This window comes from Nonomuraea sp. NPDC002799 (assembly GCF_053592075.1).
Genome location: NZ_JBSFVA010000031.1, coordinates 1 through 56,423, shown reverse-complemented (window position 1 = coordinate 56,423; position 56,423 = coordinate 1). Strand labels below are relative to the sequence as shown.

The following is a 56,423-nucleotide window of genomic DNA, read 5'->3' as shown; positions in this document are numbered from 1 at the left end:
TGCACGGGGAGAAGCTGGCGATCGTCGTCTACTACGTGGTGGTGAACAGCGGCGTCGGGCTCACCGCGCTGACCCTCGACGATCTACGCAAGATCAACAAGGGCACCTGGACGGACTGGAAGCAGATCCGCCCGGAGGGGCCGTCGCTGCCCATCCGGTTCGTCGGCCGCGGGCAGGCTTCCGGGACCCGGCACCTGTTCGAGGAGCGGGTGCTCGGCACCGGCGAGAACGTGCTCTCCTCCGACGAGTGCCTGGAAAAGGAGCGCAACCGCCGCGCACCCGTGATCCGCTGCGAACGCGACAACAACGCCGAGGTCCTCGACAAGATCAGCACGATCCCGGGGGCCATCGGCTATGCCGACGCGGCCTCGGTCGCGGACGCGCGCCGCGCGGGCAGCATCACGGCGCTGACCCTGGACGGCAAGGCGTTCGACGCCTCCACCGCGGTGGAGGCCGGCTACCCGTTCTGGACCGTGGAGTACCTCTACACCGGGAGCCGGCCGCCGGCGGGGTCGCTGACGGCGTCGTTCCTCCAGTTCGTCCGCACCCACAGCCTGGCCCGGGTGCGGCTGACCGAGGCCGGGTTCAGGCCGTGCGCGGGCACGGAGGGCCCGGTGGAGCTGTGCGCTCTGCGCTGACAGGTCACGGCCGGGCCGCACGCCGACCCTGCGGCTGTCAAGGCGATCAGCCGGTCGGATCGCCGTCGGGCAGGAGACCGGATGGCGCCGGTGGTGCGAGGGGAGGCTGAGCCATGGGTTCCAGCCACCCGAGCCGCTCGGCGAGTTGCCTGGCGCTGTCGATGACGGTGGCGATGTGGGGGGAGGGGTTGGCGTCGTGCCACAGGAGTGACCAGCGGTAGTGCATGGTGGGTTCGATCAGGGGCCGCCAGGTGGTGCCCGGCCGGTTGGAGGTGCGGAAGGAGGCGGGCACGCAGTGCACGCAGCGGTGCTGGAGTACGAGGTCGGCGGCGGCGCGGGTGCTTTCGACGGTGCCCTCGTAGATGGTCGGCGCGAACCCGGCCGAGCGGCACAGTTCGACGACGAACCGGTTGAGCTCCGGCGTCTGGGATTCCTCGCCGAGCAGCAGGAGCTCGTCGGCGAGGGCGGCGACGGGAACGCCGTCCATGCCCGCGAAACGGTGGTCGTCGGGCACCAGCACGCCGAGCGGATCGAGTCTGATCAGCTTGGATGCCACCTCTGGCCAGCTCTGCGAGGTGGGTCCGATGCCGATGTCCAGCCGCCCGTCGGCCAGCTGCCGATACTGCTCGGGGGTGCCCGCTTCGACTGAGTGGATCGTGAGATCGGGGTGGCCGCGCTGGAGTTCGCGCAGGATCTGCGGCATGGAGTCGTAGCCGGCGTCGATGATGCCGGCACGCAGCGTGGGCGCTGACGCGACGGCGTTGCGCGCGGCCTGCCCGGCGCGGCCCACATGATCGAGGATCTGGCGCGCCTCGACGAGGAAGGCCGTGCCCGACGGGGTCAGGGCGACGTGGTGGGTGTCGCGATCCAGCAGCCGCACCCCCAGCTCGCGCTCCAGCCGCTGGATCTGCTGGCTCAGCGCCGACTGCACGATGTGCTCGCGGGCGGCGGCCCGGCCGAAGTGCAACTCTTCGGCCAGCGTCACGAAATAACGCAGTTGACGTAACTCCATGCCCGCCACCCCTCCCCGAACCGGCGGCGCCGATCCAGGTCGTCTTCCTCCACTCTAGATGCCTGGTGAAATGTGGAGTCTTGGAGAAGCGTCGGCGCCATTCGCCGGGCAGGGGCGCCCGGCATGGTGATCAGTCCACGGAGGGGTCCTTGACCTTCCCGCCGGACTGCCGCAGATCAACCACGACCCGATCGGTCGTGCCTGCGCTCGGCCGGCGCCGGGTGGCGGTGGCGCGGCCGAGGAGCCGCCTGATCCAGCCCTTGAGCGCCTGTACCTTGTTGTTGATCTCCCAACGGAGACTCATCGCGACTTCCTTTCGCCGCTCGGCTCGGCCGTGCGGTGTTCTGCTGGGACGCGGGCTTGCGGAGGGCCGCCGGTTCGGTGGCGTTGGACGCGGTCGTGGCCGGGCCAGCGCACGTCACGTGCCCAGCCCACCCGCTCGAACAGGCGGATCACTCCGGCGGACGGGTCGATCTGGCCGCGGCGCAGGCCGTGGCGGGCACAGGTGGGCTCGCTGTGGTGGCCGTTGTGCCAGCTCTCGCCGAAGGACAGCAGGGCCAGCGGCCACAGGTTCGTGGAGCGGTCATGGCGGCGGGTCCTGAACGGCCTGCTACCGATCAGGTGGCACAGGGAGTTGACGCTCCAGGTGACGTGCTGCAGCAGCGCGACGCGGATCAGCCCGGCCCACAGGAACGCGGTCAGGCCGCCGTACAGGGTGCCGGTGATCGCCCACCCGGCCAGGAACGGCAGCGTCAGCGACACCACGCACAGTGCGGGGAAGGCGCGCGCGACCTTGGCCATGGCCGGGTCGGAGAGCAGGTCGGGCGCGTAGCGTGCGGCCGGGGTCTGGTCGGCGGTGAACAGCCAGCCCAGGTGGGCATGGGCAAGCCCCCGGAGCTGCCCGCGCAGGCCGGTGCCGTACCGGTAGGGAGAGTGTGGATCCCCCGGCCGGTCGGTGAAGGCGTGATGGCGGCGGTGGACGGCGACCCAGTCGATGACGTTGCCCTGGAAGCCCATCGACCCGGCGACCGCCAGGACGATCCGCAACCACGGCCGGGCGGTGAAGGAGCCGTGGGTGAGCAGCCGGTGGAAGCCGACCGTCACCCCCAGCCCGGTCACCACGTAGCTGACCGCGGCCAGCAGCAGATCGGTGAGCGCGACTCCCCGCCCCCACGACAGGAAGATCGCGACCCCGAGCGCGACGAACGGCAGCACGACGATCGCCGCCGTCAGCCCGATCTGCGCCTTGCCGGCCGGTGCGTGCTGCTCGGCCCCGGGGAACGGCGATACGCCGTCGTAGTCCTGCCGATCTCTCACCGGCTGTTCAGAAATGGTCATGGGTCTCTTTTCGTCGTTTCAGACAGTCCGCCGGTGCACGTAGCACCATCGCCAGGTCGACGCCGGCTCCAGGACCGCGACCACCGGGTGGTCGGTCTCCTGGTAGTGCGCCTTGGCGTGGCCGCCGCGCGAATCGTCGGAGCAGGCAACCCACCCGCAGGTCAGGCACACCAGCAACCTCGTCCAGGTCCGGCCGAGGGCCTGACATTCCTTGCATTCGGGCGGTCCGTGCTCCACGGCCCGGAGCATGTCGACGTGCCGGCAGCGCGGGGCCTGTCCGTTGAGGCCCGCGGTCACGATCGTTCCTTCGGCGTCCAGGGTCATCACGAGCCCCTCACGGTGACAGCGACGCAAGCTGCGCCGACGTGTCATCCACGAGTCAAGGTGATCGGCGAGCCGGCGGAAACGGGCAATCCCAGCTAGCCTCATCACCTGCGGCGATAGCGAGCCCGCGGTTGGCGGTCACCGTACGACGGGTCGCGGTTGCCTGAGCCCTCATCACCACAGCCGATGACCGTGCGGCGGGACCGTCCGGGAGCTGATGCCGCTCGCCGACGACCACACGGCGCGGTGAGGCAGTGCTTGCATCGTCTGCTGCTCGACCTGTTCGATGTCGCTGTCGCGGGGGCCGGCGGCATCGAGCCGGGGCCCGCGACCCCCCGTCATCCTTGGACGAGCGGTCAGGCCAAGGCGCAGTTGGCCGTCGGCGCGAACGTGTTGGCCGGCGCGTCGCCCACAGCGTTGCTGTAGGCCGGATACTTCCACTGGCACAGCGCCGTCACCGTGACCTGCACGTCGGTGCCCATGCAGGTCATGTTGGACCAGTTTCCGTTGTACAACGTCGTGTTCGCCTGTGCCTTGCAGTACGCGCTGGCGTCGGTCCACGTGACCGTGCCCGTGGAGGGCTGAACGGACGGCTTGCCGGCGGTCGTCTTGCTGGGGGTGGCCTTGCTGGAGGACGACTGTCGGGTGGACTTGGGAGTCGCCTTGGGTGTCTTCGGCGCGGTGGTGGGGCTGCTGCCCGGCGTCGAGTCGCGGTCACGGGTCGGGGTGGCGGTGGATCTGCGGGGCGTCTTGGAGGGCGACGCTGGAACGAGGTCGGTCGCCTTGTCCGGCATCTTCTTGGCGGTCAGCTCGCGCGCGGTGGGCATGGGCGCGATCGTGGGCGCGGTCGTGGTCGTGGATGGAGAGGCCGATGGGGGAACCGAGGTGTCCGCCGTCGGCGCCGCCGCCTGCCGCTGGGCGGTGGCGGGAGACAGGGCGTACACGCTGATGCCGATGCCGGCGGCGAGGATCAGGGCGGCGGTCGCCGCGGCGACGGCGAAACCACGGCGGCCTGAAGACTTCAAGGCCGGCGGGTGCCCGGTGGGGGTGCCGGTGGCGGCGTCCTGCCAGGTGGGGGCCGGCAGCGCGCGGAGGTGTTCCACCACCTGGGCGGCGGTCGGCCGCCGGGCTCGGTCCTTGGCCAGGCAGTCCTGCAGCAACCGCCGCAGCGGCCCCTCGAAGTGGCTCAGATCGGGCTCGCTCTGCAGGACCGCGTGCAGGGTGGCGGGGATGTTGTCCCCGCCGAAGGCCCGCAGTCCCGTGGCCGCGTAGTACATGGTCGCGGCCCAGGCGAACAGGTCGGCGGGCGGCCCCACGTCACCGCCCGCGATCTGCTCGGGCGCCATGTACGCGGGGCTGCCGATGGGCTGGCTGCTGACGACCGACTGGCTCAGGTCCAGGGCGACGGCGATGCCGAAGTCGATCACCACGGGCCCGTCGGGACCGAGCAGCACGTTGCCCGGCTTGAAGTCCTTGTGCACCACCCCGGCCGCGTGGATCGCGGCCAGCGCCGTCGCGGTGTTGATCGCCAGCCGCTGCAGCGCCGCCGCGCCGCGCGGCCCGCTCTCCTTGACCGACTCCTGCAGGGAGGGCCCGTCCACGAACTCACTGACGATGTACGGCCTGGCCCCCACGAAACCGGAGTCGAGCATCTGCGCCGTGCAGAACGGCGCCACCCGTTTGGCCGTCCGCACCTCGCGCAGGAAACGTGCCAGGGCTTCGTCGTCGGCGATCAGGTGCGGATGCAGCAGCTTGACCGCGACGAGCGCGCCGCCGGGGCCGCGGCCCGCGTACACCACGCCTTGCCCGCCCGTCCCGAGCCGCCCGATGAGACGGTACGGCCCGACGGCGGCGGGGTCTTCCGGGTGCAGAGTCAGCGGCTCGGGCACTGAGCCTCCCCGGCATCGTGCCTCGCGGTGTTGAGGGCGCGGGCCTCGGCTTCGTGCCTTGCGGCGTTCAGGGCGCGGTCCCCGGCATCGTGCCTTGCGGTGTTCAGGACGCCGCCCTCGGGACCGTGATCGGCCGGCCGGGCGGGAGCTGGGCGACCAGCCCCTCGGCGGCCGCGTTGAGCATGAACACGAAGTAGTCCTCCGGGGTGTGTGCGGGGATGCCGGCGTTGGCCTGCCGCAGGAGCGCGGAATTCGCCATCGCGGCATGCGCCTCCTCGACGGCCGGGGTGTCGAAGAGGGTCGCGCGTTCCTGCTCGGCCACGGTGGCCCCGATGGTCATGGTGGCGATCGAGGAGGAGAGCACGACGGCGGCGGGCGGGTCGTAGCCGCGCCGGCCCAGGGCGGTGATCTGGTGCTCGAGCAGCCGGACGCCCGAAGGCCCGCGCGGGAACAGCCGCTGCATGTACTGCGCCGTGCCCGGATGACCGAGCGTGAAGCGCCGCAACTGCGCGGCGAAGCCGACCAGGTGGGCCACGGTCGGCTCGGCGGGGTCGTCGACCAGCGTCAGCTTCTCCAGGACCGCCTCGCCGACCAGACGCTCCAGCACCGAACGGCTCGGCACGTGGCGGTAGATCGCCGCGGCCGTGACGCCGAGCGCGTGGGCCACGCTCTGCACGCTCAGCTCGACCAGGCCGATGCGCGTCCCAGTCTCGATCACGTCATGAAGGGTGAAGCTGGCCGTACGGCCGCCGGTCCGCATGGGTTGACCTTCCGTAAGTTACGGTGCCTAACTTTGAAGCATGATCAGCCTCGGCGCAAGAAGGCGGCGGTCAGGTGACGGGGTCGCCGCGCATCATGCGCGACCACTCGTCCAGAGCGGCGTAGTCGGCGTCCCCGAGACCTCGGCCGGGATCGACACGATGGAGCAGGGCATGTCCTCGGTGGTGCGCGGCTACCCAGGTTCGATCGATGTCGGTGATCTCATCGTCGACCCAGGCGAAGGAGCGCCCTGCCGCCCAGCCGACGAGAGCGCGGGTCTTCCAGTGCATCCCGTTCCGCGCGTCCTGTTCGTCGACGTCGGACGGCTCCCGCCAGGGCACCACGGGCAACCTCGGCAGGCCCAGCAGCGGCGCGACGCACTCGTTCGCATCATCCAGCCAGGTCGTGGCCCAGACCAGATCGCACGACAGCGCCGTCAGACGGGGCCCGTGCGCGGGATTGATCCTGGCCAGGAGCGGATTCGAGCCGGGCCCTCCTGGCTCGCGACCCGTCCGATACGTCGGGTGCCCGTCCGGAGCCGCGCCGAAGGGAATGAGCGGTCCGTCGACGTCGAGGAAGAGCAGCGGGCGCTGAGTGGGACGGGTCACGGCCGCACGATAGCGGTTCATGTGAGGGCATCACCCCGCGCCTGGCTGAAGCTGCGCGGTGCCGGCCGCCCGGCGCGAGGCGGGACAGCCGGCTGCCCGGTACGAGGCGGGACAGCCGGCCGGAGCCCGCTGGGTGAGCGGTGGTGTGGACCGGGATCACTCCCGGTGGGTTTCAGAACCCGATGGCTTCGCGGAGCAGCAGGACGGTGCCGCGCCCGGGGTGGGGTTCCGCGTTGAGGATGAGCAGGCGGTTGACGGCGCTCGGCTGCCCGTAGGCCCCCTGGGCTCGGGCGGTCTCCAGAGGGAGGGCGTGGTCGTGGACGCGGCGCAGCGCGGTGTCCAGGTCGGGAACCACCTTCTGGGCGCCGACGATCCAGATCGCGCGGGCGCCGCCGGCGTAGGCGGGTAGCTGGCTTCCGCTGGCCGAGGCGGCCACGAGGGAGCCGGTTTCGGTGAGCGCGGCGACGCTGCCCACGACGAAGTCGGGGCCGGCGAGCTGCCGCCGGATGTCGTCGGCGCAGGTGACGCGGTCCATGGCCAGGAGGCGTGGCTTGACGGCCTGGTACTGCCCGCCGGTGTTGATGTCCGCGTCGATGCCGGACAGGCGGAGGGTCTCGCTGGCCGCGGTCAGCACGCTGGCGCCCGCGGGGATCAGATCCCTGATGCGGGTACGCGCGGCGGCGACGTCGTCGAGGATCTCGACGGCGAAGCCGTTGGCCGTCAGCGCGGCGGCCGTCCTCTCCAGGCGTTGCGCGGACGCCGGATCGGTGAACTGTGGTGCCGTGGTCGGGGTGGTCATGGTGCCTCCTGCGTGGATGCGGTCGGGGTGGATGACGAGCCCGCCGGCGGAGTGGGGCCGAGGTGCCCGGCGCCGTCCGCGAGCACGCCCGTGCCGAGGCCGGCAGAGGGGCACCGGACGCCGCGAGGCGGCCGCCCGGATGGCCGCGTCTTTCGCCGTGGTGGTCGTCACACCTCACCGACGAATCAACCCGGCCCGCGGGGACAGCCGCGCATGTGAGGTGGATCACCGCTGTCGCCTTCGGTCCGCGCACCCGGAATCCCCCTGAGACGGAACGTCGCCCGCCGCCGTGCGGGGCATCATGGGAGCGTGAGACGGGTGGTGATCCTCGGTCGTGGCGGCGCGGGCAAATCGATGCTCGCCCGCCGTCTCGGCGAGCTGACACGACTGCCCGTCATCGAGCTGGACACGCTGTTCTGGCAGCCTGGGCCCACCGAGACGGCTCCCGTCCCGTGGGCGGCGAGTCAACGGCGACTGGTCCAGCAGGACGCCTGGATCCTGGACGGCGACCTCGGTCCCTACGACCACGCCCTCGACGTACGGCTCCAGAGGGCCGACACCATCATCGTGCTGGACTTCTCCTTCCTGCGCTGTGCCTGGCAGGCGGTGCGGCGAGGCCGCGAACGCGCCGACTTCTGGCGCTGGGTGTGGACCTACCGGCGGCGCAGCCTGCCCCGGCTGATTCAGGCGATCACCACGCACGCTCCTGGCGCCGACCTCCACCTGTTGCGCAGTCCCCGCGCGGTCCGGCGCTTCCTGGCGGGGCTGGCCGAAGACGCCCGGCCCCGCAGCCGGTAGCCCCTGTCCGTACATAAGCGTCGTATCGTTGACATACGAAACAATAAATGTCCAGGGTTGTGGAGTCCCCGTCGAGTCCGCGAGGAAAGGCCCTGATGGCCACGCCGCACCAGGACATCGGATCCGACCGCGGTCGAGAGCGCGCGCGCACGCCGGAGATCGGCGCGGTGTCCGTTCCGGTAGGGCTCCGTCCGGCCGGAGACGTACGACGAATCCATTGCGTGCGTATGCGTAAGCGTTATCCATATACTCCTAGCGTGACTGAGGGTGCAGGGGCCGAGGCAGGCGACGTCGATCTTCCGCGTTTCCAGGTGGGCGCGCCCCCGCAGCATCTGATCACGACCCTGCTGGGCGACTACTGGATCAGCCGGCCCGAGCAGTTGCCGTCGGCCGCGCTGGTGCGGCTGGCCGGGGAGTTCGGCGTGTCCGCCGTGGCGGCCAGGGCCGCGCTCTCCCGCCTGGCGCGGCGGGAGCTGCTGGAGTCGTCCAAGGCGGGGCGGCGCACCTTCTACCGGCTGACCGACCGGGCCGCCGCCGTGCTGGTGGACGGACGGCGGCGGATCATGTCCTTCGGGCTGGACCAGGGCGCGTGGGACGGCACCTGGGTGGTGGCCGCGTTCTCCATCTCCGAGGAGCAGCGCGACCTGCGCCACGCGCTCCGTTCCCGCCTGCGCTGGCTCGGCTTCGCGCCGCTCTACGACGGGTTGTGGGTCTCTCCCACGGCGGACGCCGACGGCGCGGCGGCGGTGCTCGCCGAGCTGGAGGTGCCCACGTCCACGATCTTCCGGGCCCGGGCGCTCGACCTGGCCGGCCTGCGGGCCCCGCAGGAGGCGTGGGACTTCGACCAGCTCCGGCGCACCTATGAGGGGTTCGTGGCGCAGTGCTCGCCGCTGCTGGACCGCGTCCGCAAGGGGGCGGTGAGCGCGTCCGAGGCGCTGGTCGCGCGTACGGGGATCATGGACACCTGGCGCACCTTCCCCAGCCACGACCCCGGCCTGCCCGCCGAGCTGCTGCCCGCCGACTGGCCCAGGAGCGCGGCCAGGGCCGTGTTCGTGGAGATCTACGACACCTTGGGCCCGCTCGCCGAATTCCGGGTCAAGCAGATCGTCGCCGAGTTCGAGCCGAGCCTGGCCGAGCTGGTGACTCACCACCGCACCAGCCTGATCCTCGGCCCCCGCTGACCATCTGACGTCCTCCTGACGCGCAGCCGCACCACCGCGCCCCGGACAGCTGCGCGGTGACCCCGCGTGGCAGCGGGCGCTGTTCCATTCTCCGCACCGGGAACCTTGACAGACCTGCAGTCGTAGATATGACATTACTTCAAACGATCGCGACGACAGTTGCAGAGCGATCCGAGTCGCGGGCCTTGCGCAAGTGGGACGCGGAGTGTCTGTGATGATCGGACTCCTGCTATTGATCGTCAACAGAAACGCTGCTTATCGTGGGTTGAGGACTAGTAAGGCAAGCTTTCACGACAGTGACGGAACTGTCATACGTCCAGCCGTGGTCCCCAACTACATGACGAGGTGTCGTACATGGATGTGTCGGGCAAGGTAGTCGTCGTCACCGGCGCGGGCCGAAATCTCGGCCGTGCACAGGGCGACGGCGCCTGGAGCGACGTCGAGCCGGAGACGTACGGCATCCCCGCGCCGAAGGCGCCGGTCTCATGAACGTCGGCGAGCTGACCGCCATCGACGTGCACACGCACGCCGAAATCTCCAAGGACGGCCACACGTCCCTGTCCCCTGAGCTGTTCGGCGCCTCCGCCGGTTACTTCGGCGCGCACGAGCGACCCACGATCGAGCAGATGGCCGCGTACTACCGGGAGCGGAAGATGGCCGCGGTGGTGTTCACCGTGGACGCCGAGCACGCCACCGGCCACCCGCGCATCTCCAACGAGGAGATCGCCGAGAGCTGCGCCGAGCACGCCGACGTGCTCATCCCGTTCGCCAGTGTGGACCCGTGGAAGGGCCGCGCCGGCGCGCGCGAGGCCCGCCGCCTGGTCGAGGAGCACGGCGTGCGCGGCTTCAAGTTCCACCCCAGCATCCAGGGCTTCGCGCCGGACGACCCGATGGCCTACCCGCTGTACGAGGTGATCGAGGAGCTGGGCGCGGTCGCGCTGTTCCACACCGGCCAGACCGGGATCGGCGCCGGCGTGCCCGGCGGGGCCGGGATCCGGCTCAAGTACTCCAACCCGATGCTGGTCGACGACGTCGCCGTGGACTTCCCGCACCTGAAGATCATCCTGGCGCACCCGTCGTTCCCGTGGCAGGACGAGGCGCTGGCGGTCGCCACGCACAAGCCGTCGGTCTACATCGATCTGTCCGGCTGGTCGCCGAAATACTTCCCGCCGCAGCTCGTCCGCTACGCCAACTCGCTGCTGCGGGACAAGGTCCTGTTCGGCTCGGACTACCCCGTCATCACCCCCGACCGCTGGCTGGCCGACTTCGCGAAGCTCGACATCAAGCCCGAGGTCCGCCCCAAGATCCTCAAGGACAACGCCGTCCGCCTGCTCGGCCTCAAGGAGAGCGCCACATGACCACCACCGCCAACGGGCTCGACCAGATCAAGGCACTGGCCGGCACGGACCTCGGCCACTCCGGCTGGCTGGAGGTCACCCAGGACCGGGTGAACACCTTCGCCGACGCCACCGGCGACCACCAGTGGATCCACGTCGACCCCGACCGCGCCAAGGACGGCCCCTTCGGCGGCACGATCGCCCACGGCTACCTCACCCTGGCCCTGATCATCCCGCTGTTCGGCGAGCTGCTGGACATCCAGGGCGTGCGGATGAGCATCAACTACGGCCTGGACAAGGTACGTTTCCCCGCCCCGGTCAAGGTCGGCGGCCGGATCCGGCTGGCCGGGCGGGTCGCCGAGGTCGAAGGCGTGGCGGGCGACGGCGTGCAGATGCACCTGGACTTCACCGTCGAGGTCGACGGCTCCGCCAAGCCCGCCTGCGTCGCCCGCGCCATCTTCCGCCACTACGCCTGACGCCGTCACGAACGGACCCATGTCCCTGCGCCGCCGACCCCGTCCAGCGAGGCGGCCTGACGCTCCCGCCGGATCAGTCGGCGAGATCGCGAGGTCTCACCGACGCCTTGGAGCGCTCGACCACGTCGATCGCGGCGGCGGCCAGAGCCAGGATGGGGAAGATCGCGTAGGGCGGGACACGGTAGACGCCCCGCTCGGGCTGCTCGACCAGCCCGGCCGAGGCCAGCGTCTTGAGGTGGTGGTACAACTGGCCGGGCGAGGAGAGTGCCAGCTCGGCCTGCAGTTCCGCGACCGGCTTGGGCCCGGCGACCAGCGACTGCAGGATCTCGAAACGCGCCGGGTGCCCGGCGGCGGCCAGCACGGCGGCGAGCGGTCCGGTCCGCTGCTGCAGCAGCCAGCCGGGGCTGCGGGCCACCTCCCACAACCACTGGCCGCCGCCGAGCCTGACCTCGCCGCCATAGGTGATCTGGCCGGTGTCGTCGCCGTCCGCCGACGGCTCGGGGGCGGCGAGCGCGGCCTCGATGGCGGTGACCCGCGCCTCAAGGTCCTGGAGCCGGTCGTCGTCGCTCATCAGGGCTGCCTCACTCCCATGTGGTGCGAACTTTCGCGAAGAAGACGGGATCAGTCGCCAGCCGGACGTGGGCGAGTACGGCCTCTGCGTCCTTGAGGTCGACAGGGTCGGCGGGGTCGCTCATCGGGGCCGCAGGCGGATCGCGCGCGGAGCAAGAATGGTTTGCATCTCTGAATTGCAACATAAAGCCGGAATATCGGAAAAGCGATTTTTGCGAGCGCGGCAGGCCCGGAGCGGCCAGGAGCCCCTCACGCTTCGAGGAGCGCCTGGCCACAGGAGCGCGGCTCAGACGGTGCGCTTGGCCCAGAAGTGCACGCCGATCGGCCCGAACAGCGACAACGGCGCCTGGGACGACTGGCTCTGCCCCAGATGCCGGAAGGTGGCGACGTTCTTGGTCGGCAGGGTGCCCCCGGGGCCCGAAACCGCGGTGGGGTGATACCACTTCTGGCTGTCGGTGTTGTTGCAGGCAGCCACGATCACCTCCACGGTGTTCTTGGCGGTCAGGCACAGCGGCGAGTTCCCGAGCTCCAGGCTGGCCCGCAGCGTGTAGATGAAGGCGGGCTGCCCGCCGCCCGATGAGACGGTCGCCGTCTGCGCCCACTGGCCGAACGTGCTGTTGACGTCGGGCCGCAGGACGACGAAGGAGCCGTTGAGATTCGCGCCCGCGGTCATGACCAGCTTGGCGCTGTTGCCACGGTATTCGAGCTCCTTGTACACGGGCGCGGCGTGCGCCGGTGCGGCGAGCGCGGCGCCGATCCCCGCCACGCAGATGGCGGCGGCGAGCGCGATGGCCCGTCTTGTTGATGCGAACATGTGTCCCCCTGAGGAAGCGGCCCACCGGAGTGCGGGCCTCGGGCAGTACACACGTCGCGGGGCGGGTAGGTCGGCGGACAAGTACGCACTGTGCCGGTAATCCCGGCTACACCGGATGCGGCCTGGGCCCGCCCAGCCCAGGCCGCCGACCTCCAGGCCCTACAGCGCCAGGCTCCGGCGCCGGAACAGCACCAGCCCGGCCGCGGCCAGGGCGGCACCCGTGATCACCAGCGCCGCGAGCGGCCCGGCCGTCACCTCAGCGGCCGGGACCGGCGGCACGTGGCTGAACGGTGACATATCGCGCACCACCTCGGGCAGCCCGAACACGTCGCCCAGCAGGCCGAAGGCGATGCTCAGCACGAGCCCGGCCCAGGCGAGCGGAACGGTCAGCCGGGGCAGCAGACCGAAGACGAGCACGACGAACCCGGCCAGGGCCAGCACGGCGGGCAACTGCACCAGCCCGGCGCCGACCAGGGCGCCCACGCCGGTGTCGCCGCCGACGGCGGCATCGGCCACCCCCATGCCCACGCCCGCCAGCACCAGCAGCGCGGTCGCGCCGATCACCGCACACGCCACGTGCGCGCTCACCCAGCGGATCCGCCCCACCGCGGTGGCCAGCACCGCTTCGGCCGCCCCGCCGGCCTCTTCCGCACGCAGCCGCAGCAGCGCCTGCATGACGTACGCCGCCGCGAGCACGCCGTACACGTTCATCATCGCGGCGAAGAACGTGTCCACCAGATCGGCGACGCCGGCGCCCGCGAGCTGGTCGAGCATCTTGGTGACGCCGGTGTTGCCGACCATCGCGTCGTTGAGCGTCTTGCCGAGCGTGCCGATCCCCAGGCCGAACAGCGCACCGCCGATCACCCAGCCGAGCGTCGCGCCGCGGTTGAGCCGCCACGCCAGCCCGAGCGGGCTCAGCAGCGAGCGGGCGGCGGTCGCCGGCCCGGGTCTGTCCGGGACCAGCCCGGCGCCGAAGTCGCGGCGATCGACCAGCGCGAAGGCCGCCGCCACGGCGGCCGCCAGCAGCACGAGCGGCAGGGCGAGCGCCCACCAGACCTCATCGCCGAACGGCCGGACGTTCGTGCCCCACCCGACAGGGGACAACCATGACGGCCAGGCGCTGGTCATCGCGATGCCGTCCGGCGCCCGTTCGCCGAGCGCGTCACCGACGCCGCGGATCAGATAGGAGACACCGACGGCCGTCGCGGCGAACGCGTTGGCCGCGCGCCCGCTCTGGAACAGCTGGGCGGCGACCGCGGCCAGGCCGGCGAAGGCCAGCCCGCAGGCCGCCGTGGCCGCACCGAACGCCAGGGCGCCGTCGGCGGCCAGGCCGGCCCCCAGCAGCGTGCCGGTCAGCGTGGCCCCGAGCAGCAGGTTGGCGCCCGCGACCACGACGAGGGCGGCGGTGAGACCGGCGTACCGGCCCACGCTGCCGGCCCCGAGCAGCTCGCCCCTGCCGTTCTCCTCGTTCTGCCTGGTGTGCCTGACCATCGCGAAGGTGCTCATGAGCCCGGCCAGCACCAGCATGAAGGCGAAGTTGCGGAAGTTCACCAGCGCGCCCAGGTCGAAGCCGACCGGCGTGCCCCGCATGAGCAGGACGGCGGGGCTGGTGCCGGCGCCCTTCAAGGCGGCGATCCGGCCGGCCTCGTCGGGGAACTCGTCGGCCACCGCGGCGGCACCGGCCGCGAGCAGCACCACCGAGCCCACGATCCAGATCGGCAACTGCACACGATCACGGCGCACGGCCAGGCGGATCAGCCGGCCGGTGCCAGCGAAGGCGCTCATCGGGCTGCGCCGATCATGGCCTTGTCGCCGTAGTGACGCATGAACAGCTCCTCCAGCGTCGGCGGATGGCTGGTCAGCGCCTGGACCTCGAAACCGGCCAGGTGCCGCAGCACGGCGGGGAGCCGGCTGGAGTCCACGTCGAACTGAACGCGCGTGCCGTCGGCCACCAGGTCGTGGACGCCGGGCAGGCCGGCCAGGCCGGTGATCGGCTCGGTCGCCTCCACGGTGAGCGTGGTCCTGGTCAGATGGCGAAGCTGGGCGAGGGTGCCGGTTTCGACGGTGCTGCCGTCACGGATGATGCTGACCCCTGAGCAGAGGGCCTCCACCTCGGAGAAGATGTGGCTGGACAGCAGCACGGTCGCCCCGCGGGCGCTCACCTCGCGGACGGTCTGCTGGAAGGCCGCCTCCATCAGCGGGTCCAGGCCGGAGGTGGGCTCGTCCAGCACGAACAGCTCGACGTCGGAGGCGAACGCGGCGACCAGCGCCACCTTCTGCCTGTTGCCCTTGGAGTAGGTGCGGCAGCGCTTGGTGGGGTCGAGCTGGAAGCGCTCCACCAGCTCGGCGCGGCGGGCCTTGTCCAGACCGCCGCGCAGGTCGCCGAACAGGTCGATGGACTCTCCACCGGTCAGGTTCGGCCACAGGCTCACGTCGCCGGGCACGTAGGCCAGCCTCTTGTGCAGGCGCACCGCGTCGCGCCAGGGGTCGCCGTCCAGTAACCGCACCTGTCCCGCGTCGGCCCGCAGCAGGCCGAGCAGCACGCGGATGGTCGTCGTCTTACCCGCGCCGTTGGGCCCCAGGAAGCCGTGCACCTCACCGGTGCCGACCGTGAGATCCAGGCCGTTCAGCGCCCGGGCGGTGCCGTACGTCTTGACCAGACCGGACACCGCGATCGCGTCGCTCATGCTGACTCTCCTTGCGAATGTGTGGACTCGGCCTCGTCGATGGCGGCCGTGATCCGGCTCGCGTCGTCGATGCTGAGCATGGGGTGCGAATAGATGTCGACGAGCCCCCGGGCGAGCAGGCGATCACCCTCGGGGCTGAAGACGTCGGCGCCTATCGCCCGCGAGACGTGCTCGTGCAGCACACCGATGGACAGGGCCATCGCCACGCCGATGGCCGCGCGGATCTTGACGTCGACGGTGGGAGGATCCGGCCGGTTCGCGTCGGCTTCGAGCAGCCAGGGCACGGACAGCCGGACGAGCTCGTCGAACAGAGCGCCCGCCGAGCCCTCCGCCATGGCCCGCACCATGTACTGGTGGTAGGGCCCGCCCGCCGCCCTGGCGGTCAGCACGGAGCTCAGCGCGCCGACGGCGAGGCCGGCTCTGGTCTCGTCGTTGACCTGCCGGATCATCTTGATCATGTACTCGTCGCAGGCCTCGCGCAGGCCCTGTTTCGACCCGAAGTGGTGACGCACCAGTCCGGCTGAGACCCCGGCGGTCTCGGCGATGCCGCGCAGGCCGGCCCGTTCGTAGCCGAGCTCGCCGAAGTGCCGCATGGCCGCCTCTCTGATGCGTGCCCGGGCCGTCAGGTCCTCAGGTGCCGCTGGTGTCGTCACGTCCCCATCGCTCCTGTTCATGCGCGGAGGCCAGGAGGCCACCGTACTACTCGGTCGTATAGGAAACTATACGTGCGGGCAGTGATAGGGCGTAAATATTCCGTCAACGAGCGTCAGGATGGGTGCCGATCGGCCGCCGAGCCCGGCCGGCGCAGCCCGGCTGGAACGGTTCGCCGCTATTTATCGCGCATTCTCACTAATGATCAAATCCATTAAGGACGGACATTTCTTAGTGATATTCGCAATTCAGTGCGCGCTGGGCTGCGACAGAAGGTGCCGGAGCATGGCGGACGGTTCGAGGCCCAGCTCGTCCAGCAGAATGCGGCGGCACTGCTCGTACTGGTGCTGCGCCGCGGCCCGGTTGCCGGCGGCGAGGTGCGCGTCGATGAGGGCCCGGTGGGCGCTCTCCCGCAACGGCTCCGCCCGCACGGCGGCCAGGGCGGCGGCCACCGCCTCCCCGTCGCGGCCGGCCGCGGTGAGCCGCTTCGCCATGGCCTCCAAGGCGTAGAGCCGAAGCTGGTGGAACTGCTCCTGCTCGATCAGCACCCACTCGTTGTCCGACCACTCCGGCAGCAGGTCGCCGGAGAGGTCGTCGCGGGTCTGCCGGTTGAGGATGTCGTCGCACAGGCAGGACTTGTCGAGCAGCCGATGGGCGTGGGCCACCGCGGCGTGGATGTCGACGTTGATGTTCGTGGCCAGCGCCATCTCGTGCGCGGACGCCTCGATGACCCGGTGCCCGGTGCGCAGGGCGCGCCACAACGACGAGCGGAGGTTGGCGTTGGCACGCGGGGTCGTCGCCTCCGGCCACAACGTTCCGGCCACGTACGTGCGCGTGCGCGGCCGGTCCTGCAAGGCGAGAAAGGCGAGCAACCGCTGCGCGCTGGACGACAGCGTCACCCGCGTGTCTCCCACGAGCAGCGCGAAACCCTTGAGCAGTCGCAAGGTCACGACCTGCGTTACTTCATCAGCGCGCATCGGCCCCCCAGGCTACGCCCGCACCGATCAATGGCCCCACCGTTGACAATATACGAGAACACGGCGTCAAACGTTAACGGAATTATTCCTGGTGTGGCGTTAGCTTTCCGTCACGGAAACGTCATCGGGCCTGTTCAGCAACTGTTCCAGCCAGCTCTGCACGGCCGCGTGCACCGCTTCCGGCGAGGTCACGGCGAGCGGGGGCGCCTGGTCCTGGCCGATCGAGGAGAGGACGCGCACCCGCAGGCGGTCCGGCTGCCCGCCCTCCAGCCATGCGCGCAGGACCAGACTGCCGGCGCGTTCTCCGGCCGGCTCTGCGAAGGATGACTCCACGAAGGATGAATCCACGAAGGCAAGATGCGCTCGCGCCTGTCACCGCCGCGTCGCCACTGTGTGTGCGCACGCGTTAACGGACGCTGCGGGAACGCGGCCGTGACGCCACCGCGACGGTCGGATGGCGGCTCCGCCACGCCACCCCTGCGATCCTGCGGCACGTACGCCGGCGTCACTTTCCCCGGTGTGCCGAGGGGAGGACTCGCATGGGTGACTTCGGCGTCGTCGCCGACGTTTCGACGATCATCGTGGACCGGTTAAGGCGGGCCCTGGCGGACGTTCGGCCCGGCCCGGTGACGGCGGAGCTGAACGACCTCTCCGAGCCGGTGCAGGTCGACCAGGCGAAGCTCACCGTGTTCCTCTACGAGATCGCCGAGGACCCGACGTCGCGCAACCGGCCGGCGGTCCGATCCCTGCCGCCGCAGGTGCCCACCGTCCGCAAACCGCCGATGGCGCTGCTGCTGCGTTACCTGATCACTCCGTGGGGCGGCAACCAGGAGGCCCAGCACCAGATGATCGGCCGCGCGCTCCAGGTCTTCTACGACGACGCGATCTGGGCCGGCGAGGACCTGACCCGCAGCCTGGCGGGCTCGACGGACGCGCTGCACTTCACGCTGACCCCGCTGACGCTCGACCAGAAATCCTGGATCTGGTACGCGATCCAGAAGCCCTACCGGCTGTCGCTCAACTACGAGGTCCGGGTCGTCAACCTGGACTCCCTCGACGTGGCGGACCTGCGGCTCGTGCGCAGCCGCACGATCAACCCGACGCCCGTGCCATGAGCCGGTTCTATCCTGTCGAGACCTCGGTCCTGTACAGCCCGGCCTGGTTCGTGCCGTTCGACGAGTTCGCCCAGCGGGTCCAGGCCGTCGGCGTGGCGACCAGGCTCGACCGCTTCGACCCCGCCGACGGCACCTGGGTGCCGCAGGACACGCAGGCGATCCGCACCCCGAGCGCCGCGATCGCCTACCCGGAGCTGGGCCGGCGCCGCGGGCCGGGCACCGAGCCGGAGCGCTACCGGGTCCGTTTCGAGGCCGTCGGATACCAGGCCCTGTACCCGGCCGACGGCCGGCCGTTCGACGCGGCCCTCGCGGGGGCCGAGTTCTCGGCCCACCCCTACGACGACACCCGGCCGCCCGCGGTGCTCAGCGAGCCGAGGCTGGTCCGGTTGCTGCCGAGCGTCGCCTTCCCGTACGGGCCGGGCGTCCGCACCGTGTACGGCGTCGTGCTGGACGCGAGCACCCGGGCGCCGGTGGCGAACGCGCTGGTCGAGGCGCGGGGCACGACGAGCCCGGACGGGGTGGCCTGGCTGGAGCGCACCCTGACCGACCCGCGCGGCGCGTTCCGCCTCGCCCTGCGGTGGGAGGGCGCCCGGGTGCCCGGGCCACCCGCCGGGCAGGCGTTCCACCTCAAGGCCACGGAGCGGCCGGGCCGCACCGGGTCCCTGCACATCCGGCTGCCGGCCGAACGCGACCGCAAGCACGTCATCGAGATCCCGCAGGACCTGCTTGCCGGGTCCGACCATCAGCGCGAGCAGTGAGAGCGAAGGAGCCAGAGCCATGCCCGAATACCTGAGCCCCGGCGTCTACGTCGAGGAGGTTGACGCGGGGCCGCGGCCGATCGCGGGGGTGAGCACCAGCACGGCGGGCATGGTCGGGGTCACCCAGCGCGGCCCGACCACCGGCAAGCCCAAGCTGGTCACGACCTTCCTGGAGTTCCAGACCACCTTCGGCGGCTTCCTGCCCGAGCCGGACCCGCAGGTGCGCGACGACTGGGCCGGCAACCCGGCCGAGGGCGGCCGCTGGTGGTTGTTCCCCCTGGCGGTCAAGGGCTTCTTCGACAACGGCGGCCAGCGCCTGTACGTCAAACGGGTCGTGAGCGGCGCGGCGCAGCCGGCCTCCGGCACACTCGGCCGGGGGCTGGTCAGCCAGATCGTCCGCAACGCGCCGGCCGGCGCGTCCTCGCTGGAGCTGGCCCACCTGATCGGTTTCGAGGGCCACGACGCCGTCAGCATCGTCCGCGGCAGCGACGACGTCGAGATCAGCGCCGCGACGATCACCGGCTACAACGCGGCCACCCGGCGTGTCCAGCTCAGCACCCCGCTGGCGGCCGAGGTCAAGGCGTCGCGCGGCGACTACGTCCAGGTCGGCTCGCGCACCGAGGACCCCACGCTGGAGTTCGCCGCGGTGAGCCCCGGCACCTGGGGCCGGGGCGTCCAGGTCCGGTTCACGCCGATCGTGGGCGCGACGCTCCAGGTGCTGCCCGACCCGGGCGAGGGCGAGCTGTTCGTCACCCAGCTCGCCGAGCCCGCGGCCGCCAACAGCCCAACCGTCCAGGTCAACGCGGTGCCCGAAGGGCTCGACGCGCCGTTCTGGATCCTGGCCGGCGACCGGCGGTTCGAGGTGACGCAGGTGGACCGGCCGTCGAGCGGCCCCGTGACCCTGACCCTCGGCGACGCGACGCACGCCGCCTGGCCCACCGGGTTCGGCGTGCGCCGGGTGCGCCGCGCCAACCCGGCTGGCGCGTCGCCGAAACTGCGGATCGCCGGCGTGAACCGGCTCTATCCGGACGCGGTCGTCCAGCTCGACACCGGTGACCGGCTCACCACCCTCTACGTCCAGTCGGTCGCCGGCGACGAGGTCACCTTCACCGCCGACACGCCCGCGGACGTCTTCGACAACGACCGGCTCTACCTCGTCGAGGGCAGGGTGGACACCAGCTTCGACGACCCGGGCGGCGGCTCGGTGACCGAGACGTTCAGCAACCTCCGCCTCAGCGGCGACTCCCCGTCGAGCGTGGCGGCCACCCTGGCGAGCCGCTCGCGTCTGGTGCGGGCCACGGTCCGCGACACGATCAACGACCTCACCCTGTTCCCCACCCCGGCGCGCGGGTCCGCGTTGTCGCTGGACGGCGGGTCGGACGGCTACGAGGCGCTGACCGTCGCCGACTTCGTCGGCTCCGACGGCGGCAGCGGCAGGCGCACCGGGATCGTGGCGCTGGAGGACATCGACGAGGTCGCGATCTGCGCGGTGCCCGGCGTGTGGTCCGGGACCGTCGAGTCGGCCCTCGTCACCCACTGCGAGCTGCTCAAGGACCGGTTCGCGATCCTCGACCCGCAGGACGGGCTGGACCTCGAGGACATCCAGATGTTCCGGGAGGTGTTCGACACCAAGTACGCCGCCCTCTACTACCCGTGGCTGGTCGCCAACGACCCCTCGACGAACCAGTTCGTCGAGGTGCCGCCGTCCGGCCACCTGGCCGGCATCTACGCCCGCGTCGACACCGAACGGGGCGTGCACAAGGCCCCGGCGAACGTGGTCATCCGCGGCATCCGGCCGGCCGACGGCCTCGCCCAGGATGTCACGAAACGGCACCAGGACCTGCTCAACCCCAAGGGGATCAACGCGCTGCGCTTCTTCCCCGGGCTCGGCCAGCGGGTGTGGGGCGCGCGGACGTTGTCCTCCGACACCTCCTGGAAATACGTCAACGTACGGCGGCTCTTCCTCTTCCTTGAGGAGTCGATCGACGAGGGCACGCAGTGGGTCGTGTTCGAGCCCAACGACGAGTCGTTGTGGGCGCTGGTGCGGCAGACGGTCTCCAACTTCCTCACCACGGTCTGGCGCAGCGGCGCGCTCGCCGGCACGACCGCGGACGAGGCGTTCTTCGTCACCTGCGACCGCTCCACGATGACCGACGACGACATCGCGAACGGCCGCCTCATCTGCCTGATCGGCGTCGCCCCCGTCTTCCCGGCGGAGTTCGTGATCTTCCGGATCCAGCAGAAGACCCGCGAGCCCCAGCCCGCCTAACCGATTGAGAGGCACCGGACATGCCACCTGCGACGCGGGAAGACCCGTATGCCGCATATAACTTCCTGGTCATCGTGACCAACGTCAGCGACGACGGCGTCGCGGTGAGCGGGTCCTTCACCGAGGCCAGCGGGCTGGACGTGGAGCTGCCGGTGATCGAGTACCGCACCGGCAGCGAGGACATCACCGTCCGCAAACTGGTGGGGCTCAAGAAGTTCCCGAGCGCGCTGACGTTCAAGCGGGGCGTCACCGGCCACGTCGGCTTCTGGAACTGGATCAACGAGGCGCTCAACGGCCGGGTGCGCCGCACCTCCGGCTCGATCGTCATGCTGGACGAGAACCGCCAGGAGGTCATGCGCTGGAACTTCGACCGGGCCTGGCCGACGAAGTACACCGGCCCGTCGTTCAACGCGACCAAGAACGAGATCGCCATGGAGACGCTCGTGCTGGCGGTCGAGAGCCTCCTGATCGACGCGTGAGCGAGATGACCAGCGCGGCGCTTCCCGGCGTCTCCCTGACCGTCGTGCGCGGCGGCTCCGACACCGAGCCGCTGCGCACCGACGTGGCGGCCTTCCTCGGCCGCACCCGGCGCGGCCCGGTCGGCACCCCGGTGCGGGTGCGGAGCTGGAACGACGTCGTCGGCGTGTTCGGGCCGCCGGACGGCTCGTCCGCCACCCCCTACGCGCTGCGCGGCTTCTTCGAGAACGGCGGCCGCGCCGCGTGGGTGCTGCGGCTCTCGGGACCCGCCGAAACCGCGAGCGCGCCCTGGACGGCCGGCTTCCGTGTGGAGGCGAGCAGCCCGGGGACGTGGGCGAACGGCGGCCGGATCGTGCTGCGGTATCAGGCGAGCAGCATCGCCGGGCCGCCGGTGGTCACCGTGCGGGTGCTCGTGCCCGGCGAGGCGGCGGAGATCTTCGCCGGCGTGCCGCCGGAGGAGGTGGCCGACCGGCTGACCGCGTCCCGGCTGATCCGGCTGGTCCCCGTGGTCGCCGGCGAGCCCGGCGGGCCGATTCCGCTGGTCCCGGCGGAGCCCGGCGGGCCGGTTCCGCTGCTCTCTCCGGACCCCGGCGGGCCGCTCGTACCGGTTCCTTCGGGGACCGGTGAGCCCGGCGGGCCGACCCCGCCGGAAGCCCCGATCTCGCGGTCCTGGGACCTGACGCTGACGGGCGGCACGGACAGCCCGCCCGGCCGGGACGACTACCTCGCCACGGTGTCGGCGCAGGCCGAGCTGCCGGAGCCGGCGCTGGTCGCGCTGCCGGACCTGGGCGCGGATCTGGCCGGCACCGACCACACGGATCTGGTGCTCACGCTGCTGGCGACGTGCGCGACGCTGCTCGACCGGCTGGCCGTGCTGGACGTGCCGCCTTCGTCGGCCACCGTGGACGACGTGCTGACCTGGGTGCGGACACTGCGGGACGTGGGCGACGAGGCGCTGCTCGCCGCCGCGGCCGTGTACCATCCGCCGCTGCGCGCGCCGGAGCTCGCGGGGACCGGGCTGCGGACGGTGCCGGCCTCCGGGCACGTCGCCGGGCTGGTCGCCAGGCTGGACGGAGAGCGCGGCGCCCACCACACCCCGGCCAACGCGACGCTGCTGGACGCGGTGGATCTGGAGATCGACTACCCCGAGCCGCAGCAGGTCCGGCTGTTCGAGGCGAACGTGGACCTGGTGCGGTGCGTGCGCGGCCGCGGCCTCGTGGTCTGGGGCGGGCGTACGTTGTCCGGCGACCCGCGCCGGCTCTACGTCGCGCATCGCCGGCTGCTGCACCTGCTCGTGCGGGCGATCCGGCGGGTCGCCGGGCCGCTGGTGTTCGACGTGAACTCGCCGGAGTTGCGGCTGACCCTGGTCCGCGCGATCACGTCGGTGCTGCTGGAGACGTTCCGGACCGGCGCGCTGGCCGGCACCCGGCCGGAGCAGGCGTTCCGGGTGGTCTGCGACGACACGAACAACCCGCCCGAGCAGGATCCGGGGCTGCTGGTGTGCGAGGTCGAGGTCGCGCCCGCCGTGCCGATGGAGTTCATCCGGCTGCGCGTCGTGCTCGGCCAGGACCGCGGGCTGGAGGTGATCGAGGCATGAGCACGCCCATCGACCGCCTGCTCGACCTGAACGAGCCGCTGCCCAAATACCGCTTCATCGTCACGCTCGACCCGGGTGACGCCTACCTGCCGCCCGCGCAGGCGCTGCTGCTGCCGCTGGTCGCGGCGGGCGCGTTCCAGGAGGTGACCGGGCTGGGCGCGCAGCTGGAGGTCATCACCTACGCCGAGGGCGGCCGCAACGAGGCGGTGCGCCAACTGCCGCTGCGGCATTCGTGGAACCGGATCACGCTGAAACGCGGCGTGGTCCGGGACCGCCTGTTGTGGTCCTGGTACCAGACCGGCCTCGCCGACTCGCTGGGCGCCCGGCGCGACGGTGCGGTGATCATGCTCGACACCTCCGGCCTGCCCGCGCTGGCGTGGGCCTTCCACGGCGGCCTCGCGGCCAAGTGGAGCGGCCCGGACCTGCACGCGGAGCAGAGCGCGGTCGCGATCGAGTCCCTGGAGATCGCCCACGAAGGACTCACCAACGTCCTGTAGGAGACAACGTGGCCAAGAACCTGATCATCCACAACCTCGAGGTGCGCTTCCAGGTGGACGGCGACGACGGAGCCGTGTTCACCCGGCTGTTCAACAAGCACATCCAGGCGTGGGCGCGGCTGTACGAACAGGAGTGCGCGCGGCACAAACACGCCGAGAACGAGCGGAAGCTCAGCGACATGGAGGGCCACTGGTGAGCGTCACCCCCGTGTCCTTCGCGAGCCAGGGCGCCCTGGCCCGCCTGGAGATCATCCGGCCGGTGATCGCCGATGAGCGGCACCGGCGGATCCCGTTGCGCTTCAACCCGACCGACTACAAGCTGAGCAAGAGCAACACCTTCGCCGAGATCACCATCCCGGGGCTGGAGACGCCGCCGATCCAGTACGTCCGGGGCGGCAGCGAGACGCTCACCGTGCAGGCGCTGGTCGACACCTCCGACACGCTGGACAACGTCCGGACCGCCTACGTGGACGCCATCCGCAACCTGATGCGGCCCGACAGCAGGGAGCACGCGCCACCGGTCGTGCGGTTCGTCTGGGACGAGTCCGTGTTCACCGGTGTGCTGGAGAAACTCGACGTCAACTACGTGCTGTTCGGCAAGAACGGGGTGCCGCTGCGGGCGCAGCTGGACCTGACGCTGAAGGAGTTCCGCCCGGCGGCGCAGCAGGTCTCGGACCCGCCGCGCTCCTCGCCGACGGTGGAGAAGAGCTACGTGGTGCGCCGGGGCGACACGCTGTCGAGCATCTCCGCCGCGGTCTACCGCAGGCCCGACGCGTGGCGGGAGCTGGCGCGCGCCAACGGGATCACCGATCCACGCGAGCTGCGGCCGGGCCGGGTGCTGACCGTGCCCCGGCTGCCGTGAGAGGGGCGCCGCGATGACCCTGCCCGCCGCGGAGCCGCAGATCGCCGACCCGGACCGGTACGCGCCCGAGTTCGAGGTGTTCATCGAGGGCGTCGAGGCCGACCCGACCACCAAGAACGACATCCTCGACATCAAGGTGCACCGCGACCTCGACGAGATGTCCGGCTTCTCCCTGGAGCTGAACAACTGGGACGACGTCAACCTGAAGTTCAAGCACACCGACTCGCGGCAGTTCCGGCTCGGCTCCCGCGTCTCCGTCCGGCTCGGCTACGCCGACCGGCTGCTGACCGTCGCGACCGGGACGATCAGCACGCTGGCCCCCAAGTTCCCGGACGGCGCGTCGCCGACCGTCTCCGTCAGCGGGGTCGACGGGATGCTGAAGCTCAAGGACCGCAAGCCGGCCAAGGAGGAGGACAAGGTCTTCCGCCGGATGGCCGACTGGCAGATCGCCGAGAAGATCGCCCGGCGCAACAAGCTCCGGGTCGTCACGACACCCGAGGGGCCGGTGCACGACCTGGTGGTGCAGAAGAACCAGGACGACGTGACCTTCCTGATGGAACGGGCGAAGCGGCTCGACTTCGACTGCTTCATCCTGCCGGACCCGGACACCGGCGAGGAGACCCTGTACTTCATCAAGCCGACCGACGGCCGCGACGGCCGGCCGATCCGCCTGTTCCGGCTGACCTACCAGCCGGGGCTCACCACCGGCCCGGCCACGCAACCCGAGGGCCTGGTGCCCAACCTGCTCGACTTCACCCCGACCCTCACGCTGTCGCAACAGGTCAGCAAGCTCACCGTGCGCGGCTGGGACCCGCGCACCAAGCAGGCGCTGGAGTTCACCGCGACCGCCGACAACCTGCCCGCCGGCCAGAACTCCGCCGACGGGCAGAGCGGCCCGCAGGCCGCCGACAGCGCGGTGGGCAGCCGCCAGGAGGTGCTGGTCGACGCCCCGGTCACCAGCGCGCAGGAGGCCCGCGAGCTGGCGATCGCCCTGCTGCGCGAACGGTCGTATGAGTTCATCACCGCGACCGGCCGGGTGGCCGGGCTGCCGGAGCTGCGGCCGGGCGACAACCTGGAGATCTTCGGCCTCGGCCGGCGGTTCTCCGGCACCTACTTCGTCAAGCGCGTCGAGCACACCCTGGGCACCAGCGGTTTCTTCACCACCTTCACCGGCCGCCGGATCCACCAGGGAGATGTGTGATGACGCGGGCCGTGCCACGCGCGCGCAGCACCGACCGCCGCTACTACGGCGTCGTCGAGGCGATCGTCGTGGAGAACGACGGCGACGACGAGGGCCGGGTCAAGGTGAAGTTCCCGTGGTTCGACGGCGGCTCGACCGTCACCGAGTGGTGCCGGGTCAGCCAGGTGTACGCGGGCGGCGGCTACGGCTCGGTGTTCGTCCCGGAGATCGGCGACGAGGTGCTGATCGCGTTCGTACACGGGGACATGCGGTTCCCGATCGTCCTCGGCGGGCTGTACAACGGCGTGGACAAGCCGCCGGCCGCGCGCACCGGCGGACGGGACCAGAAGATCATCCGGACGAAGGCCGGGCACGAGGTGCTGCTCGACGACGGCGCCAAGGAGATCCGGATCACCACCGCCGAGGGCGGCACCGTGACCGTGACGGCCACGGGCGAGATCAGGCTCAAGGCGCGCAAGGTGACCGTCGAGGCGGACGCCGTCGACCTCGGCGGCGGGGCCACCCAGCGCGCGGTGCTCGGCGACGCCCTCAAGACCGCGTTCGACACGCACACCCACACGGCCGCCGCGCCCGGCTCGCCGACCACCCCGCCGGTGGTGCCGCTGCTGAACACCGTCCTGTCGTCGAAGGTGACGGTCGAATGAGCGAACCGTTTCTCGGGACCGGCTGGCGGTTCCCGATCCTGCCGGACGAGGCCGGGCGGCTCGGGTACGCCGTCGGCGAGCAGAGCATCGAGCACTGCCTGCGCGCGCTGCTGCTCACCGGCACGGGCGAGCGGGTGATGCGGCCGGACTTCGGCACGAAGGCGCAGGAGTCCGTGTTCGCGCCCGGCAGCGTGCAGAGCCTGCGCGACCTGGAGCGCTCGATCGCCGACGCCGTGCGGGCCTACGAGCCGAGGGTCGAGCTGGACGCCGTCCGCGCCGAGGCCGACCCGGCCGACGAGTCCCGGGTCACGGTCTCGGTCGAATACCGCGTCCGGCGTACCAACACCAAGACCAACCTGGTGTTCCCGTTCTACCTCGGCCTGACGGGGGGCACGCCGTGACCCTGCCCATGCCGAAGCTCGACGACCTCACCTGGGCCGACATGATGGCGGCCATCCGCCGCCGCATCCCGGCCGAGTCGGACGGCAGGTGGACGTTGCACGCGCCCGCCGACCCGGGCGTCACGCTGCTGGAGCTGTTCGCGTACCTGCTGGAGCAGCGGCTCTACTGGCTCGACCAGGCGCCGGACGAGCTCGTCGTCGCGATCCTGCGGCTGCTCGGTCTCGACCCGCCGCGACCCGCGCGGCCGGCGGCCACCGTGTTGCGGCTGACCGCCGACGAGCCGGGCGTCGTCCCCGCGGGGACCGTCATGTCGCGGGATCCCGCCGGGCGGATCAGGTTCACCCTCGACGACGACGTCGCGGTGTTCCCGCTCGACGAGGGGGACGTCACAGTGTGGACCGACCGCGACCGCACGGCGGATCTGCGCGCGCGGCGCGGGGTCTCCCTGCTGGCGAGCGACGGCTCGGCCGCCTCGGCACGCTTCACCTTGCCGCTCGCCCACCCGGACCCGGCACCCGGCCTGGGCGCGGACTCGGTGTCTGGTCGGTTGGGTGCGGACTCGGTGTCTGGTCGGTCGGGTGCGGGCTCGGCGCCCGGCTGGTTGTCGCTGCTCGTCGAGCTGGACACGCCGCTGCCACCGTCCTGGTCACCGTCGGCGGTCTTGGACGTGCGGCCGCCCGCCGAGCTGACGTGGTCGTGGTTCCGGCCCGGCACCGAGGTGTCCGGGTCGTTCGCGAAGGTCGAGGACGGCACCGGCGGGCTGCGGCGGTCCGGGGTGGTCCGGCTGCGGCTACCGGACGGTTGGTCCGGGCAGGATCGTGGCGTGCTGGTGTCGACCCCGGCGGCGACGTTCGCCTCGCCGCCGCGACTGCTCCAGCTCGCGGTCAACGTCTGCGCCGCCCGGCACCTCGAACAGCGCGCGCTGACCGCCACCGAGCCGGCGGACCAGAGCACCGGGTGGCTGACCTCCACCGAGCTGGCCGCCCAGAGCACCGGGTGGCTGAAGCTGCCCGGCCAGCGACTGGTGCTGCCGGACGCCGCCGACCGCCTCCTCGACGCGACCCTCCACCTGGCCGGCGAGGCGTGGGAACCGGTGGTGGACTTCGCGTTCGGCGGCTCCCGCGACCGGATCTTCACCCTCGATCGGGCCGCCGGCGCCCTCGTGTTCGGCGACGGGCTCACCGGGCGTGTCCCGCGTCCCACCGACGACGTGCGCGTCGCGTACACCATCGGCGGCGGCCGGTCCGGCAACGGCGGGCTCACCACGAACTGGCTGCCCATCACGGACGCCGTGGCCGTGCGCGGCGCGAATCTGGTTCAGGCCGAGGGCGGCACGGACCCGGAGACCGTGGCACAGGCGCGCGATCGTGCGGCGGGCACGCTGGGCGAGGTGACCCGGGCCGTCACCGCCGAGGACTACGTCACCCTGGCCGTGACGACTCCCGGCGTGGCGGTGGGCCGGGCGTACGCGTCGCTCGGCGAGCACCCGGGCTTCCCGTGCGTGCGGGTGCCCGGCGCGGTGACCGTTCACATCGTCCCCGCGGCGCCCCGCGACGACATCGGCTCCGTGCCGGCGCCGCAACCGGACCCGGGCCTGCTGTGCGAGGTCGCCGACCGGCTCGCGGACGCGCGGTTGCTGACCGCCGAGGTGTTCGTGCGCGCCCCGGCCTACCGGGCCGTCCGGCTGCGGGTCGACCTGTCCGGGCGCCCGGCAGGCCGGGTCCGGGTGTCCGCGGTGGTCGGAGACGCGCTGCGCCGCTACCTCGACCCGCTGGTGGGCGGCGATGACGGGACGGGCTGGCCGTTCGGCGAGGCGTTGCGGCCGTCCGCGCTGCTGCGGGCCGCGCAGCAGGCACTCGGCGACCTCGCGGACGTCTCGGGCGTCGCGATCGGCCTCGACGGCGCGGACCCGGCCGACTCGTGCGGCGACATGGCCCTGCGGGCCGGCGAACTGCCCATCGCGCGGGAGATCCGCACCCGGATCGTGCCCGCCGTCGAACCGGGGGAGGGTCTGACATGACCGCGGACGTGTGGTGGGCCCGCGACTCGGGCGAGGAGGGGCGCGGCAAGGAGGGGCGCGGCGGGGAGGGGCGCGGCGAAGAGGGGCGCACCGTCCCCGGCCCGGGGCCGTCCGGGGTGCAGCCGGAGCTCGTCGACGCGACACGGGAAGCCGTCCGCGCCGCCGTGCGCGACCGCATCCCCGGCTACACCCCCGACTGGACCAACCCCGACCGGCAGGACGCCGGCGTCGCGCTCGTCCGCCTCTTCGGCACCCAGGCCGAACCCGTGCTCGCCCGGGTCAACCGGCTGCCGGAGAAGGTGCTGGCCGAGCACCTGGACATCGCCGGCGTACGGCGGCGGCCGGCCACCGCGGCGGCCGCGCTGCTGGAGTTCACCGTGACCCCGCCGGACGGCGCGTCGGTCCTCGTCCCCGCCGGCTTCCAGGCCGCCGCGTCGGGACCGGCCGGCCAGATCATCTACGAGACCGGCCAGGACCTCTACGCCACGCCCGCCACCCTCGGCGCGATCGCCGTGCAGCGGGCCGGCGCGCTCGAACCGGTTCCGCTGGGGCCGAACGGTCCCGGCCGCCCCTTCCCGCCGTTCGGCGCGGATCCCCGGCCCGGCGACGCGTTGTGGCTCGGCCTGGCCGGCGCCGCGAGCCCGTTCCCGTCGTTGTCCCTGGGGTTCGTCATCGCCGCCGTGCCGCCGACGGCTGCCGAGTCGGGCGGGCTCACGCCGCTGCCCGTGTCACCGCAGCCGCTCCTGCGCTGGGACGTGCTGGACGGCGGCCGGTTCCGGCCGGTCGAGGTGGTCCGGGACGAGACCGGCGGTCTGCGCGCCGGCGGCACCGTGGAGTTGCGGGTGCCGCGCACGTGGGCCGTGGGCAGTCCACCGGTCGCCCGGCCGGGACCGGCGCTGCGGTGGTTGCGGCTGCAGGTCGCGCACGGCGCCTTCACCGTCGCGCCGCCCCTCGTCACCGGGCTGCGGCTGAACATGGTCGCGGCCGCGGCCGCCCGCACGATCTTCGACGAGCCCCTCGAACCGATCCAGGACCCGCGGCGGACGACCCGCCGGCGGATGCGGCTCAGCCAGGTGCCGATCCTGGCCGGCAGCGTGGTGATCGAGGTCGACAACGACCTGGGCGCCGACCTCTTCGGCACCACGGCCGATCCGGCGGTGATCGCGGCCGGCGATGACCTGGGCGCCGATCCCTTCGGCACCACGGCCGGTTCCGCCGCGCGCTGGCAGGAGGTCGAGAGCCTGGCCGCGTACGGAACGGACGATCGGGTGTTCGTCGTCGACTACGCGACCGGCGAAGTGACCTTCGGCGACGGCGTCAACGGCGCGCCCGTGCCGCCCGGTTTCCGCAACGTGCGTGCCGTCCGCTACCGCGTGGGCGGCGGCCGGGCGGGCGCGGTGGCGGCCGGCGCGGTCAACAGCGTCGTCACCGCGCTGCCGTTCGTCACCGGCGTCAACAACCCCTTCCCCGCCACGGGCGGCACCGACGCCGAACCGGACGCCGACGTGATGCGGCGCGGGGTCGGGGGACTGCGTTCGCGCGGCCGTGCCGTGGCGCCGGCCGACTACGGCCTGCTGGCCGTGCGCGCGCCGGGCGCCTCGGTCGCCCGCGCGCACGGCGTGCCCGGCCTGCACCCGGACTTCCCCGGTAAGCCCATTCCCGGCGTGGTGGGCGTGCTCGTGGTGCCGCCGATCGAGGACTCGGGCGGGGCCGCCGGTGAGCCGCCGGTGCCGTCCGCGGCCACCTTGAGCGCGGTGTCCGGCTTCCTCACCCGCGAGGTCGCGCCCGCCGGCGTCACCGTGGCCACCGGCCCGGTCGCGTTCCGCCGGGTCGCGGTGGAGGCACGACTCGTGCTCGACCGGGACCAGGACCGGGCCGCCGTGCTGGCCAGGGCCGCCGACGCGGTCACCGGCCACCTGGATCCGTTGCGGGGCGGGAGGGACGGCGGCGGCTGGCCGTTCGGCGGCGCCGTGCGGCACACCCCGCTGGTACGCCGGCTGCTGGCCGTCGACGGCGTTCTCGCCGTGTCCGGGCTCTCGCTCACCGTGGACGGGTTGCGGCTGCCGCCGTGCACCGACTTCCCGATCCCGCCGAACGACCTCATCTGGCCACAGCGCCCGCTGCTGATCCCGGTGGAGGAATCATGACGTGCGCACCGGTCGTCGCGACGTTCCGCCTGCTCGACGACGTGGTCGGGTGGGACGAGGATAAGGCCGAGGTGCTGAACGTGGCCGGGTTCGCCGACCCGGCCGGTGTCCGCCTCGCCTTCGGCGGCCCGTCGCCGGACGGGCCGACCAGAGCCCAGGTGCTCCCGTGGTTCCCCGACCCCCGGCTGGCCCCCGGCTGCCGGGCGTGCGCCTGGTATTTGCTCGCGGCGGACCGGCTGCTGCGCCGCGACCCATGCTCCGGAACCTGGCACCCGGTCTGGGAGCCTCGCCGCGATCACAAGTCGCCGGACGGGCGCCTGGCCGGGGTGTCTCGCCGCGATCCCGGGTCGCCGGACGGGCGCCCAGCCGGGGTGTCTCGCCGGGATCCCGGGGCGCTGCACGCGCCTGGTGCCGTCGCCGCCCGTGGGCACCGCGTGGCCGTGGTCGACTCCGGCCGGGTGCTCGTCTGGCGCAACGAGGGTGCGCAGCTCATCGCGGTGATCAGCGTGCCGGGCGCCGGGCTCGTCGCGCTCGCGCCGGACGGGCAGGTGCTGGTGTCCCGGGACGGCCGCACCGAGCTGGCGCGGTTCGGCCCGGACGGGCGGTCGCGCGGCGGCATCGAGACCGGCGTCCCCGGCGAGATCATCGGGATGCGCACCGGATCCGACCGCACGATCTGGTTGCTCACCGAGGACCACACCCGGCTGCGCATCCACCGGGGCCGGCCGGGCCGCCCGTTCACCGAGGTCCGCCTGGAGGAGCTGGCGGCGGCGCTGCCGCCGAGCACGCTCGTCTCCGCCGGCGAGGACGGGTTCTGTCTCCGGGAGGAGGGCCCCGACGGCGACGTCACCTCCTGCTACGACTGGGCGGGCGAGCCGCGCCCTGAGCCGGCGCCCGGGCCCGGCCAGTACGCGCGCGAGGGCGAGTTCACCACCGGCCTGATCGACAGCGGCATCTCGCGCTGCCGCTGGCACCGCGTGCGCGTCTTCGCCGACGTTCCGGCAGGCACGGCGGTGTCCGTGGCGGTCGTCGTTTCGGAGGACGGCCGGTTCGCCGGCACCGACTGGCAGACCGTGCCGGCCGGCGTCACCGACTTCCTGGTCGACCAGCCGCCCGGCCGTTACCTCACCGCCCGCGTACGCCTGTCCGGTGACACCTCGGGCACCCCGCTCCTGCACCGCATCCGGCTGGACTTCCCGCGCACGACCAGCGCGGACCTGCTGCCCGCCGCGTTCCGGCAGGACCCCGCCGCGGACGACTTCACCGAGCGGTTCCTGTCGCTGTTCGACGCCACGACGGCCGAGATCGACAGAGTCATCGAGCGCTACCCCGCGCTGCTCGACCCGGCCGGCGTCCCGGACGCGGCGCTGCCGTGGCTGGCCGGGCTGCTCGGCCTGTCGTTCGAGGCCGGCTGGGACGCGAGCACCCGGCGCGCGCTGATCGCCGCGGCGCCGGAGCTGTACCGGCGGCGCGGCACGCCGTGGGCGCTGTCCGAGGCCATCCGGGTCGTCTTCGGCGTCACGCCGGTCATCGACGAGCTGGCCGGCGACCGCCACTGGGCGCAGCTCCGATCCACCGCGAGCCCGGCGGGCGCCCGGGGCCTCGGCGCGGTGCGGTTGTTCGGCCGGTCGGCGAGCCGGTTCCGGCTCGGTGGATCGGCGCGGGGGTCGGTGCTGGGCGCCGCGCCGCTGCGCGCGTTCGGCGACCCCGACACCGATCCCCTCACCGAGCACGCCCACCGGTTCCGCGTGTTGCTGCCCGCCGCCGCCGACGAGGACGCGGTGCGGCGGCTCGTCCAGCGGCAGGCGCCCGCGCACACGGCGGGAACCGTCCGCATCGGAGGGGCGGGTTTCGTGGTCGGCGCGCGGTCGACGGTCGGGGTGGACACCGCGTTCGTCCCCCTGCCGCCGCCCGTCCTCGGGGGCGCGCGGCTGAACCACGACGGAGTACTCCGGCCCGGGCCACGAGGCGCACGCCACGGTGTGAGCGTCGGCGTGGTGTCCGCGGTCGGGGTCCACACACGAGTGTCTTGAGAGGACGGAAGAGATGACCGAGATATCGGCACAGCCGGCCGCACACTCCCCGGAGCACGGGGACTTCGACGCGTCCCCGTCGCGCCGGTTGCGGTACTTCCACGGCCAGATGCTGACCGCCCGCGACTTCCAGCGCGAGCAGGAGTACTTCCGCGAGAAGTTGCGGCTGCGGATGCGCTGCCTGCTCGGCTACGGCGTGGTGTGCGGGCTGTTCGTGACGCCGGTGCCGTCGGACGGCCACGAGACCGAGGACGCGCCGGCCGCACCCGCCCAGGACGCGCCGGCCGAGCCCGGCGAGGAAGCACCCGCTGATGACGCGCCCGCCGAGAGCGAGGGCGGCCACCACCGGCGCCGCAGGGCGAAGGTGCGGATCGCCTCCGGGCTCGGCGTGGACTGCGAGGGCAACGAGCTCGTCGTGGCCGGCGGCTGCGCGATCGACCTGTGGGAGGCGCTGCACGAGGACGACCGCACCGCCGGGAACACGGTGTGGGTCGGCATCGAGTACGACGAGCGGGCGGTGGAGCCGACCAGGACCGTCTTCAACTCCACCTGCGCGGACACCTCCGACTGCGAGTTCGGCTACACCGAGGAGAGCTACGCCGTCCGGGTGACCACCAGCGAGCCGCCGAAGGACGAGCGGTGCGAGACGTGCTGCTCGCGCTGTGCGCACCGGGTCCTCTGGCTGGCCAGGATCGACGACGTGGACTGGCACCGGCCGGTGCGCGCGGACCAGATCCACATGAACATCCGCCGGCCGTTCGGCACGTACGTGCCGACGGTGATCACCGGCATCAACTGGCGGCACGGCCACACCTACACCGTCAACGAGGCCAGGGAACTGCTCGGCACCCAGAAGCAGTCCGGCGGGCTCGTCGTGCGCTTCTCCGACGACGTCCGGGTGGACACGCTGCTGCCCGGCGTCGTGGAGATCCAGGTGATCGAGGGTGGCGCGGGCCGCAACGCCGAGACCTGGTACATGGGCGGGGCGTTGGAGGAGCCGGACGGCGGCGAGTTCACCAGCCGCTTCCGGTACCGGCAGACCACCCGCGAGACGCTGCAGGACGGCGACCGGGTGCTGGTCACGGTCCGCACGGCGTTCATCCTCGACCGGTGCTGCCGTCCGGTCGACGGCACCAACGTCGGCGGCAAGGTGCCCTACATCCGCCGTGGCCGCGACATCGCGGGCGACTGGCCGGAGCCCGACGCGGCGTACGAGCCCCCCGAATCCGGCTGCGCGCTGCCGCCGTCCGGCGTCGGGCCGTGGACCTCGGGCAACGGTGCGGGCGGGGACGTCTTCGAGAGCTGGTTCTTCATCACGGAGGAGCGCCGATGAGCAAGGCAGGGTGCGGGTGCGGCTGCGGAGGCGCGACCCGCGGGCCGTCCGCGTTCGTCCGGCCGCGGTTCTTCGCGGGCCAGCTGCTCACCGAGGACGACCTGTCCCTGCTGGTCGACTACCTGACCGGAAAGTCCCGCCTGCACAACAGGATGGTGTCGGGACCGGGTGTCGTCTGCGGGCTCGAGGTGAGCTGCGACCCGTGCGGCGGCGGGACGGTCGTCGTGCACCCCGGGCACGCGCTCGACGCCGGCGGGAACGACATCGTCCTGTCCTGCAAGGAGAAGGTCGACGTGCAGGCGCTCGTGCGGGAGTCGCGGGTGGCGTCGCTGGGCGTGGTGTGCGGCGACCCGTGCGCGGACGACCAGCGCAGCTACGGGCTCTACGCGCGTTACGAGGAGACGCCGGTCGAGCCGGTCGCCCCTTACTCGACCGAGGAGCCGTGCCCGTCGCCGGGTTGCGTGCCGTCCCGGATCCAGGAGGGGTTCCGGTTCGTCGTCAAGTGCGACACCTCCGACGACCACCGCTACAACCCGGTCTCGCGGTTGCTGGCGACCGTCGGCGCCAAGGACAAGTACGAGCCGGTACGCGTCCTGGGGCAGCGGTTCGGCCTCTATCTGGACGCGTTGTCCGTCGCCGGGGCGGCGGCCACCCGGCCGATCGAGTTCACGGCCGACGACGCGGCCCGCTACGCCCGCGGTGTGGAGTTCCTGGGCCAGAGCGGCGAGGGGCGGGTGACGTCGCCGCCGGTGGCCAGGGAGATGACCGAGCACGTGCGCGCGCTGGCCAGTGCCATCGCCCGCTACGACACCTACGACCGGGCGGGGCAGGAGCGGCTGCGCGGCGAGCACGGCCTCGGCGAGGTCGAGTCGGCCCGGCAGGTGCTCGAAGCGGCGTGCGCCCGGCTGGCCGCGACCGATCCGCGGCAGGTGTGGCCGGATCAGGCGCACCGCTCGCCGGCCGTCGCCGTGGTCGCCGAGGCCAGGGCGCGGGTCGTGACCCCCGACACCGAGTCGCCGCTGGAGGTGCGCCTGCTCGCACAGGGCACCCCGGTGAGCAACGTGCTGCGGGCCGAGTTCCGCTCCGACCTCGTCCAGCTTCGGGAGTGGCTGCTGGTCCGCCTGGACCGGACGCCCGGACTCGGGGACGGCGCGCTGCGGGACGACGTACGGAAGGTGGCGATCCCGCAGCCGCTGCCCACGCCCGAGCCGGACCCGGCGCAGCGGCTGTCGGTCGCGGAGCTGGACCAGATCGCGGACGCGGCCGGGAAGCTGACGGTGTACGTGCGGCGCTTCCTCGCCGACGCGGCCTGCTCGACGCTGAACCCGCCGTGCACCGACTGCGCGGACACCGACGTGCTGCTCGCGCACCTGGAGCTGGACGGCTGCGACGTGGTCCGCGTCTGCACGGCCACCCGCGAGCAGGTGCTGCCGGGCGGGGCGGCGTACGGCGAGTGGCTGCCGAAGCTCTACCAGTTGCGCCACCTCGCCCAGCAGGTGTGCTGCCGGCCGGTGCCGGTGCACCAGCGGCCGGTCGTCCCGCCGGACGGCCCGGTGCGGCGGCCGTACGTGGCGGGGCTCCTCGACGACTGGCCGCGCGCGGGCCTGCTGGAGGAGATGTGGCACCTGTTGATCACCCCCGCGCCGGGGGAGACCGTGCCGCGGCCGTTGCACGAGCAGGTGTACACGGTGCCCAGCGAGGTGACCGACGGCCTGCACGAGCTGAGCGCGCTGCGGGCACAGGTGAGCGACCTGACCGCGACCGTGGCGGCGGTGCGGGCGCAGCTCGACACCGCGCGGGAGCAGGTCTCGCAGGTACGGGCGGAGCTGCCGGAACGGCTCGGCGACCGGCTCTCCGAGCTGGAGAGCACCCCGGCGCCGACGCCGGAACCGAAAGCAGGGCCGAAGCCGAGACCGAAAGCAGGCCCGAAAGCAGGGCCAAAAGCAGGGCCGGGGTCCGGGCCGGAACCGGAACCGGAACCGGAGTCGGGATCGGGATCGGGATCGGGATCGGGATCGGGATCGGGATCGGGATCGGGATCGGGATCGGGATCGGGATCGGGATCGGGACCTGAGTCGGGCTCGGGATCCGAGCCGGCCAAGCCGTCGAAGCCGCCGGCCCGGCGCACGCGGCCGTCACCGGGTCGCAAGCCACAGTCGGGTGAGTCGTCGTGACCACTCCACTGCGCCCCGCGTTCCACGAGGGCCAGGTCCTCGCCGCCGCGGACCTGGCGGCGACGGTCGGGCACGCGCGCGGAACGGCCGCGCGGCACGCCCGGTACCTGCACGACTGGGGCATCGCCGAGGGACTGGCGCTGACCACCGAGAACCGGACCGACCCGGCGACGGACGCCCGCTACGTCGAGGTGACCGTGTCGCCGGGACTGGCCTTCGACGGGACGGGCCGGGAGATCGTGGTCGACGCCCCGGTCGTGCTCTCCGAGGCCGACTTCGCGGCGGTCAACGGCGCCGAACGGACGGACCGGCTGTACCCGGTGTTCCTGACCGCGGCGGACCGGCCCCAGCCCTCGACCGGCCCGGCGTCGTGTTCGAGCAGCGCAGGGGCGGCCCGCGTGGCGGAGACCTACCAGCTCCTCTTCGGCCGGTTGGGGGACGAGCGCCTGGTCGCCGACCAGCAACCGCCCGCGGTCGGCGCCGCACCGGCCGACCCGCCGGTGCGCTGGCTGGTGCTGCTGGGCTTCGTCCAGTGGACCGACGGGCACTTCACCGATGCCAGGCCGGACACGGGCGGCGTGCGCCCGAGGTACGCGGGAGTGCGGGCGGACACGGTGGCCGCGCGGTCGGGCACCCTGTCGCTGCGCTCGCAGACCACGGTGCAGGAGGGCAAGCCTGCGCTGGTGTTGTCCGGCGACGACCCGCCGAGCCTGGTCTTCGGGCTGTACCAGGGGAACGGCTCGGTCAGCCCGCTGATGACGGTGGCGGGCAACGGCAACCTGACCGTCGCGGGGAGCTTCTCGGGCCGGATCGCGGCGGGCAGCGTGCTGGCGACGTCCGGCACGGCAACGGACGGCATGTTGCTGCCGCTCCCGTCCGGGGTGGCGCCGCAGGAGGTCGCCGACGGCCGGGTGGAGCTGCACGTGTACGTCACGCCGCGGATCCCGCCGTCCGACGCGGGATTCAGCGTCCCGGTGCAGGCCACCGTGGACGGCGCGCGGCGGGTGCGGTGCCGGATGCGGTTCTACGACCCCGCCCGCGATCCCAAGGAGGTCGTCGAGCAGCCTGGCACGGTCGACTTCCTCGTGCTGGCAACGGTCGCGGCGACGAACGGCGGTGGCGGAGGATGAGCCTGCTCGTGGTGTACGTGCCGGACACCGGCCATGTCGTGGGCGCGGTCTCGGCGATCGGCGCGGTCCTGCCCGGCGCCGACGCCGGCGTGGCCGCGCTGGTGGGCGACGCGCTGCCGCTGCGCGTGTCGGCGGCCGAGGGCGGGCTTTCGTTGCCGGCCAGAGAGCTCGCCGTCCACCAGCCGGACGACGAGCCGCGCGTGTTCGCCGACCCGCTGGCGTACGGCGTCGAGCAGGTCCCGGGGCAGAAGCCGAAACCCGCGCTGGTGCGGCTGGCGACCTGGGGCGAAGGGGTGACGCTCACGGCGACCGGCCTCGTCATCACGGTGCCGGTGAAGAACACGAGCCAGGACACCCCCGTGCTGGCGCTGGTCGCCGAGGGGCAGGACGTGCACGTGCTGGCCGGGCGGATACCGGCGGGGCAGGACACGGTCGTCCTCCCGGTGACCGTGGACGACGGCACCTACGAGGTGCTGGCCCTGGTGACCGGCTGGACCGGCGTCCTGCGGGCGGTGAGCAAGCCGTGAGCACTCCCATCGCGGGTGGCATCACCGTGCACCGGTGCGTGGTGCGGGTGGTCCGGCGCGGTGGGTGGAGCTGGGGCCCCGATCCCCAGAGCCTGGTGCGGCAGGTGCTGGACGCGCTGCCGGACCTGCTGGCCGAACGTTTCGACGAGCACCTGGCCGGCGAAGGCCCGGACCTGGAGATCACCGAGCCGGTGCGCCTGACCGTCCGGCTCGCCCGTGGCGCCGGGAACGGCCTGGTGCCGGCCGGTTTCGTGGTCGAGTCCGCGCCGGGCGCCGATCCGGTGCCCCAGCCGGTTCCCGGCGCCGTGCCCGGCCCGGCACCGGGCGGGCCGCCTGCCGCGGACAATCCGGCCGTGCACGAAGCCGGCCACCACACGGCTGAGGATGCGTGGTGGCCGACACCTGCCGCGCTGTTCAGCGAGCTCGCCGAGCGCGGCGAACTGGCGGCGCTGCTGGCGGCGCTGCCCGAGGAGACGTTGCGGACGTACCTGTCCGCGCTCCTCGCCCCGGCACCGGCGTCGGCCCGCGCTCCCGATCCCGGTCCCGCCGCGCCGCCGGCGGCCGAGGTGATCAGCGAACTGGCCGCCGAGCTGGGCCGCCGGTTGTCGCTCCCGCTGCGGTCCGCGACACACGACGACCTCGTCGAGCTGCTGCACTCCCTGCCCGGGGCGGCGATCGAGCCGCCGCCCGCCGGCGTACCGGTGGACGCGGCCGGCGGGCCTCGGGCGGCGGGGGAGCGCAGGGTGTGCTCGGTGCTCCCGTTCCTCCTGGCCGGCCCGCTGTCGCGCACCGGTTACCTCGACGCGATCGGCCCGGCGCTGGCCGGCGTCGGCCTGCCGGCGGAGGTGCCGCTGTTCGCGGCGGCGCTGGCGTACAAGGTGCTGGACGGTCCGGAACGGGGATGGCGCAGGACCGGCGCGGCCGGGGCGGCCGCCGCGGCGTTCGCCGGCCTGGAGTCGGCGCCGGACCTGACCGGCTTCGCCGACCGGGTGCGCCCCGCGCTGCCGGTGCTGGACGGCGTCCTGGCGCTGTCGTTGTGCCGGGGGCACGACCCGGCCGACCCGTTGCTGGTGGTGGGCGTGGACGGCGGCCTGCTGCTGGTGGACGCGCAGGGCATGTTCCCGATCGCGTGGGCCGCCGCGACGGCGGGCCTGCTGCCGCACTGGGAGATGTGCGGCCGCCCGCCGGTGCTGGTCCGCGACAGCGCGCTCCCGCCGCCGTGCCTGCGCGAGCTGGCCGGGGCGGGCGTCCGGTTCCTCACCGACGTGCGCCCGCTTCGTGACGATCCCCTGTCCCGCCTGCCCTGGCGGACGCCTCTGTGGACGACCGGCGGTGTGGAGCGACGCCTGGCCGCCGAGCTTCCGGTCCTGGCCGAGCGCACGGACGACCTGGTACGAACGTTGTTCGTGGCGCACCGAGCCGTCCCCCTGGCTGCGGACGGCGCGCTGGAACGCAGCGTGACACTGGCGGCGTCGCTGGCCCTGGGCATGCTCGCGTGGATGTTGTGGCGGGAGCGGGAGACCCCCGATCCGATGCTGGCACTGACGAGGTTCGCCGACCTGGAGGGGACGATCCGATTCTCCCGCGACACCGTGAGCGTGCGGATCCCGCTCGGCCGGCGCCACGCGGACCTGTGGCGCGGCGGGGCCCTGGCGGACGTGCCGAACGTGGTCTGGCTGGGCGGCCGGACCCTGACCTTCTCGGGTGGCTGACATGAGCGGGCTCGCGGTGGAGCACCTCCGCATCCGCCTGGCGGACCTGCACCAGGCGCTGCGGCTGGCGGTGGCCCGCCAGGCCGAGGCGGCGGCGCTGCTCACCCGCCCGGACCTGACGCCGTTCTGCGTGACCGACGAACAGGTGGGCGCGCTGCTGGATCGGGTGGGCGCCTTCACGGAGGCCATGACCGGGCCGCCGCCCGCTCCGCGCCCCGACTCGGAGCCGGAGCAGCACCTGCGCGGGCTCGCCGCGGCGGAGGGGGTGACCCTGCCGCTGGACGCGCTGGCCACCCGCTTCGGGCTGACCCGGATGGAGCAGGACGCGCTGCTGCTGGTGGCGGCGCCGGAGTTGAACACGGGTTACGAGCGCATCTACGCCTACATCGTGGACAACCTGAACCGCAGGGCGCCGTGCGTGGAGTTGCTGGTGACGGTGTGCGCGCAAACACCGGCCGCCTGCCTGGCGCTCCGCAGGGCGGTCGGCCCGACCGGCCGCCTGCGCCGGCTGGGCCTGCTGCGCGGGTGCGGCGAATCCTCCTCGGAGCAGGCGCAGGACCTGACGCTGGGCAGCGGCGTCTTCGACTTCCTGATGGGCTGGGGCGGCGACGCGGGGCTGCTGGGCCACGACCCGGGCGAGGTGGCGAACCCGGAGCCGGGCGTGGTGTCGCCCTACCTGTCCATGGAACGCCTGCCGAAGCTCGGCCGCGCCCTGGCCGCGGGCGACATCGATCTGGTGGGCCTGTGGGGCTGCCGCCCGGACGGCCAGATCGACGTCGCGCAGGCGTTGGCGAAGGCGGCGGGCAGACGGTTGCGGCGCACGACCGCGGACCTGGAGGCCGATCTCCGCATGGCCGCCGCGCTGGAGGCGGTGTTGTGGCTGCCGACCGACGACCTGCCCGCCCGGCCCGACGCCTTGCTGCTGAGATCCGGCGTGCCGATCTGCCTGACCGGCACGACCCCATGGCGCCCGGCGGCGCTGCTGGCCACCCGGACCTACGCGGAGCTGACGATCCCCGCCCCGGGCTTTCCTGAACGGCGGGCGATGTGGTCCGCCGCCTTCCCGGTCCTGGACGGGGACGTGCTGGAAGACCTGGCCGCCCGCTACCGCATGACGGGCGGCGAGCTACGCGCCGTGGCGGCGGTGGCCGACGCCGGCGCCCGCCTGTCAGGGAACGGCCACCCGGCGCCGCTGGCGGAGCACGTCGAGCCGGCGATAGCCACGGTGACCAGGGGCCGCACCAGCAACGCGGTGCAGTCCATCGTGCCGCGGCGCGACCTCGACGACCTGGTCCTGCCGGAGCCGCAACTGAACCAGATAGCGGAGATAGCGTCGGCGTTCCGCGCCTGGCCCCGCATCGCCGAGTCGTGGGGCTTCGCGGGCCGCTCCACCGGCGGGATCAAGGCGTTGTTCACCGGCGAGCCGGGAACGGGCAAGACGATGTCCGCCGAGGTGATAACGGGCGTGCTGGGCCTGGAACTGCTGCGGGTCGATCTGGCGCAGGTGGTCTCCAAGTGGGTGGGGGAGACGGAGAAGAACATGGAAACGGTCTTCGAGCAGGCGGAGAACAGCCACGCCGTGCTGCTGTTCGACGAGGCCGACGCCCTGTTCGGCAAACGGGGCGAGGTCAAACAAGGAACGGACCGCTACGCGAACCTGGAGGTCGGCTACCTGCTGCAACGCCTGGAGGCCAGTGACGGCCTGATCATCTTGACCAGCAACCTGAAGGAGAACATCGATCCGGCGTTCAGCCGCCGCTTCCACTTCGTGGTGCACTTCCCGAGGCCGGACGTCGCGGAACGCCGCGCCCTGTGGCAACGGGCCTTCCCGCCGCAGGCCCCGCTGGCCGATGACGTGGACCTGGAGGCGTTGTGCCGCCTGGACATGACGGGCGCCGGCATCACCGCGGCCGCCCGGGCGGCCGCGCTGGCGGCGGCCGACACCAACAGCGGGGCCATCGGCATGCGTCACGTGGTGAAAGGCGTCTCCCGCCAGTTCCAGCGCGAGGCCCGCCTGTTCCGCCCGTCCGAGCTCGGCCCGTACGCCGGACTGCTGGCCGACAACGGGACCCCGGGGTGACCACCGATGCATGAGCTGCCTCCGCCGCAACACCAGCCCGCCGTGCCGGTCACGGCCAAGGAGCTGCGCACGGCCGCCGCGGCCGACCGGGGCAGGACCCAGCTCGTCCTGGTCCCGGCGGTCATCGGCAACGCCCAGGCCGCCAAGACCGCCATGGACTCCCAGTCGAAGACCTTGCCCTCCCACGTGGCATCCACGCTCGCCGCCGGCCAGGACCGCGTGGGCAACGCCGCCGTCGCGGGCGCGGCGATGCGCATGATCCCCATGGCGGCGGTGCCGAAGAAGTAAAGCCCGGCCGGGCCTGACGCCGCGCGCGTCCACACATCGGATGGTTGATCTCCGGCGTGCCCTCCCTCATGAACCGAGAAAGCCCCGTTCATCAGGCTGAATGCGCATGGACCGCTCCATGAAACTTTCATGACTCACTATTGTCACTTACCCGTTTAAGTGGTGAGATCCCTAGACAAAAGCGCGATAGATCGGATGGTCTCTATGCGACGAACGATGGCAGCCTGCGGCACGGTCCTGCTGGCGGTCCTGAGCGCGGCCTGCGCCACGAGCGGCCGGACACCGACCGTGCAGGCGGACCAGAACGCGCCCGCGACCCTGACCTTCTGGTCCACGGGTGGCGACGACGAGACCGCGATCTTCCAGAAGGCGGCCGATCTCTACCACCAGCAACATGCCAACGTGACGGTCAAGGTCCAGACCCTGTCGTGGGACGACGCCTACGCCAAGCTCCTGGCGGCCGCCACCAGCCGCAGCGGGCCCGACGTCATCTCCGGCGGCATGACGTGGACCATCCAGTTCGGCGCCAGGGGCGCCATGGTGGACCTGCGCAAGCACGGCCTGGAGTCGCTGAAGGCGCAGGCCCAGGCCGCCCAGTGGGAGTCGGCGATCTCCCCTGACGGCTCGGTGTACGGCGTGCCGCTGGACATGTCGACCCTCGCCCTCTACTACCGCACCGACCTGCTGGAGAAGGCCGGCCTCGACGGCCCGCCCAAGACGTGGGAGGAGCTGACCGCGGCCATCGCGAAGCTGAAGGCCGCCGGCGTCAAGAAGCCCTACAGCCAGGACTGGGGCAATCTCGACTGGATCGGCTACTTCAACTACCTCTACCAGGCCGGCGGCACGTTCTACACCCCCGACTGCAAGCCCTCGCTCAACACCCCGCAGGCCGAGCAGGCGCTGACGTACTGGGTGGACCTCTATCGCAAGCACGGCGCGCCCACCGCCAGCGTGGAGGCGTCCGACGCGCTCGACACCGGCACCGCGCTGGTGGTGGGCGGCAACTGGATCGCCAAGGGCATCGACGTCAACAAGCCGAAGCTGAAGGGCAAGTGGGCGATGACCACGCTGCCCGCCGGCCCCGCCGGGCCGACCACGTTCATCGGCGGGCGCGCGATCGGGGTGACGTCCTTCAGCAAGCACGCGCAGACGGGCGCCGACTTCGTCAAGTTCATGTACAGCGACGAGGCCATCGCCGCGATCGTGGACGAGGCCAGGAAGCGGAACCTGCCCTACATCCCGCCGCGCCCCGACAAGGTGGTCAGCGCCTCGTCGTTCGCGCCTGAGCAGGCCCAGGTCTTCGAGGCGTCGTTCAAGACGGGCAAGGCCGCGCCCGGCTGCCCCGGCTGGGACGAGAGCGCCCCGGACGTGTCCAAGCAGCTCCAGTCGGCCATCCTCGGCAAGGCGGACGTGAAGACCGCGCTGGCCGAGGCCGCCAAGGTCATGGAACGCAACGCCGGTTAGCCGCCCCTGGGACCGGCCCGGGGGGCCGGTCCCAGGCCCGAACCTGGAGCCTGACATGGCGAGTCCGATCCCCTTGCGCAGCAGGCTGCGCCGCTACGGCACCTCGTACGCGATGTTGCTGCCCTTCCTCGCGCTGTTCGCGGCATTCCTGCTCTGGCCGCTGGCCAATTCGCTCTACCTGAGCTTCACCACCTTCGACGGGATCAATCCGGCCGCGTTCACCGGCCCGGACAACTTCCTGCGACTGGCGCAGGACACCCGTTTCCGGCACGCGCTGGGCAACACGGCCGTGTACGTGGTGGCCTCCGTGCTGATCGGCACACTGCTGTCGCTGGGGCTGGCGCTGGCGTTCAGCGGCACGAGCTGGCCGCACCGGATCATGCGCACCCTGTTCTTCCTGCCGTCCGTGACCTCCTCCATCGCCCTCATGCTCATGTGGAAGTGGGTCCTGTTCCCCAGCGACGTGGGCCTGGCCAACACGATCGCCGGCTGGTTCGGCGGCCGGGCCGTGGCCTGGCTGGCCACGCCCGGGCTGACGATCCCGATCCTGGTGCTGATGGCGGTGTGGGGCGGCATGGGCTACGGCATGGTGCTGTACGTCGCCGGGCTCGGCTCGATCCCCGAGGAGTACCACGAGGCGGCCAAGATCGACGGCGCCTCGACCTGGCAGCGGTTCCGCCACATCACGCTGCCGCTGCTGCGTCCCGTGACCACGTATGTGGTGGTGACCGGCCTGATCGGCGCGTTCCAGGTGTTCGAGGCGGTCTACATCGTCTTCCGGGGCACCAACAGCGTCGGCGGCGTGCTCGACTCGGGCCTGATGATCGTGCCCTACCTCTACGACCAGGGATTCACCCACTTCAAGCTGGGCTACGCCTCCGCCATCGCCTGGGTGCTCTTCCTGATCATCTTCGTGCTGAGCCTCGTCAACCTGCGCCTGGGCCGCGCGATGAAGGAGTTGTGATGGCCGTCGTCCCGATGGACACGATCGCCCCGGCGCCGCCGTCGCGGCGCAAGGGGACGGCGCCCGCCGGGGGCGGCCGGTCCCGGCTCAACGGGCATCTGCTGCGCCTGCCCTTCTACCTGCTGGCGTTGACGATGATCGCGCCGTTCTACTGGCTGCTCATCACGGTGTTCAAGCCGCCGGCCGAGCTGGCCAGGACGCCGCCGTCGTTCGTGCCGCGCTCGCCCACCGTCGCCAACTTCTACGACCGGGACTGGTCGCCCGAGCGGATCAACCCGGGCCATCTGCAGGGGGTCTTCCAGCGTTTCCAGGTGGACTTCGGGTTCTGGCGGTTCATGTTCAACAGCCTCTTCATCACGACCACGATCACGGTCGGGTCGTTGCTGATCTGCTCGCTGGCCGCGTACGTGATCGCCAAGCACGATATCAAGGGCCGCCGCACGATCTTCCTGATGATCGTCGCCTCGATGATGGTGCCCTGGCAGACCACGCTCATCCCCAACTACGTCATCATGCGGAACCTGGGCTGGCTCGACGGCTACGCCGCCTACATCATGCCCGCGCTGGCCAAGGCGTTCGTGCTCTTCTTCCTGGTGCAGTTCCTCCAGTCGGTGCCGAACGAGCTGATCCAGGCGGCCCGGGTGGACGGGGCGGGGGAGTGGCGGATCTGGTGGAAGATCGTGTTGCCGCTGTTACGACCGGCGCTCGCGGCGATGTCGATCTTCATCGTGCTCGCCGAGTGGAACAACTTCCTGTGGCCGCTCATCATCGTGCAGAGCGACGAGATGGCGAACCTGCCCGTCGCCCTGGCCAGGCTCAACTCCTACTACGCCGGCCCGGACCACCAAGGGGCGATCATGGCGGGCGGGCTGCTGGCGTCGATCCCGACGATCGTCTTCTTCCTGGTCTTCCAGCGCTACTTCACCCGCGGCATCGCGCTCAGCGGGCTGAAGGGCTGACGCCCTGATCCGCCCGCGCTCACGCGGGTGCGCCGTTGAGGATCTCGACCCGGCCGGTGTCCAGGGAGTAGTACGCGCTGACCACGGCCAACGCTCCCTTGCGCACCAGCGGGGCGAGGTCCCGGTTGCCGCGCAGGGCGTCCGCGGTCAGCTTCACCTGGGCTCTGGCCATCGTCTCGGCGGGGTCGGCGCCGCCCTGCCGGACGCTCTGCTCGTAGGCCGGGCTCAGCGCCTTCTCGATCGCCTGGAGGTTGCCCGGCAGCGGTTTGCCGTCCCGCAGGGCTTTGTAGGCGGCGGCGACCGCGCCGCACCGCTGGTGACCGAGCACGACGATCAGCGGGGTGCCGCTGGTCATCGGCCCGTACTCGATGGAGCCGGTGATCACGGGCCCCACAGCCAGGCCGCCGCTCCGCATGACGAACAGATCGCCGAGGCCGGTGTCGAAGACCAGCTCGGGGGGCACCCGGGAATCGATGCAGGACAACACCGCTCCATAGGGCTGCTGCCGGGTGGCCAGCAACTCCCGGCGGGTGGGATCGCGATCCGGATGCTGGAGCGCGTTGGTCACCCAGCGCCTGTTGCCCTCCATCAGCCGCTCGTAAGCGGCCTTCGGCGTGCCGGGAGCCGGTCCCGTGCGGGCTACGGGGGCCGCCGGGCGCACCTCGTTCGTCACCTCGGCCGATGAGCAGCCGGACAGACAGGCCGCCGCCAGGGACGTGAGCAGGATTCGCCGCCCCGGAGCATCAGTGTTCATGACCTGCAGTTTTCCCCGGACAGGCGCAGCCAATGCTCATGACCTGCAGGTTTCCTCCGCGAGCAAGGCCAGGGCAAGCAGACGGCGAAGATCTGACCGTCCACGGCCCGCCGGCAGCAGCCGTACTGGCTGAAATGCTGACGGCTTTCGCGACATGTACGGCCGAGACGTTCGCCATCGCCTGGCGCCGCGCCGACGCGCTGCCACCGGGCGATGAGGCCAGACTCTGGCTGTACGGCGTGGCCAGGAACGTGCTGGCCAACCATCGGCGCGGTGTGGCCAGGCACGCCGACCGGCGGGTGGAGCTCGACACCGACGTCGCCGACCTGTACGCCCGCTCGCCCGAGGGCGGCGTCGAACTCGGCGTGATCGCGCGCACGTTCCGGGAGCTCCCCGCCGACGACAGGGAGCTGATCTCACTGGTGGCCTGGGAGGGCCTCGACAACGGGGAGATCGCCAAGGTGCTCGGCTGCTCACGCAACGCCGTGCGCATCAGGCTCTACCGGGCGCGCAAGCGCTTTTCCAAGGCGCTGGCCGGGGCCGGCGTCTCCGTCGCTCATCTTGCCGTGGAGTCCGTATGAACGAAGTGCAGAACCTCGCCAGGTTCCGTGACGAAGACCTGGCCGGGCAGGCGTCCGGCGCGGGGGCGCGGGCGCTGCTCACCGCCATCACCGCCGAGGAGCCGCAGGCCGAGGGCCGGATGCTCCCTTCGCGCCGTCCGCGCCGGACGAGTCGGCCGCGCCGCGTGCTCGTGGGCGCGGCGGCCGCCGGCCTGCTCGCGGCGGCGGCCGTGATCGGCCCCGCCGTCCTGCGGCGGCGCCGCCGCCACCTCCTACGCCAACTCGGCCATCGACGTCCGGCTCCAGGGCGACTACTACGTCGCCGTCATCAAGGACCCGCCGGCCGACTTCGCCGAGTTCACCGAGGGATTCACGGCGGTGGGCCAGAACGTGAAGCTGGAGCCGGTGCCGTCGTCGCCGACCCAGGTCGGCGAGATCGCTCGGGTGGTGGCCGGTCCCGGCGGCGCCGGCGACCACCCGAACGACGACCGCAGGATCGGCAGCGGCACCTCGCCCGCCGGGTGCGAGCTCGGTCAGGCCGGGTGCGCCATGACGGTGCTGGTGCGGCGTGACTATGCCGCACCACGGCGTGGTCAACCTGGGACGGCCCGCCCGGCCGGGGGCTGAAGGCGGTCTTCGAGGTCATCACGCCGGCGCCGGACTACGACGAATACCGGGTCGACCCGGCCGGGCGGCCGGGTCAGGTGGGGGACGACTGGATCGTGTGGGAGGCGCGGTCGGAGGAGGCCGGCGTGCTGCGGTTGCAGGTGACCGAGGACCGCCTGCCGAAGAACCCGGTCTACGGCGGCCCGAAGCCGGCCCTGCTCAACGGCTGAGCCCGCCGGTGGAGACGGCGAAGACGTGCAGCGCGTTGGTGCCGCTGGTGGCGGCCTTGCTGATGTCGGGCAGGGTGACGAGCCGCACGGTCTTGCCGGGCTGGAGCCGTACTGAGGCCATGGAGAGGTGCACGGTGCGGTTCTGCCTGCCGTTCTTGGTGTTGAGGTAGGGGAGGGCGGCGACGGTGTCGCCGCCGCCGGACCACCAGTCGGGGAAGCTGATCGTGTACGGCTGGACGGTGCCGTCGGTGTAGGCGATCGTGCCGGTGCCCGTGGCGGTGCCGTTGTTGGCCAGGCCGAGGAAGCCGAGCCGGGCGCCGGTTCCGGCGTAGGTGAACGCCTGGCCGCCCGCGACGACGTTGTCCACCTGGCCGGAGGGGATGTCCGGCCAGGTGAAGCTCAGGCCGTCGTGGACGACCGGGCCGCCCGGCGTGATGCCGGCCGAGGCGAGCGCCTGGGCGGACAGGCTGCGCCCGGCTCCGTCGAGGTTGCCTTCGGCGGGGCGGGCGTCGTCGCTGATCGCGACGTTGCCGTACGCGTCGGCCAGGGCGGCGAAGGGGATCGCCGTGCCGGTGGCCGCCTCGCCGCCGCCGGCGCGGCCGCCCTGACCGGTGTAGGCGACGGTGGCCCGCAGCGGGTATCCGCCGCGCTCGGCGTCCGCCGGGACCGTGATGGACCAGGTGGTCGTCACCTTCTGGCCGCCCGCCACCGCCGGGAAGGAGGCGGGGGAGGCGGGCCGCGCGGTCCAGCCGTCCGGGGTGGCGAGCGTCATGGTGACGTCGGTCAGCGTGCTGGTTCCCGAGTTGGTGAAGGAGGTGGTGGCCGTGGCCGTGGTGCCGGGTTCGACGGTCTGCGGTCCGGTGAGGGTGAAGGGATACCTGGCGGTGATGACGGCCGAGCCGGTGACGCCGTCCACGGTGGCGGTGATCGTGGTGACGCCCGCGCCGAGCACCGTCACTTTCCCGTCGCGGCTCACGGTGGCCACGCCGGTGTCGCTGCTGGTGTAGCGGACGCGGGCGCGCCTGAGGTCGGCGAACGACTGGTCGTCGTTGACGGCTTCGACGATGTCGTCGGCGGTGACCCCGAGGTTGCGCCGCTCCTTGGCGGGGTCGGTGGTGTCGGCGATCCAGCGGTTCTTGCCGGTCAGGTCGACGGTGTCGCCGACCTGGTAGGCGACGGCCTCAGGCTGCACGGTGACGTAGCGGACCTTCGGCGTGATCCGGCCGGTGACCCGGACGGTGGTGGACGCGGCGATGTCCGCGCTGCTGGCACCGACCTCGAACCGGTAGGGGCCGCCGGGCACGAACGCCCGCATCTTCCCGGCGTCCCAGAGGGCGAGGTCGGCGGCCCGCACGGTGAGGGCGACCCGTTCGGTGGCGCCGGGCCGCAGCACCTTGGTCTTGTGGAAGCCGGCGAGCCGTTTCCTCGGCAGCTCGTAGCCGGGGACGGTGAACGGCGTGGCGGCGTAGAGCTGGGCGACGGTCGAGCCGGGCGCCGAGCCGGTGTTGGTGACGTCGAAGCGGACGGTCACCTCGTCGTCCGCGCTCACCGCCGGCCGGTCGGCGCGGATCTTGGAGTAGCTGAAGTCCGTGTAGCCGAGCCCGTGGCCGAACGGGTAGGTGGGGGTGCCGGTGAAGTACTGGTAGGTGCGGCCGAGCCCGCCGGTGGCCGATGGGGTGAGGTCGTAGTCGGAGATGGGCGGGAGCTGGGAGTCGTCCTTGTACCAGGTGAAGGTCAGCCGCCCGCTCGGCTGGTGGCCGCCGAACAGCACGTCGGCGAGGGCGGTGCCCTGGCTCTGGCCGTTGTAGCCGCTGAACAGGATCGCGGGCGTCCTGCCACGGACGTCGTCGATGGCGACGGGCCCGTTGGCCTGGATGACCAGGGCGATCTTCCGGTTGCCCAGCGCCGCGGTCTTCTCGATGAGGGAGCGGTAGTTGCCGGGCAGGGCCAGCGTCGTACGGTCGCGTCCTTCGCGGGCCACGTTGTCGTCGGTGCCGACGACGACGATCACCAGGTCGGCGGCCTTGACGGCGTCCTGGGTGGCGGCGCCGAGCTCCGCCTCGCCGGTGGCGGTGGTGGAGGTGCCGGCGGCGTCGTAGACGACGGAGGCGGCGGGGTTGGCGGCCTTGACCGCTGAGGTGATGCCCTGGACGGGGCTGACCGTCGTCGCCGGATCGCCGGAGTAGCCGCCGAGCGTCACCTTGTCCGCCAGATCGCCGAGGATGACGACGTCGTTCAGCGCCGTCGCGTCGGCGGGCAGCAGGCGGGCGTCGTTCTTGAGCAGCACGAGGGAGTCGGCGGCGACCTTCCGTGCCAGCGCCTGATGTCCGGGGCTCTGGATGACGTCCTTGGTGATCGCGGTGTAGGGGACGCTCGCGGCCGGGTCGAACTCGCCGGTGCGCATGCGCACGGTGAACACGCGGACCAGCGCGGTGTCCAGCACGCCCTCGCTGAGAGCGCCGGCCGCGATGGCGTCGCGCAGGTTCTGCGCGTTGGCCTCGGGGCCGCGGCAGTTGACGTGGGTGCCGGCGCGCAGGGCGTACGCCTGCCCGCCCGCCTGCCCGGACAGCGTCGCGCCGGTGACGCCGCTGGTCCAGGTCGGGCGGGCCTGGTGGTCGGTGCTCCACCCGGGCGGCGCCCAGTCGTGGCCGTTCGGCGGCAGGTTGTAGGTGGTGCCGACCGCGTCGCAGTCGGAGGCGACGTAGCCGCCGAATCCGTAGGTGCGCTGCGCGATCTGGTTGACGGTGTAGGTGTTGGCGACCGCGGGGGTGCCGTTGACGGCGTTGTAGGCGGTCATGAGGCCGGAGACCCCATCGTTCTCGATCAGATGGCGGAACGGGGCGAGGTAGTACTCGCGCAACGTCCGGTCGTCGGTGTCGGAGCTGATCGCGTAGCGCTCCTTCTCCACGTTGTTCATCGCGTAGTGCTTGGCGGTGGCCGCCACCTTCAGGTAGCCGGTGGTGGGCTCGCCGTCCCGGCTCTGGCCCTGGTAGCCGTTGACGAACGCCCCCGCCATCCGCCCGACGAGGTACGGGTCCTCGCCGAACGCCTCGTCGGCGCGGCCCCAGCGCGGGTCGCGGTCCAGGTTGACGGTCGGCGCCCAGTACGTCAGGGAGCCGTAGGCGTTCTGGTCCGGGCCGATGTTGTTGGCGCCCGCGCCCCACAGGGACTTGTCCAGGAAGCCGCGCACCTCGTCGGAGATGGCCGTGGTCTCGGCGTGCATCAGCTCCGGATCCCAGGACATGGACGCGGCGAAGTTCGTCGGGAAACTCGTGGCCGGCACGCCGGAGACCGAGCCGTGGTCGGTGTTCGCGCCGAGCCTGCTGACCCCGTGCAGTCCCTCGTTCCAGTACGTGTACTGCTGCACGCCCAGCCGGGGGATGGCCGCCGCGCTGTTGGTCCGCAACTGGGCGGCCTTCTCGTCCAGCGTCATCCGCGACACCAGGTCCGCCGCGCGCTCGGCGAAGGAGTGACGGGTGTCGAGATAGAGGGGAGTGGTGTCCGCCCGCGCCGGTGGCGTGGAGACGACGGGCAGGCCGAGCACACCGGCGAGTGAGCAGGCCGCGACCAGGAGGACGAGCCGCCGGGAGGTCATGGGGTCTGCCAGCCCTTCAGATAGGCGCGGACGGTGTGCCCGTGGGCTTGGGCGTCGGTGAGCTGCGGCCGGTCGGCGTTGACCGCCGCGCCGGGGCCGGTGTTGCGGTACTCGGCCGAAGGTCCCTCGCCCTCCCATGGGTCGTCCTTGACGTGCGCGCCCAGCCAGGAGTCGCGGACCACGACCTGTCCGCCGCGTCCGAGCGTGGCCGTCTGGTCCGCCGCGCCTTCGAGCCTGCTCGCGTTGACCAGGACGGTGCCGCCCGCGGTCACCGAGCCGGCGCCGGACGACGTCACCGTGCAGCGGTCCAGGACCGTCGTGCCCTGGCCGCTGACGATGTCGGCGCCGCCCTCGACGTGGCAGTCACGCAGGTAGGCGCGGCGGCCGTCGGCCTGGTAGACGCCCTCGTCGCCGAGGAAGCGGGTGCCCGTGAAGGCGATGCGGTCGCCGGCCGTCTCCACCGCGGGCGCGGGGCTCGCCCCGGCGGACTCGTCGTAGGCGTTCTGCAGCGTCACGCCTTCGACCGTGACGCCGCTGCCCAGCACGGCGAAGGTGGCGCTGTCCGTGGTCCCCCACGTGCCGCCGTAGAACTTCGCGCCGTTCGCGGGCAGCTCGTACGTGATGAGCACGTCCTTCGGGTCGCCGGTCGAGCCCTTGATCGTGAGGTCCCTGGTGCCCGCCCACACCCGGACCATCTCGCGGTAGACCCCCGGCTTGACGGTGATCACGCTGCCGGGACGGGCCGCGCCGGCGGCGGCCTGGACGCTGGCGAAGTCGCCGGTGCCGTCGAGCGCGACGGTGACCTCGCGCGGAGCCGGCCGGTCCCCGCCCAGGGGGCCCGCGCCGCGCCTGACGATGGCCGGCACCCGGTCGGTGCGGTCGAGCCGGTAGGCGTAGTAGGACAGGGGGTCGAACGCGGCGCCGACTTGGTCGTTGCGGCCCGGGCTGCCGGCGAACACGTTGCCGCGCTGGACCACCTGCGAGCCCGGGTCCTTGGCCACGATCGGGTCGGGCACCGACTGGTAGTAGCTGTTCTCGGCGACCAGCCGGCCGCTGCCGCGGATCATGGTGCCGTACATCGCGGTGTCCTGGACGTAGTTGTTGTACCAGTGCGCGGCCTCGGTGTTGTCGATGCTGGCGTTGCGCTGGTGGGTGCCGCGGATCCAGTTGTGGTGCAGGGTCACCTTGGTCACCACGTTGGTGGTCCAGCCGACGCCGATGGCCTTGTTGTGGTCGCTGAAGATGTTCCAGGAGACGGTGACGTAGTCGCTGTCCTTGCGGATGTCGAGCAGGCCGTCGCCGGTCCTCGTGAAGTGGTTGTGGTCGATCCACACGTGGTGGGCGCCGTCCATCTGCACGCCGTCGAAGTCCTTGCTCTTGCCGTCCCAGTCTCCCGGCACGTACGAGTCGCGGATCGTCAGGTTGCGGATGATGACGTTGTGCACGCCGTTGAGGAAGAAGCCGCCGTGCACGATCTCGGCGCCCGCGCCCTCGCCGACGATGCTCTTGCCGGAGGCGACCTCGATCTCCTTGCCGTACGGCTCCAGGGCGATCGAGCCCTTGACCTTGATCACATACGGCTCGGCCGCGGTGGCGTAATGCTCCAGGTCGGCCTGGTTCGTCACGGTCACGGTGTTACCGGCCGCGCCGCCGGTGGTGCCGTCCACCCCCAGCGCGCTCAGCCCGGCGAATCCGTCGGCGCGGCCGGCCCACGGCTCGTGCGCGGTCGTCGCCGCCGTGGCCGCCGTGGCCGGCGCGGCGGTCGTCAATGCCACCACGGACAGGGTGGCAAGGGTGATGATCGCGTCCCGAGCCCACCGCCCTCTTCGGCGGGGGTTCGGAAGCGGCTGAGGTGCCGAGGCGACGGCCAACGTGCACGACTCCTTCGAAGAGCAAGCAATGGGTTGCACGAAACGTTGCGTCAGCCCCCGCACGACGTCAATGGCACGCGACCCGGCCCCACGGCCCTAGCAGCGGAATCGGCCTTAATCTCGAAATTTTCGTCACATGGGCCGTCCGGGCACGGTGCGGCCGGGCGCCGTGTTCCGGCCGTCCACGGCAACACCCCAGGTCCGGCAGGGGAAAACGGGTCGCCGGCGTGAAAGTTTCATCCGTGACGTCGGGTTTTCGGCTCGAATTAGTTTGTTGAGTTGACAAACCTATTAGCGCTGCCTCTTCCTCAGGGGTCACGAGGAAGGAGAACATCTGATGTTCGTGCGCAAGCTCGCGACCGCCGTCCTGCTCGCAGTGACGGCGGTCGTCTGCGGGGCAGCGCCGCCGGCCGCGCAGGCGGCGGCCGTACCCGTCGCCGGCGGTGTCTACCAGCTCAAAGTGACCACCAGCGCCAAGTGCCTGGACGTGGTGGCCGGCTCGACGGACAACGGCGCGCAGGTGCAGCAATGGGGCTGTTCGGGGGACACCTGGCAGCAGTTCACCGTGGTGTCGGGCGGGTCGGGGGTCTACACTCTGCGCAACGTCAACAGCGGCCGCTGCCTCGACGTGCCGAACGGGGCCGCCACCTCGGGGTTGCGGCTGCAGCAGTGGGGCTGCGGCGACGGGCTCAAGAGCAACCAGCTCTGGCGGTTCGTGGCCTCGGGCAGCGGCACCTACCAGGTCGTCAACGTGGCCAGCGGCCTGTGCGTGAGCGACCAGGGCGCCTCGACGGCCGACGGCGCCGCCGTCATCCAGGAGACCTGCACCGCCAACAGCAACAAGCAGTTCGCCTTCGAACCCGCCGGCTCGGGGGTCAGGCCCACGGTGGCGGCCGACGGCTCGGGCGTCTACCGGACGGTTCAGGCCGCCATCGACGCGGTGCCCACGGGTAACGCGAGCCGGGTGACGATCACCATCGCGCCCGGGACGTACCGGGAGATCGTCCGGGTGCCCTCGGGCAAGCCGTACGTCACGCTGCAGGGTCTCGGCTCTTCGGCGACCCAGACTGTTATCGTTAACAACCATCACGCGGGCGCGTACGGGACCTCCGGCAGCGCGACCGCGTTCGTCGACGGCCACGACTTCGTCGCGACCAACCTGACGATCTCGAACGACTTCAACGAGGACCCGGCGCTCACCGGCCACCAGGCGGTCGCCCTCAACCTGACCGCCGACCGTGCCCGCCTGTCCGGCGTGCGCCTGCTCGGCGACCAGGACACCTTCCTGGTCAACAACGCGGCCCGCGCGTACGTGTCGAACTCCTACATCGAGGGCACCGTCGACTTCATCTTCGGCGGCGGCACCATCGTCTTCGACAACTGCGACGTCTACGAGAAGCGCAGCACCGGCGGCCCGATCACCGCCGCCAGCACGGACGCCGCCAAGACGTACGGCTTCCTGTTCTACAGGTCCCGCGTCTTCGGCGCGGCCTCGGCCGGCACCACCACGCTGGGCCGCCCGTGGTACCCGAACGCCCAGGTGCTCTACCGCGAGTCCACCCTCGGCTCAGTGATCAGGACCGCCCAGCCGTGGACCGACATGTCCGCCAACTCCTGGAAGAACGCCCGCTTCTCCGAGTACCGGAACACCGGCGCGGGGGCCGGCACCAACGCCAACCGCCCGCAGCTCACCGACGCCCAGGCGGCGAACCACACCCCGCAGAAGTACCTGGCCGGCTCCGATGGCTGGAACCCCGCCGGCTGACCCTCTCACAGAAAGACGATCATGAACATACGTGCGACACTCACCGCACTCACCGTCCTGATCCCGCTGACGGTGATGTCCGCTCCCGCGCAGGCGGCGGTCCCGGTGGCGGGCGGCACCTACCAACTCAAAGTGACCACCAGCGGTAAGTGCCTGGACGTGGTGGCCGGCTCGAAGGACAACGGCGCGCAGGTGCAGCAGTGGAGCTGCAGCGGCAGCGCCTGGCAGCAGTTCACCGTGGTCTCGGCCGGATCTGGGGCCTACACGCTCCGCAACGTCAACAGCGGCCGGTGCCTGGACGTGCCCGACGGGGCCGCCACCTCGGGCCTTCGGCTGCACCAGTGGGGCTGCGGCGACGGGCTCAAGGTCAACCAGAGCTGGCGGTTCGTGGCCTCGGGCAGCGGCACCTACCAGGTGGTCAGCGTGGCCAGCGGGCTGTGCGTGAGCGACGAGGGCGCCTCGACGGCCAACGGCGCGGCCGTCATCCAGGAGACCTGCACCGCCAACAGCAACAAGCAGTGGGCCTTCGAGCCGGTGGGCGGCGGGCGCACCTGGCCGGGGACCGCCGACGGGTTCGCCGCCACCAGCGGCAGCGGCCTGAGCACCACCACCGGCGGCGCGGCCGGCGCCACCGTCACCGTCTCCACCTACGCCGACCTCGTCAGGTACGCCACCGCGAGCACCCCCTACGTCATCAGGGTCAGCGCGCCCATCACGGTCACGCCGTACGGCACCGAGATCAAGGTCGCCTCCAACAAGACGATCGTCGGCGCGGGCACCTCCGGCCACATCGTGAACGGCGGCTTCTTCCTCGGCGTCGGCGTCAGCAACGTCATCATCCGCAACCTGACCATCCGCGACACCCGCATGGCCGACGACGACCCGGGCGACGACGCCTACGACTACGACGGCATCCAGATGGACACCGCCCACCACATCTGGATCGACCACAACACCATCACCCGCATGAACGACGGCCTGATCGACAGCCGCAAGGACACCAGCTACCTCACCGTGTCCTGGAACGTCCTGGCGGACAACAACAAGTCCTTCGGCATCGGCTGGACCGACAACGTCACCGCCCGCATGACGATCCACCACAACTGGATCCACCACACGAACCAGCGCAACCCCAGCACCGACAACGTCGCCTACGCGCACCTGTACAACAACTACCTGCAGAACATCACCGGCTACGGCAACTATTCGCGCGGCTCGACCAAGATGGTGATCGAGAACAGCTACTACGAGACGGTCAACGACCCCTACTACCCCGACTCCACCGCCCAGCTCCGCCAGAGCGGCAGCGTCTGCACCGGCTGCACCGGCGACCGGGTCACGAGCGGCTCGGCCTTCACCCCGGGCTCGTTCTACTCCTACACCCTCGACCCGGCCGCCGACGTGCCGTCGCTGCTGAGGACGTACGCGGGGCCGCAGAGCACCATCGGCCTCTGACCGAGCGGGCCGCCCGCGCGCATCGCGCCGCGGGCGGGCGGCGACCCAAGCACCCCCGCCGGGCTTGGCGGCCGGG

At 72.0% G+C, this 56,423-nt stretch carries 53 protein-coding genes (1 of these 53 running past the window's edge); 35 read left to right on the top strand and 18 right to left on the bottom strand.

Annotated elements, in window-relative coordinates:
• Positions 1 to 638, top strand: partial view of a PstS family phosphate ABC transporter substrate-binding protein gene (locus ACWD0F_RS39020; protein ID WP_449885597.1) — the 3' portion only. 541 nt of this gene lie to the left of the window's left edge; the window shows 638 of its 1,179 coding nt (coding positions 542-1,179); the start codon falls outside the window, past its left edge; its stop codon occupies positions 636 to 638.
• Positions 639 to 684: 46 nt separating this feature from the next.
• On the opposite strand, the gene ACWD0F_RS39015 is transcribed toward ACWD0F_RS39020, so the two are convergent.
• From ACWD0F_RS39015 to ACWD0F_RS38980, 8 genes are all read right to left on the bottom strand, one after another.
• Entirely contained in the window at positions 685 to 1,650 is a 966-nt protein-coding gene (locus tag ACWD0F_RS39015) for a LysR family transcriptional regulator (RefSeq protein WP_449885594.1), read from the bottom strand.
• A 130-nt stretch (positions 1,651 to 1,780) separates the two neighbouring features.
• A complete protein-coding gene (locus tag ACWD0F_RS39010; RefSeq protein ID WP_449885591.1) occupies positions 1,781 to 1,954 on the bottom strand; it encodes a hypothetical protein in 174 nt (57 codons plus the stop codon).
• Positions 1,951 to 2,988 (bottom strand): acyl-CoA desaturase, encoded by a 1,038-nt coding sequence (locus tag ACWD0F_RS39005; RefSeq protein WP_449885588.1) that lies wholly within the window; start codon positions 2,986 to 2,988, stop codon positions 1,951 to 1,953. Before ACWD0F_RS39005 ends, ACWD0F_RS39010 begins: the two co-directional genes overlap by 4 nt.
• A gap of 18 nt (positions 2,989 to 3,006) precedes the next feature.
• Positions 3,007 to 3,312 (bottom strand): UBP-type zinc finger domain-containing protein, encoded by a 306-nt coding sequence (locus tag ACWD0F_RS39000; RefSeq protein ID WP_449885585.1) that lies wholly within the window; start codon positions 3,310 to 3,312, stop codon positions 3,007 to 3,009.
• A 356-nt stretch (positions 3,313 to 3,668) separates the two neighbouring features.
• A complete protein-coding gene (locus ACWD0F_RS38995; protein WP_449885583.1) occupies positions 3,669 to 5,201 on the bottom strand; it encodes a protein kinase domain-containing protein in 1,533 nt (510 codons plus the stop codon).
• A gap of 103 nt (positions 5,202 to 5,304) precedes the next feature.
• On the bottom strand, positions 5,305 to 5,919 hold the full coding sequence (locus tag ACWD0F_RS38990; RefSeq protein WP_449885580.1) for a TetR/AcrR family transcriptional regulator C-terminal domain-containing protein: 615 nt from the start codon (positions 5,917 to 5,919) through the stop codon (positions 5,305 to 5,307).
• A 112-nt stretch (positions 5,920 to 6,031) separates the two neighbouring features.
• Positions 6,032 to 6,568, bottom strand: a complete 537-nt coding sequence (locus ACWD0F_RS38985; RefSeq protein ID WP_449885578.1) for an HAD domain-containing protein — start codon at positions 6,566 to 6,568, stop codon at positions 6,032 to 6,034.
• A gap of 172 nt (positions 6,569 to 6,740) precedes the next feature.
• On the bottom strand, positions 6,741 to 7,367 hold the full coding sequence (locus tag ACWD0F_RS38980) for an LUD domain-containing protein (RefSeq protein WP_449885576.1): 627 nt from the start codon (positions 7,365 to 7,367) through the stop codon (positions 6,741 to 6,743).
• 309 nt (positions 7,368 to 7,676) lie between these two features.
• On the opposite strand from ACWD0F_RS38980, the gene ACWD0F_RS38975 reads away from it, so the two are divergent.
• The 5 genes from ACWD0F_RS38975 to ACWD0F_RS38955 all read left to right on the top strand — a co-directional run bounded on the left by ACWD0F_RS38975 (position 7,677) and on the right by ACWD0F_RS38955 (position 11,159).
• Positions 7,677 to 8,165, top strand: coding sequence for a hypothetical protein (locus ACWD0F_RS38975; RefSeq protein ID WP_449885574.1), 489 nt, complete (start codon positions 7,677 to 7,679; stop codon positions 8,163 to 8,165).
• 257 nt (positions 8,166 to 8,422) lie between these two features.
• Positions 8,423 to 9,346: a PaaX family transcriptional regulator gene (locus ACWD0F_RS38970; protein ID WP_449885571.1), complete on the top strand. Its 924-nt coding sequence runs from the start codon at positions 8,423 to 8,425 to the stop codon at positions 9,344 to 9,346.
• Positions 9,347 to 9,700: 354 nt separating this feature from the next.
• Positions 9,701 to 9,835, top strand: coding sequence for a hypothetical protein (locus ACWD0F_RS38965; protein ID WP_449885569.1), 135 nt, complete (start codon positions 9,701 to 9,703; stop codon positions 9,833 to 9,835).
• Complete coding sequence (locus ACWD0F_RS38960; RefSeq protein ID WP_449885567.1) at positions 9,832 to 10,704, top strand: amidohydrolase family protein; 873 nt, start codon at positions 9,832 to 9,834, stop codon at positions 10,702 to 10,704. The genes ACWD0F_RS38965 and ACWD0F_RS38960 overlap by 4 nt, the downstream gene beginning before the upstream one ends.
• Positions 10,701 to 11,159 (top strand): MaoC family dehydratase, encoded by a 459-nt coding sequence (locus ACWD0F_RS38955; protein ID WP_449885565.1) that lies wholly within the window; start codon positions 10,701 to 10,703, stop codon positions 11,157 to 11,159. The genes ACWD0F_RS38960 and ACWD0F_RS38955 overlap by 4 nt, the downstream gene beginning before the upstream one ends.
• 73 nt (positions 11,160 to 11,232) lie before the next feature.
• Here ACWD0F_RS38955 and ACWD0F_RS38950 read toward each other — a convergent pair whose 3' ends face one another.
• From ACWD0F_RS38950 to ACWD0F_RS38920, 7 genes are all read right to left on the bottom strand, one after another.
• Complete coding sequence (locus ACWD0F_RS38950; protein ID WP_449885562.1) at positions 11,233 to 11,730, bottom strand: ArsR/SmtB family transcription factor; 498 nt, start codon at positions 11,728 to 11,730, stop codon at positions 11,233 to 11,235.
• A gap of 285 nt (positions 11,731 to 12,015) precedes the next feature.
• Positions 12,016 to 12,543, bottom strand: coding sequence for a hypothetical protein (locus tag ACWD0F_RS38945; protein WP_449885560.1), 528 nt, complete (start codon positions 12,541 to 12,543; stop codon positions 12,016 to 12,018).
• A 159-nt stretch (positions 12,544 to 12,702) separates the two neighbouring features.
• The gene (locus ACWD0F_RS38940; RefSeq protein WP_449885558.1) at positions 12,703 to 14,328 is read right to left on the bottom strand and encodes an ABC transporter permease; all 1,626 of its coding nucleotides are present in this window, start codon (positions 14,326 to 14,328) and stop codon (positions 12,703 to 12,705) included.
• Positions 14,325 to 15,230 carry an ABC transporter ATP-binding protein gene (locus ACWD0F_RS38935; RefSeq protein WP_449885555.1) on the bottom strand — a complete coding sequence of 302 codons (906 nt, stop codon included), beginning with the start codon at positions 15,228 to 15,230 and terminating at the stop codon, positions 14,325 to 14,327. Before ACWD0F_RS38935 ends, ACWD0F_RS38940 begins: the two co-directional genes overlap by 4 nt.
• Positions 15,227 to 15,883 (bottom strand): TetR/AcrR family transcriptional regulator, encoded by a 657-nt coding sequence (locus ACWD0F_RS38930; RefSeq protein ID WP_449885552.1) that lies wholly within the window; start codon positions 15,881 to 15,883, stop codon positions 15,227 to 15,229. The genes ACWD0F_RS38935 and ACWD0F_RS38930 overlap by 4 nt, the downstream gene beginning before the upstream one ends.
• 246 nt (positions 15,884 to 16,129) lie before the next feature.
• Entirely contained in the window at positions 16,130 to 16,831 is a 702-nt protein-coding gene (locus ACWD0F_RS38925; protein WP_449885549.1) for an AfsR/SARP family transcriptional regulator, read from the bottom strand.
• 126 nt (positions 16,832 to 16,957) lie between these two features.
• Positions 16,958 to 17,206 carry a hypothetical protein gene (locus tag ACWD0F_RS38920; protein ID WP_449885547.1) on the bottom strand — a complete coding sequence of 83 codons (249 nt, stop codon included), beginning with the start codon at positions 17,204 to 17,206 and terminating at the stop codon, positions 16,958 to 16,960.
• A gap of 191 nt (positions 17,207 to 17,397) precedes the next feature.
• Here ACWD0F_RS38920 and ACWD0F_RS38915 point away from each other — a divergent pair, with 191 nt between their 5' ends.
• The 24 genes from ACWD0F_RS38915 to ACWD0F_RS38800 all read left to right on the top strand — a co-directional run bounded on the left by ACWD0F_RS38915 (position 17,398) and on the right by ACWD0F_RS38800 (position 45,511).
• Positions 17,398 to 17,973, top strand: coding sequence for a DUF4255 domain-containing protein (locus ACWD0F_RS38915; protein ID WP_449885544.1), 576 nt, complete (start codon positions 17,398 to 17,400; stop codon positions 17,971 to 17,973).
• Positions 17,970 to 18,731 (top strand): hypothetical protein, encoded by a 762-nt coding sequence (locus ACWD0F_RS38910; RefSeq protein WP_449885542.1) that lies wholly within the window; start codon positions 17,970 to 17,972, stop codon positions 18,729 to 18,731. Before ACWD0F_RS38915 ends, ACWD0F_RS38910 begins: the two co-directional genes overlap by 4 nt.
• 19 nt (positions 18,732 to 18,750) lie before the next feature.
• Positions 18,751 to 21,000 carry a phage tail sheath family protein gene (locus ACWD0F_RS38905; protein WP_449885539.1) on the top strand — a complete coding sequence of 750 codons (2,250 nt, stop codon included), beginning with the start codon at positions 18,751 to 18,753 and terminating at the stop codon, positions 20,998 to 21,000.
• A 20-nt stretch (positions 21,001 to 21,020) separates the two neighbouring features.
• Entirely contained in the window at positions 21,021 to 21,479 is a 459-nt protein-coding gene (locus ACWD0F_RS38900; protein ID WP_449885537.1) for a phage tail protein, read from the top strand.
• 5 nt (positions 21,480 to 21,484) lie between these two features.
• A complete protein-coding gene (locus tag ACWD0F_RS38895) occupies positions 21,485 to 23,074 on the top strand; it encodes a phage tail sheath family protein (RefSeq protein WP_449885724.1) in 1,590 nt (529 codons plus the stop codon).
• Entirely contained in the window at positions 23,071 to 23,571 is a 501-nt protein-coding gene (locus ACWD0F_RS38890) for a phage tail protein (RefSeq protein WP_449885534.1), read from the top strand. The genes ACWD0F_RS38895 and ACWD0F_RS38890 overlap by 4 nt, the downstream gene beginning before the upstream one ends.
• 8 nt (positions 23,572 to 23,579) lie before the next feature.
• Positions 23,580 to 23,768: a putative phage tail protein gene (locus ACWD0F_RS38885; protein ID WP_449885531.1), complete on the top strand. Its 189-nt coding sequence runs from the start codon at positions 23,580 to 23,582 to the stop codon at positions 23,766 to 23,768.
• Positions 23,765 to 24,433, top strand: a complete 669-nt coding sequence (locus tag ACWD0F_RS38880; protein WP_449885529.1) for a CIS tube protein — start codon at positions 23,765 to 23,767, stop codon at positions 24,431 to 24,433. Before ACWD0F_RS38885 ends, ACWD0F_RS38880 begins: the two co-directional genes overlap by 4 nt.
• Positions 24,434 to 24,446: 13 nt before the next feature.
• Positions 24,447 to 25,634 (top strand): phage late control D family protein, encoded by a 1,188-nt coding sequence (locus tag ACWD0F_RS38875; protein ID WP_449885526.1) that lies wholly within the window; start codon positions 24,447 to 24,449, stop codon positions 25,632 to 25,634.
• Complete coding sequence (locus ACWD0F_RS38870) at positions 25,634 to 26,278, top strand: phage baseplate assembly protein V (RefSeq protein ID WP_449885524.1); 645 nt, start codon at positions 25,634 to 25,636, stop codon at positions 26,276 to 26,278. The genes ACWD0F_RS38875 and ACWD0F_RS38870 overlap by 1 nt, the downstream gene beginning before the upstream one ends.
• Positions 26,275 to 26,679: a GPW/gp25 family protein gene (locus ACWD0F_RS38865; protein WP_449885521.1), complete on the top strand. Its 405-nt coding sequence runs from the start codon at positions 26,275 to 26,277 to the stop codon at positions 26,677 to 26,679. Before ACWD0F_RS38870 ends, ACWD0F_RS38865 begins: the two co-directional genes overlap by 4 nt.
• Positions 26,676 to 28,700 carry a baseplate J/gp47 family protein gene (locus tag ACWD0F_RS38860; protein ID WP_449885518.1) on the top strand — a complete coding sequence of 675 codons (2,025 nt, stop codon included), beginning with the start codon at positions 26,676 to 26,678 and terminating at the stop codon, positions 28,698 to 28,700. The genes ACWD0F_RS38865 and ACWD0F_RS38860 overlap by 4 nt, the downstream gene beginning before the upstream one ends.
• Entirely contained in the window at positions 28,697 to 30,847 is a 2,151-nt protein-coding gene (locus ACWD0F_RS38855; RefSeq protein ID WP_449885516.1) for a putative baseplate assembly protein, read from the top strand. The genes ACWD0F_RS38860 and ACWD0F_RS38855 overlap by 4 nt, the downstream gene beginning before the upstream one ends.
• Entirely contained in the window at positions 30,844 to 32,880 is a 2,037-nt protein-coding gene (locus tag ACWD0F_RS38850) for a phage tail protein (protein WP_449885514.1), read from the top strand. Before ACWD0F_RS38855 ends, ACWD0F_RS38850 begins: the two co-directional genes overlap by 4 nt.
• A gap of 13 nt (positions 32,881 to 32,893) precedes the next feature.
• A complete protein-coding gene (locus ACWD0F_RS38845; RefSeq protein WP_449885511.1) occupies positions 32,894 to 34,213 on the top strand; it encodes a hypothetical protein in 1,320 nt (439 codons plus the stop codon).
• The gene (locus ACWD0F_RS38840) at positions 34,210 to 36,387 is read left to right on the top strand and encodes a hypothetical protein (protein WP_449885508.1); all 2,178 of its coding nucleotides are present in this window, start codon (positions 34,210 to 34,212) and stop codon (positions 36,385 to 36,387) included. Before ACWD0F_RS38845 ends, ACWD0F_RS38840 begins: the two co-directional genes overlap by 4 nt.
• Positions 36,384 to 37,517, top strand: a complete 1,134-nt coding sequence (locus tag ACWD0F_RS38835; RefSeq protein ID WP_449885505.1) for a hypothetical protein — start codon at positions 36,384 to 36,386, stop codon at positions 37,515 to 37,517. The genes ACWD0F_RS38840 and ACWD0F_RS38835 overlap by 4 nt, the downstream gene beginning before the upstream one ends.
• Positions 37,514 to 38,044, top strand: a complete 531-nt coding sequence (locus tag ACWD0F_RS38830; protein WP_449885503.1) for a hypothetical protein — start codon at positions 37,514 to 37,516, stop codon at positions 38,042 to 38,044. Before ACWD0F_RS38835 ends, ACWD0F_RS38830 begins: the two co-directional genes overlap by 4 nt.
• Complete coding sequence (locus tag ACWD0F_RS38825; RefSeq protein WP_449885500.1) at positions 38,041 to 39,756, top strand: hypothetical protein; 1,716 nt, start codon at positions 38,041 to 38,043, stop codon at positions 39,754 to 39,756. The genes ACWD0F_RS38830 and ACWD0F_RS38825 overlap by 4 nt, the downstream gene beginning before the upstream one ends.
• A gap of 1 nt (position 39,757) precedes the next feature.
• Positions 39,758 to 41,836 carry an ATP-binding protein gene (locus tag ACWD0F_RS38820; RefSeq protein WP_449885498.1) on the top strand — a complete coding sequence of 693 codons (2,079 nt, stop codon included), beginning with the start codon at positions 39,758 to 39,760 and terminating at the stop codon, positions 41,834 to 41,836.
• Between the two features lie 6 nt (positions 41,837 to 41,842).
• Positions 41,843 to 42,124, top strand: coding sequence for a hypothetical protein (locus ACWD0F_RS38815; RefSeq protein WP_449885495.1), 282 nt, complete (start codon positions 41,843 to 41,845; stop codon positions 42,122 to 42,124).
• 204 nt (positions 42,125 to 42,328) lie between these two features.
• Positions 42,329 to 43,588 (top strand): extracellular solute-binding protein, encoded by a 1,260-nt coding sequence (locus ACWD0F_RS38810; protein WP_449885493.1) that lies wholly within the window; start codon positions 42,329 to 42,331, stop codon positions 43,586 to 43,588.
• A gap of 55 nt (positions 43,589 to 43,643) precedes the next feature.
• On the top strand, positions 43,644 to 44,552 hold the full coding sequence (locus ACWD0F_RS38805; protein ID WP_449885491.1) for a carbohydrate ABC transporter permease: 909 nt from the start codon (positions 43,644 to 43,646) through the stop codon (positions 44,550 to 44,552).
• Entirely contained in the window at positions 44,552 to 45,511 is a 960-nt protein-coding gene (locus ACWD0F_RS38800; RefSeq protein ID WP_449885488.1) for a carbohydrate ABC transporter permease, read from the top strand. Before ACWD0F_RS38805 ends, ACWD0F_RS38800 begins: the two co-directional genes overlap by 1 nt.
• Before the next feature lie 19 nt (positions 45,512 to 45,530).
• Here ACWD0F_RS38800 and ACWD0F_RS38795 read toward each other — a convergent pair whose 3' ends face one another.
• Positions 45,531 to 46,265: a carbonic anhydrase gene (locus ACWD0F_RS38795; protein WP_449885485.1), complete on the bottom strand. Its 735-nt coding sequence runs from the start codon at positions 46,263 to 46,265 to the stop codon at positions 45,531 to 45,533.
• Between the two features lie 134 nt (positions 46,266 to 46,399).
• Between ACWD0F_RS38795 and ACWD0F_RS38790 the strand changes: the two genes are divergently transcribed.
• The 3 genes from ACWD0F_RS38790 to ACWD0F_RS38780 all read left to right on the top strand — a co-directional run bounded on the left by ACWD0F_RS38790 (position 46,400) and on the right by ACWD0F_RS38780 (position 47,661).
• A complete protein-coding gene (locus ACWD0F_RS38790; protein ID WP_449885482.1) occupies positions 46,400 to 46,846 on the top strand; it encodes an RNA polymerase sigma factor in 447 nt (148 codons plus the stop codon).
• A gap of 357 nt (positions 46,847 to 47,203) precedes the next feature.
• Positions 47,204 to 47,452 carry a hypothetical protein gene (locus tag ACWD0F_RS38785; protein ID WP_449885480.1) on the top strand — a complete coding sequence of 83 codons (249 nt, stop codon included), beginning with the start codon at positions 47,204 to 47,206 and terminating at the stop codon, positions 47,450 to 47,452.
• A 77-nt stretch (positions 47,453 to 47,529) separates the two neighbouring features.
• Positions 47,530 to 47,661: a hypothetical protein gene (locus ACWD0F_RS38780; protein ID WP_449885477.1), complete on the top strand. Its 132-nt coding sequence runs from the start codon at positions 47,530 to 47,532 to the stop codon at positions 47,659 to 47,661.
• Here the strand turns inward: ACWD0F_RS38780 and ACWD0F_RS38775 are convergent.
• Together ACWD0F_RS38775 and ACWD0F_RS38770 are read right to left on the bottom strand one after the other, a co-directional pair.
• The gene (locus ACWD0F_RS38775) at positions 47,651 to 51,256 is read right to left on the bottom strand and encodes a glycoside hydrolase family 3 C-terminal domain-containing protein (RefSeq protein WP_449885475.1); all 3,606 of its coding nucleotides are present in this window, start codon (positions 51,254 to 51,256) and stop codon (positions 47,651 to 47,653) included. The genes ACWD0F_RS38780 and ACWD0F_RS38775 overlap by 11 nt on opposite strands.
• Positions 51,253 to 53,031, bottom strand: a complete 1,779-nt coding sequence (locus ACWD0F_RS38770) for a pectinesterase family protein (RefSeq protein WP_449885472.1) — start codon at positions 53,029 to 53,031, stop codon at positions 51,253 to 51,255. The genes ACWD0F_RS38775 and ACWD0F_RS38770 overlap by 4 nt, the downstream gene beginning before the upstream one ends.
• A 433-nt stretch (positions 53,032 to 53,464) precedes the next feature.
• On the opposite strand from ACWD0F_RS38770, the gene ACWD0F_RS38765 reads away from it, so the two are divergent.
• Positions 53,465 to 54,892 carry a pectinesterase family protein gene (locus ACWD0F_RS38765; protein ID WP_449885469.1) on the top strand — a complete coding sequence of 476 codons (1,428 nt, stop codon included), beginning with the start codon at positions 53,465 to 53,467 and terminating at the stop codon, positions 54,890 to 54,892.
• Between the two features lie 21 nt (positions 54,893 to 54,913).
• A complete protein-coding gene (locus ACWD0F_RS38760) occupies positions 54,914 to 56,347 on the top strand; it encodes an RICIN domain-containing protein (RefSeq protein ID WP_449885467.1) in 1,434 nt (477 codons plus the stop codon).
• The last annotated feature ends 76 nt before the right edge of the window (positions 56,348 to 56,423 follow it).

Bases quoted from the DNA above. Each gene is read 5' to 3' on its own strand.
- ACWD0F_RS38865 (WP_449885521.1), top strand. From the start codon at position 26,275: ATGAGCGAACCGTTTCTCGGGACCGGCTGGCGGTTCCCGATCCTGCCG.
- ACWD0F_RS38775 (WP_449885475.1), bottom strand. From the start codon at position 51,256: ATGACCTCCCGGCGGCTCGTCCTCCTGGTCGCGGCCTGCTCACTCGCC.
- ACWD0F_RS38905 (WP_449885539.1), top strand. From the start codon at position 18,751: ATGCCCGAATACCTGAGCCCCGGCGTCTACGTCGAGGAGGTTGACGCG.
- ACWD0F_RS38805 (WP_449885491.1), top strand. From the start codon at position 43,644: ATGGCGAGTCCGATCCCCTTGCGCAGCAGGCTGCGCCGCTACGGCACC.
- ACWD0F_RS38870 (WP_449885524.1), top strand. From the start codon at position 25,634: ATGACGCGGGCCGTGCCACGCGCGCGCAGCACCGACCGCCGCTACTAC.
- ACWD0F_RS38965 (WP_449885569.1), top strand. From the start codon at position 9,701: ATGGATGTGTCGGGCAAGGTAGTCGTCGTCACCGGCGCGGGCCGAAAT.
- ACWD0F_RS38955 (WP_449885565.1), top strand. From the start codon at position 10,701: ATGACCACCACCGCCAACGGGCTCGACCAGATCAAGGCACTGGCCGGC.
- ACWD0F_RS38875 (WP_449885526.1), top strand. From the start codon at position 24,447: ATGACCCTGCCCGCCGCGGAGCCGCAGATCGCCGACCCGGACCGGTAC.
- ACWD0F_RS38950 (WP_449885562.1), bottom strand. From the start codon at position 11,730: ATGAGCGACGACGACCGGCTCCAGGACCTTGAGGCGCGGGTCACCGCC.
- ACWD0F_RS38900 (WP_449885537.1), top strand. From the start codon at position 21,021: ATGCCACCTGCGACGCGGGAAGACCCGTATGCCGCATATAACTTCCTG.
- ACWD0F_RS38795 (WP_449885485.1), bottom strand. From the start codon at position 46,265: ATGAACACTGATGCTCCGGGGCGGCGAATCCTGCTCACGTCCCTGGCG.
- ACWD0F_RS38980 (WP_449885576.1), bottom strand. From the start codon at position 7,367: ATGACCACCCCGACCACGGCACCACAGTTCACCGATCCGGCGTCCGCG.
- ACWD0F_RS38845 (WP_449885511.1), top strand. From the start codon at position 32,894: ATGACCGAGATATCGGCACAGCCGGCCGCACACTCCCCGGAGCACGGG.
- ACWD0F_RS38940 (WP_449885558.1), bottom strand. From the start codon at position 14,328: ATGAGCGCCTTCGCTGGCACCGGCCGGCTGATCCGCCTGGCCGTGCGC.
- ACWD0F_RS38840 (WP_449885508.1), top strand. From the start codon at position 34,210: ATGAGCAAGGCAGGGTGCGGGTGCGGCTGCGGAGGCGCGACCCGCGGG.
- ACWD0F_RS38800 (WP_449885488.1), top strand. From the start codon at position 44,552: ATGGCCGTCGTCCCGATGGACACGATCGCCCCGGCGCCGCCGTCGCGG.
- ACWD0F_RS38850 (WP_449885514.1), top strand. From the start codon at position 30,844: ATGACGTGCGCACCGGTCGTCGCGACGTTCCGCCTGCTCGACGACGTG.
- ACWD0F_RS38945 (WP_449885560.1), bottom strand. From the start codon at position 12,543: ATGTTCGCATCAACAAGACGGGCCATCGCGCTCGCCGCCGCCATCTGC.
- ACWD0F_RS39010 (WP_449885591.1), bottom strand. From the start codon at position 1,954: ATGAGTCTCCGTTGGGAGATCAACAACAAGGTACAGGCGCTCAAGGGC.
- ACWD0F_RS39005 (WP_449885588.1), bottom strand. From the start codon at position 2,988: ATGACCATTTCTGAACAGCCGGTGAGAGATCGGCAGGACTACGACGGC.
- ACWD0F_RS38895 (WP_449885724.1), top strand. From the start codon at position 21,485: ATGACCAGCGCGGCGCTTCCCGGCGTCTCCCTGACCGTCGTGCGCGGC.
- ACWD0F_RS38960 (WP_449885567.1), top strand. From the start codon at position 9,832: ATGAACGTCGGCGAGCTGACCGCCATCGACGTGCACACGCACGCCGAA.
- ACWD0F_RS38830 (WP_449885503.1), top strand. From the start codon at position 37,514: ATGAGCCTGCTCGTGGTGTACGTGCCGGACACCGGCCATGTCGTGGGC.
- ACWD0F_RS38890 (WP_449885534.1), top strand. From the start codon at position 23,071: ATGAGCACGCCCATCGACCGCCTGCTCGACCTGAACGAGCCGCTGCCC.
- ACWD0F_RS38760 (WP_449885467.1), top strand. From the start codon at position 54,914: ATGAACATACGTGCGACACTCACCGCACTCACCGTCCTGATCCCGCTG.
- ACWD0F_RS38815 (WP_449885495.1), top strand. From the start codon at position 41,843: ATGCATGAGCTGCCTCCGCCGCAACACCAGCCCGCCGTGCCGGTCACG.
- ACWD0F_RS39000 (WP_449885585.1), bottom strand. From the start codon at position 3,312: ATGACCCTGGACGCCGAAGGAACGATCGTGACCGCGGGCCTCAACGGA.
- ACWD0F_RS39015 (WP_449885594.1), bottom strand. From the start codon at position 1,650: ATGGAGTTACGTCAACTGCGTTATTTCGTGACGCTGGCCGAAGAGTTG.
- ACWD0F_RS38820 (WP_449885498.1), top strand. From the start codon at position 39,758: ATGAGCGGGCTCGCGGTGGAGCACCTCCGCATCCGCCTGGCGGACCTG.
- ACWD0F_RS38915 (WP_449885544.1), top strand. From the start codon at position 17,398: ATGGGTGACTTCGGCGTCGTCGCCGACGTTTCGACGATCATCGTGGAC.
- ACWD0F_RS38935 (WP_449885555.1), bottom strand. From the start codon at position 15,230: ATGAGCGACGCGATCGCGGTGTCCGGTCTGGTCAAGACGTACGGCACC.
- ACWD0F_RS38790 (WP_449885482.1), top strand. From the start codon at position 46,400: ATGCTGACGGCTTTCGCGACATGTACGGCCGAGACGTTCGCCATCGCC.
- ACWD0F_RS38765 (WP_449885469.1), top strand. From the start codon at position 53,465: ATGTTCGTGCGCAAGCTCGCGACCGCCGTCCTGCTCGCAGTGACGGCG.
- ACWD0F_RS38810 (WP_449885493.1), top strand. From the start codon at position 42,329: ATGCGACGAACGATGGCAGCCTGCGGCACGGTCCTGCTGGCGGTCCTG.
- ACWD0F_RS38910 (WP_449885542.1), top strand. From the start codon at position 17,970: ATGAGCCGGTTCTATCCTGTCGAGACCTCGGTCCTGTACAGCCCGGCC.
- ACWD0F_RS38855 (WP_449885516.1), top strand. From the start codon at position 28,697: ATGACCGCGGACGTGTGGTGGGCCCGCGACTCGGGCGAGGAGGGGCGC.